This window comes from Mesorhizobium sp. ORM8.1 (genome assembly GCF_053005525.2).
In genome coordinates this window covers 6,374,516-6,429,321 of record NZ_CM132600.1, presented here as the reverse complement: position 1 = coordinate 6,429,321, position 54,806 = coordinate 6,374,516, and the positions used below count along the sequence as shown (strand labels likewise).

The window sequence follows — 54,806 nt, the reverse complement described above, 5'->3', positions numbered from 1 at the left end:
GTGAGTTCCAGCTGTTCAGGCAGCTTCGCCAGATCGAATTCAGCGAAGGTCGAACCGTCATGCTTGCTCACCGCGCAGCGCACTGGCCCGATATTCTCCTCCAGCACAAAGATGCCGGCGCCTTCGTCAGCCAACTCGGCCAGCGCGATCGCGGCGCCGACTGTCGGATGTCCCGCGAAAGGCATTTCATAGTCGGGCGTGAAGATGCGGATACGGTTGCGGTGCTTGGGACTGTCGGCAGGCAGCACGAACACCGTCTCGGACAGGTTGAACTCGCGCGCGACCGCCTGCATGGCGGCCGTATCGAGCCCCTCGCTGTCGAGCACCACGGCGAGCGGATTGCCGGCCAGCCGCTCCGTCGTGAACACATCGTAAAGCAAGTAATTGCGCGCCATGGAGAAAACCTTTCGCCTCGCTTCGAATTTCTGCCTCAATCCCAACATGAGGGAAATTTAATTTGAAATTCGAACCTGAAAGCCTGATTTGTGCACGGATAGGGACATCAATTTTTCAGCATAGGGGTCCGGCGTGGACCAAATTGTCAATCCGCCAAAGACGGAATCCGAGACGTCCATAGAAACGGCGCTCGGCCTCGACCGCAAGGGCGTCGGCCGTAGGCGTCGCCGCGGCTGGCTCTACGCGCTGCTGGCGGTCGCGGTCGTTGCCGTCGGCGTTGGCGTTTACCAATGGTATGCCGCGGCACCCCCCAGGGTCGAATACACAACCGTGCCCGCCGCCGTCGCCGACCTCACCGTCGAGGTGTCGGCCACGGGAACGCTGCAGCCGCTGACGCAAGTCGACATCTCCAGCGAATTGTCCGGCATCGTGCGCTCGGTCGCGGCCACCGAGAACCAGCAGGTGAAGAAGGGCGACGTGCTGGCGACGCTCGACACCGCCAAGCTCGAAGTCCAGATCGAGCGCGCCGAGGCGTCCGCCAAGGGTGCCGCGGCCAGCGTCGAGGATGCCAAGGTCACGCTGCAGGAAAACGAGAACGCGGTCGTCCGCGCCAGCGCGCTGACCAAGCGCGGCATGGCGACGGACCAGTCGCTTGAGGCGGCGACCGCAACCCGGGACCGCTCCAAGGCGGCGCTCGACAGCGCCGAGGCCAACCTCGCCATCGCCCAGGCCGACCTCAAGGCGCAACAGACCGACCTTGCCAAGAGCACGATCTACGCGCCGATCGACGGCATCGTGCTGACGCGCTCGGTCGATCCGGGGCAGACGGTCGCCTCCTCGCTGCAGGCGCCGGTGCTGTTCATCATCGCCGCCGATCTGCGCAACATGGAACTGCAGGCAGCGGTCGACGAGGCCGATATCGGCGCGGTGAAACCTGGACAGCATGCACGCTTCACCGTCGACGCCTTTCCCGACCGCCCCTTCGACGCCGAGATCCGCGACATCTCCTACGCCTCGGTCACCACCGATGGCGTCGTCACCTACAATGCGCGGCTCGAGGTCGATAACAACGAACTTCTGCTCAGGCCCGGCATGACGGCAACCGTCTCAGTGGTCACAAAGCAGGCCAAGGGCGTGCTCACCGTGCCCTCGACCGCCTTCCGCTACCGCCCGGCGCAGCAGGCCGAGCCTGGCTGGAGCCTGCGCGACCTGTTCACCGGTCGCATGGGCCGCCCCAACCGGCAGCGCCAGGCGACCAAAGCGCCCACCGACGGCTCGCGCACGCTCTATGTGCTGGAAAACGGCCGCCCGCGCCCCGTCAACGTCAAGATCGGCTCGACCGATGGCGAGCTGACCGAGATCACATCCGGTCTCGACGAAGGCGCGCAGATCGTCACCGGCGCGCAGCAGCGGAGCTGACCGATGTCGGCTCCGCTGCTGATCACCTTCGACAAGGTCTGGAAGAGCTATGGCCAGGGCGAGGCGCACGTGCACGCGCTGGCCGGCGTCGACCTCGCCATCCGCCGCGGCGAGTTCGTCGCCATCATGGGCCCTTCCGGCTCGGGCAAATCGACGGCCATGAACATCATCGGCTGCCTCGACACGCCGACGGCCGGAACCTATTCTTTCATGGGCGTCGATGCCGGCCGGCTCGGCCGCAACCGTCGCGCGCTTCTCCGCAACCTCTATGTCGGCTTCGTCTTCCAGGGCTACAATCTGTTGCCGCGCACGACGGCGGCGGAAAATGTCGAGCTGCCGCTGATCTATCGCGGCGCCCCTGCCCGCGAGCGCCGCGAGCTCGCCATGCAGGCGCTGGCTGAGGTCGGGTTGGATGGGCGCGAGCACCATACGCCGGCGGAGCTCTCTGGCGGCCAGCAGCAGCGCGTGGCGATCGCACGCGCCATCGTCACCCGGCCGACGCTGCTTGTCGCCGACGAGCCGACCGGCAATCTCGACACCGCGCGCACGCATGAGATCATGGAATTGCTGACCAGGCTCAACGCCGACCTTGGCCTGACCATCGCCATGGTCACGCATGAAGCCGATGTCGCCGCCTATGCCGGCCGCACCATCCGCTTCCTCGACGGCCATGTCGCCTCCGACACCGTGAATGCGGAGGCCGCATGATCTGGGAAACCGTTCGGCTCTCGCTGCGCTCGATCCGCCGCAACGTGCTGCGCTCGTTCCTGACGCTGCTCGGCATCGTCATCGGCGTCGCGGCCGTCATTGCCATGCTCACCATCGGCTCCGGCACCACGCAAAAGGTCAAGGCCGACATCTCCAAGCTCGGAAGCAACCTACTCGTCGTTCGCGCCGGCCGTCCCGCCGGACCTGGCGGCCCGGGAGGACTTGACCAGGCTGTGCGGCCGCTGGCCGAGAAGGATGTGACGGCGCTGGTCGCGCATCTGAGCGGCGCGCGCGCCATTTCGCCCGCCTCGCAAAAGCAGGTCCGCGTCATCTTCGGCACCGAAAGCCTGACTTCGGGCGTCACCGGCACCGACAGCGCCTATCTCGACGCGCGCGACTGGAAGCTGGTGTCGGGCCGGCCCTTCAGCGATTCCGAAACCCGCTCCGGCACCGGCGTCTGCCTGATCGGTGAGACGGTTCGCCAGCAATTCTTCGGCGCCGGCGATCCCGAAGGCGAGATCATCCGCGTCAACCGCACCTCCTGTAAGATCATCGGCCTGTTGGAGCCGAAGGGCTATACCGGCTTCGGCCAGGACCAGGACAATGTCGTGCTGATGCCGTTGCACGCCTATCAGCGGCGTATTGCCGGCAATCGCGACGTCGACAACATCTACATCGCCGCCGACGACCGCACGCCGACGAGCGAGTTGCAGCCGCGCGTTGAGGATATTTTGCGCGACACCCGCCGCATCACGCCGGACCGCGATCCCGATTTCGCCATCCGCGACATGACCCAGATCGCCGACGCCATGGCCAGCGCCACCACCACCATGACCGGCATGCTGGGCGCGGTCGCCGGCGTCAGCCTGCTGGTCGGCGGCATCGGCATCATGAACATCATGCTGGTCTCGGTCACCGAGCGCACGCGCGAGATCGGCATCAGGCTGGCGATCGGCGCGCACGAAAAGCACATCCTCATCCAGTTCCTGGTCGAGGCCACCGTGCTGTCGCTGCTCGGCGGCATCATCGGCATCCTGATCGGCCTGGCGCTCGCCGGCCTCGCTTCGGCGACGCTGACGATACCGTTCGCGCCAAGCCCGGCGGTCATCCTGCTCGCCGTCGGCTTCTCGGCGCTGATCGGCATGGTGTTCGGCTTCTTCCCAGCGCTCCGCGGCGCCAGGCTCGACCCGATCGACGCGTTGCGGCACGAATAAGTCCCCGGTGACGAGCTTGCCGCGCCGTAGCCATCGTCGCCGTCCGGCTGGCGCTTGTTGAAATCGGCCATATCGCGCAAGGCCGTCCACGCAGAAAGTCAGAGGCCCTCGCCGCTGCGTGCAAAATGCCATTCGACCAGCGGCTTCATATGCGCTGCCAGGCCATCTGGCAGGTCGGCTGCGTGACGAATGATCACCGGCCCTTCTATCTCCGGATCGGCCTCGGCCGCGACAAAAGCCCTGATGCGCCGCGCGATCTCGTCAGCCGGCTCATCGACATGGTAACGGCGGAAGATCACCGTGCCGCTCGCGGTCGACAGGGCGTGCCAGCGCTTGCCGCGCCTGGCCGTCGTCAGGTCGAGCCCGGTCTCCTCGCGCACTTCGCGGATCATGTTGAAATCGACATCGACGAAGCCATCGCGGAAATCGATCGGCTCGAACGAACCGGCGGCGAAGTAGACGCTGCCGGCCATTACCGTATGCGGCCCCATGCGGATCGCCACCAGCGCATTGTCGCCGGCGACCAGCATGGCGTGACCGTAGGCGTGTTCGGCGCCGCTCGCTTCACGGTTCTTCCGCCACAGCATGAAGGTCGAGTATTTCACCGCATGACAGCGCCCGATGAGACGATTGTCGCGCCAGGCAAGCGCCGACAGCAGCACCACCGTGCCATCGAACAGCGCCGGCTTCTCTTCCGTCTCGCGCCGCCAGTTTTCGGCGATCGCCGTCTGGTTGTCGCGCTCGAACGGGTGCTGCTCGGCGACCAGCCGCACGTCGATCTGGTCGACCGGCAGAATGACATTGCGCGGCAGGTCGAAACTCAAGGGGGTCACGCCATGTTCAAGGTGATTGCCACCGGGCAATGGTCGGAGGCCTTCGGCCTGTCCCAGCCGGCGCGTGGAAAGCGCTCGACCTCCTGCCCGGGCGGAAAGATGGTGCGCCAGGGCTGGCCGTTGCGAATGATGTCGGGAACCGCCGTTGCGTTCTTCGCAGCCAGCGCCTTCGACAACAGGATATAGTCGAGCTGGCAGAGATGCCGTTCCTCCGGTCCGCGCGTGTGATAGAAACTCCAGCGGTCCATTTCCGGCCGCCGTTCGACGACATTCTCGCAGAAGCCGCCGGCGGTCAAAACGTTGATCGACGACAGCGCCTCGTCGACGACTTCGAAGCGGTAGCCATCGACGGAGTCGCCGGCGACCTTCACGCGCTGCCGATAGTCGTTCATGTCACCGCAGATCGCCCAGCGCTTGTCGGCCGCATGGTCCTTGCCGAACCGCTCTTCGATGATGCGGCGCACGGCCTGCGCCTCGGTAATGCGCAGCGGCATGGTCGCCTCGCGGCCGTCGAGCCCGTTGCGCGGCGCGCCCATCGATTTCAAGTGGACGAGATAGAGCGTCAGCGGCGCACCGGCGACGATCAGATCGATCTCCAGACAATCGCGCCGGAAAATGCGCTCGGTCGCCTGGTGCCCAAGCGCGGCAAGCTCAGGCGTGAACAGGCCGAACTGCTCGAACGTGACATAGGCATGGCTGGTCATGCGCACGAACTCGATCGGTTGGCCCTGCGCGGTCTCGTTGCGCATCATCAAGGCGACGTCGATGCCGCGTGAGTCATTGCCGGCGGTGGTGTATTTCTGCCGGTAGCCCTGCCCAACCATCTTGAACAGATAGCCATATTCGAAAGCTTTCAGCGCTTCGATATTGTCGACTTCCTGCATGCAGATGATATCGGCGCGGGTTGCCGCGATCGCCAGCGCCGTCAGCTGGCGCGTATCGTCGGATTGGGCAATGGTGCGCGCCTGCTCGAGAAGCCGGTATTCGGCCTCGCTCCGGATGTCGAACAGGGCCAGCGTGCGGTCCTCGTTGAGCTGGTTGCGATAGCCTGAGAAATCGAACCTGTTCATCAGGTTCTCGACGTTGAACGTGGCGAGGCGCAGCGACATGGCCGTGACCTTTTGCCCGCAAGCAGGGGCGAAAACAAGAGCCCGGCGCATGCTCGCCATGGTTGAAGGAACCTTTCCGTTCATCCCCGTTCAGACGGGAAGTTCCAACAATGGGCCTCTTCCCGGGGTTGTTCTGGGCGTGGGGCCGTGAATCCTTGGAGAGTGAAATGAAACCGCTCTTTTCTTCCCTTAAATCCGGGCTGCTCGCCTTGGGCCTTGTCGCCGGCGTGACCGTGCCGTCGGTCGCCGGGCCGATCCTGCAACCCGATCTTGGCGTGGCGACGAACACCGCCGCACCGAACATCATACCGGTGCGTGACAGCTGGGCCGGCGGCAACGGAGGAATGCAGAACTGGCGCTGGCGGCATGGCGGCGATTTCAGGGGCGGCGACTTCAGATGGCGTGGCGGCCATCGCAACTTCGCGCGCAACTGGGATGGCGGCCGCAACTGGGATCGCGGCGGCGATTGGCGCTGGCGGCATCACCATGGCCGGCGTTTCCGCGATGGCGACGCGGCGCTCCTCGGGCTGGGCCTTGGCCTAGGCTTGGGCAGCCTAGCCTACGACAACTACTATGATCCCTACCAATATGATTACTACCCGCGCTACGTTCAGCCGCGGCGTGTCTATCGGACGGAACGGCTCTCCAGCGCCCATGTGCAGTGGTGCTATGACCGTTACCGGTCTTATCGCGCCTGGGACAACAGCTTCCAGCCCAATTACGGGCCCCGCAAGCAATGCTGGTCGCCCTACAGCTGAGCTGCCCGCGAACAAGGCATGCAGACGGCGCTCCACGGGGCGCCGTTTTATTTGTCGGAGCCATAACCGGCGATAACTGTAAATTTATCTGCGGAGCCTATTCATCCACCCGGTGCCCCACACGACGATTGCCGCGATGGAGTTCGCGAGGACGCGCCCGCCATGGCCGAGAACGAACACAGATCCCAACACAGACAGCGCGTGCTCAAGGGAGCGGCGATCCTGACTGGCATTAACAATTCCGAGGTTACGTGCACCGTGCGCAACATGCATGCGAAGGGCGCCGAGCTGAAAGTTCCGATCGGGGCGCGCGTGCCCGACGAATTCCTGCTCTACGTGCCGGTCGACGGCGTCGGCTACAAGGCCATCGTCCGCTGGCGCCGCGACGACCGTATCGGTGTCGAGTTCACCGGCACCGAGCCCAAGCCGCACTGGCACTACGGCTGAGCATGAAAAACCGGCGGATCGCTCCGCCGGCCCATTCAGGCAATCTTGAAATTGCGGATTAGTTCTTGGCCTTGTCGACCAGCTTGTTCTTCGAAATCCACGGCATCATCGCGCGGAGTTTAGCACCAACCTCTTCGATCTGGTGGCTGTCGTTGTTGCGGCGGATGCCCTTGAAACGCGACATGCCGGCGCGGTATTCCTGCATCCATTCCGAGGTGAACTTGCCGGTCTGGATGTCTTTCAGCACGCGCTTCATCTCGGCCTTGGTCTCGGCGGTGATGATGCGCGGACCCGAGACATACTCACCCCATTCGGCGGTGTTCGAGATCGAGTAGTTCATGTTGGCGATACCGCCTTCATAGATCAGGTCGACGATCAGCTTCACCTCGTGCAGGCACTCGAAATAGGCCATTTCCGGTGCGTAGCCGGCTTCCACCAGCGTCTCGAAACCGGCGCGGATCAGCTCGACCAGGCCGCCGCACAGCACAACCTGCTCACCGAACAGATCGGTCTCGCATTCCTCGCGGAAATTGGTCTCGATGATGCCCGAACGGCCGCCGCCGACGCCGCAGGCGTAGGAGAGCGCCAGGTCGAGCGCATTGCCCGACGCATCCTGGTTGACGGCGACCAGGCACGGCACGCCGCCGCCCTTCTGGTATTCGCCACGCACCGTATGGCCGGGGCCCTTCGGCGCGATCATGACGACGTCGACCGTCGACTTCGGCTCGATCAGGCCGAAATGCACGTTGAGGCCGTGCGCGAACGCGATCGCCGCACCGTCGCGGATGTTCGGCGCAATCTCGTTCTTGTAGATGTCGGCCTGCAATTCATCGGGCGTCGCCATCATCATCAGATCGGCCCATTTGGCGGCGTCGGCGACGCTCATCACCTTGAGGCCGTCGGCCTCGACCTTCTTGGCGGTCGCCGAGCCGGCCTTGAGACCGATGGCGATCTCCTTGGCGCCGGAATCCTTGAGGTTGAGCGCATGCGCCCGGCCCTGGCTGCCATAGCCGATGATGGCGACCTTTTTGCCCTTGATCAGGTTGAGATCGGCATCACGATCGTAATAGACGCGCATTTTACTTCCTTCCCGTTTTCTAAGATCAGAGGCCTTGCGGCCCGGTTTTTGCTCCGAAAAGAGCGAGAAACTGCTGCGTCGCGCGGACGGCATCGCCGCCGATCGTCGCCTCAGTCAATTCCAGCCGGTCGCCGAGCAAGAGACGGATCTGCACGTCCCGGCCGACCAGCCCGAAAAAGGTCCGGAACGCCGTCTCGGCGTCCACGAAGTCGAGCAACCCGGCCTGCCGGCCCGCTTCAAGCACCGGCTTGAGGCGCCTGGCAAGCGCGAAACGCCCATTCTGCAGCACGACCGCGCCGAGATCGTCCTTACCGGATCCGGCATGGCCGACGGCCACGCGGTTCAGCGCAATCGAGGTGTCGCTGGAGATAACCTTCAGCCAGTCGGAAGCGAAACGCTCCAGGCTCGCGGTCAGCGAAGCGAGATCCAGCCGATCGCGATCAACGGCCGCGACACGCACCTTGGACGCCTGCCACTGCACTGTCGCGGTAAGCAGCCCGTCCCGGTCGCCGAACCATTTGTAGAGCGTTTCCTTGGAGCAGCTGGCGCGCCGCGCCACCGCGGTCATGGTCAGGCTGTCGCCCTCCTCGACCAGCAAACGGAGCGCCGCATCGAGAACGGCCTGCTGCCGTTCCGTCAGCGCTTCACTGGTGTCGACATCGGCCGGCTGCAACACGACTGTTCCCGATTTCTGGTTGCCTGAAAGGCGTACCGTACGTTACGGTTCGGCTTATGGCGCATTCCGGCTTCGCGCGCAAGAGCCCAGGTCTGACAATCGAGTTACCGCTCGATGGAAGGATGCCGCAGCCGCCCCAGCAGCCGCGCCAGCGTCTCCAGCTCTTCGGCCGAAAGCTTCTCGCCCATCAGCCCGGCGATCGAAGCGCCGTAGACGCCCCAGATGCGCCGCCGCATATCGCGGCCGGCCGATGTGATGCGCACGATCTGGCCGCGTCCGTCATCGGAGACCGGCAACTTCTCCACCAGCCCGTCCGCTTCAAGCCGGGCGAGCAGCCGGGAGACGCCGTATTGCGCAAGCAGAACGCGATCGGTCAGCTCGAAGGGACGCAAGCCTCCTCGCCCGCCTCGGCGAGCTCATGCAGCACATCGTACCAGGCAAGCGCCGGCAGGCCGGCTTGCTTCAGGGCGTCTTCGGCCCTTTCGACCAGCTGGCGCGAGACGCGCATCAGTCGGGCCCAGGCGGTGACCGCCTGGCTGGAGGGCGATGTCTTGGTCATCGGTATAGCCTAGAGGATGATCCCGAAAAGTGGGAACCGGTTTTCGGGACAGATCATGCTCCAACAAGGATCTAGATGCAATTGCATCAAGCTTGACGATCGATGCAAATGTATTCATATAGATGCAATTGCATCGACAGGGAGCTTTCCGATGAAACATGAAATCTGCAAGGTCGCCGACATCCCACAGAATGGTAGCCTGATCGCGCCGTTCTTCGGCCGTGAGGTGCATGTCTGGCGCAACGGCGAACATATCCGCGCCGCGGCCAACGTCTGCCTGCATTTCGGCGGCCCGCTCGACTGCAAGGACGGCGCCTTTGTCTGCCAATGGCATGGCGCGAAATTCGACATGGGGAGCGGCGAGCGCCTCGAAGGTCCGGCGCCGAAGGCTTCGCGCCTGATGTTCCTGTCCACCCGCGTCGAGGACGGCGCGCTCAACTATGTCTGGGGAGAGTGAGATGACCGTCAGGCTCACCCTCGCCAAGCTCACTCTCGTGAGCCATCATTTATGCCCCTATGTGCAGCGCGCCGCGATTGCGCTGGCCGAGAAGGGCGTGCCGTTCGAACGGGTTTATGTCGACCTTGCCGACAAGCCCGACTGGTTCAAGGCCATCTCGCCGCTCGGCAAGGTGCCGCTGCTGCGGGTTCGAAACGGTGATGGCGAAGAAACCATCTTCGAATCCGCCGTCATCCTCGAATTCCTCGAGGAGACCGAGGCCAATCCTTTGCATCCGGCAGATCCGCTGATGCGGGCCGGGCATCGCGCCTGGATCGAATTCGGCTCCGCCATCCTGAACGCCATCGGCCGCTTCTACTGCGTCACCGATGAAGCCGCGTTCACCAAGGAAAGCAAGGGCTTGTCCGAGATGTTTGAACGCGTGGAGGCGGTGTTGGCGGCCAGATCGAGCGGTCCCTGGTTCGCCGGCGATCGCTTCTCGCTGGTCGATGCCGTCTACGGGCCGGTCTTCCGCTATTTCGACATTTTCGACCGCATCGGCGATTTCGGCATTCTGCACGGCAAACCGCTCGTCCAGGCCTGGCGTGCGGCCTTGAGCGAACGCCAATCAGTGCAAGAAGCGGTAGGCGCCGACTATCCGCGGCGGCTGCATGCCTTCCTGCTGGCGAAGGTATCATATCTGTCGGACATCATCCAGCAGCAGGCCATTGCAGTTCCGCAAGTCCGATGCGCTTGAACGGATCGACCACTGTCCCGGCGACCATGGCGGCAAGGAATTGCGGTCCCGGCGGCACCTTTGCCAAAGTCGCCACCATCCGGTCGCGGATGAAGGGAAGCACGCTCGAGTCCGACTGATAAAACGGCGTCAGCGACAGGGACAGCGCCTGGAATATCCGCACATGCCAGCGGCGCGCCTTGGCGTAAGCATCGAGCGCATCGTCGACGCCATTTGCATGCGCCAGCGAATGACTGAGCGCCGCGGCATCAAGCAGCGCCATGTTTGCGCCTTGGCCGAGTTGTGGGCTGGTCGAATGCGCGGCATCGCCGATCACAGCCAGTTTCCGGCCGGCCGGCAACGTCATCGTGTGGTGGCCATAGCGGGCGAGTGACAATTGCTCGAAACTCTCGATCTGGCTGGTGAAAGCCTCGCAATCGGGCCACGCCGAAATCACCCTCGCCTTCCACGCATCGAGGCCCGCCGCCCGCACCTGATCGGCATCGTCCGGCTTCAGGCTCCAGAAGAAGGCCGCCATGGTCTCGGCGCCGGGCTGCGGCCGGCCGATCGGCAGCACGCCGACCATGACGCTCGCCTTGTCGTAACGCTGCAGCAGCGCGCTTTGGTCGAAGCCGTCGCGCCAGGCCAGCGATGCCCAGAAGGCGCCATAGGTGAGTGGACGCGGCATGGCTGGATCGCCCAGGCACTGGCGCAGCTTCGAACGCGCGCCGCTGGCATCGACGACCAGGTCGAACGGCCCCAGTCGCTTGCCATTGCCGCAGACCAGCGATACCCGCTCGCCTGTCTCCAGCGTCTCTACCTCGACATTGGTTTCGATGGCGATCGCCGCGCGCAAGGCGGCGCGATAGAGCACGCCGAACAACGCTGCCCTGTGTACCGCAAGGCCGAAGCGGCGGCCGCGCCTGGCATCGTAGCGAACCTCGAGCACTGTGCGCCCGCTCTCGGCATCCGTGCCATGCAGCCGCTCGATACGGCTTCCCAGCGCCAGGATGTCATCCAGCAGGCCGAGGTCGGCGAGCACCGTCAGCCCGGTCGGCTGCAGGATGAGCCCGGAGCCGACCGGCTTCGGCTCGTCGAAACGCTCGAAGACGGTGACCTTGTGCCCTGCCCGCCTGAGATAGAGCGCGGCAGCCAATCCGGCCGGACCGGCGCCGGCAATCGCGATGTCGTAAGTTCTGCTCATTGCCCGCCCAGCCAAGCCGGCGCGACAATCTCCCAACCCTGTCGCCAAATCAAGTTGGCGCTTTGACGCCCTTCAAGTTTGGGCCGCGTCGAAGGCGGCGCGCGCCGCGCGCACAGTGTCGTGGTTGAGTTCGGCCCACAGAATCAATTGATGAAAGGCGCCGAACATCGAGCGCCCGAGATCGGTCAGGCTGTATTCGACGCTCGGTGGTTTGGTCGGGAACACTTCCCGATGCACATAGCCATCGCGCTGGAGATCGTACAGCGTCTGGGTCAGCATGCGCTGCGAAATGTCGGGCACAAGGCGCCTCAATTCGCCGAAGCGATAGGGACTTTCAGCCAGCGCCATCATCAGCAGCGATCTCCACTTACCGCTGACGCCCTGGATGACTTCACGAACCGGACAATTGGCAATGTTGCCGCCCCCGCTTATCGCTTTGTAGATCTCCATCTTCGATTTCAGATTGATGATCTTGCCGTCCATGGCTGGTTCCCTGCCTGTGCCTACCTCCCGAAAAACTGCCTTCTTTACGGCATCGGGTCAATTCCTATTTTAGCGCTGGTCTCTTTCTGAGACCGCCACTCGAACCGCCCTTGCGGCGCAATGTCAGGATCCCCAATGACCGAAACCCTTCTCGTCACCGGAGCCTCCGGCCAGCTCGGCCGCGGCGTCATCAACTATCTCCTGGACACGCACAAAATTCCGCCGGCAAAGATCATCGCCACCACACGCAATCCAGAAAGCGTGGCCGATCTGGCGGCGCGCGGCGTCGTTGTCAGGGTCGCCGACTTCAACGACGCGGCCTCGCTGGAAATCGCATTCAAGGGCGCCGACAAGGTGCTGATCATTTCGACCGGCGATCTCGATCTCAAGAGCGGCAGGCGCCTGAAGCAGCACGAAAATGCCGTCGCCGCAGCCCAAAACGCCGGCATTTCGCATCTGCTCTACACCTCGATGCCCGATCCGGAGCCCGGCTCGCCGGTCCTGTTTGCCGATGATCACTACAGCACCGAGCAGGCCATCAAGGCGAGCGGCATACCCTACACGATCTTCCGCAACGGCTGGTACCAGGAGAACCTGTTCCTGGCATTGCCGCACGCTATCGCCTCGGGACACTGGTATACGTCCGCCGGCGAAGGCCGCATTGCGCACGGCGCACGCGATGACATGGCAGCGGCGATCGCCGCCGGGCTCGCTGGCGCCTCGACCGAGAGCACGACATACACTTTGACCGGTCCGCACGCCTACACCACGGCCGAAATCGCCGCCCTGGTGAGCGAGGTCATCGGCAAGCCGCTCGATGTGGTACAGGTTCCGGATGAAGCTTTGACGGAAGGCGTGAAGGCATCGGGCGTTCCCGAGGATTTCGCTGAGGTCGTCGTGTCCTTCGACGCCAACACGCGTTCTGGCCGCATCGCCATGGTGACCGATGCGATCGAGACGCTTTCCGGCAGGACGCCAAAGACGCTGAAGCAGTTCCTGGAGGCGAACAAGGCTGCCTTGCTTGGCTAAAATCAGCGCGCCTTGGGCATCTCGTTCAGGGCGCGCTACCTCGATTTTTTCAGCAGTCCAAGCTGGATGAGGCTTTCGCCGGTCGCGACGAGCGCCTCTTGCGGTGAGCGTGGCGACCAGCCGAGCAGGCGCACGGCCTTGGCGCTCGTCGCGTTCCTGGCCTTGCCCAGTTCCGTCACGATCTGAGCCGCCTGCCCATCGAACAGTCCGACGATCCGGACCAGCCAGTCCGGCAGCACTCTGGTCGTGACGCGCGATGCTGCATTGCCCAGCCTCGCCTTCAGCGTCTCGGCGATCTCGAGCATCGACATGAAATCGCCGCTGATAGCCAGGAACCGCTCGCCCTTGGCTGCGGGATTGGTCATGGCGCGCAGATGCAGATCCGCGACATCTCGCACATCGACGACACCAAACACCATGCGTGGCAAACCCGGCATTTCACCGTCCAGCAGGCGCCTTATGAAATCCGTCGAGGTCGAGTGATCCGGTCCCAGGACGGGTCCAAAATCCCCACCGGATTGACAACCGCGAGTTCCAGCGCGCCACCTTCTCTGGCCACGAAATCCCAGGCTGCGCGCTCGGCCAGCGTCTTCGATTTCACGTAAGCACTGACCTTCTCGGTCAGATTGGTCCAGTTCTCTTCGGTGAATGGATGGCCGGCGACCGGAACCTGCCCATAGCCGACCGCGGCAAAGGACGATGTGAGCACGACGCGTTTGACGCCGGCGTCGCGGGCAAACCGCAACACGCGCAAGGCGCCCTCCCGGGCCGGAACGATCAGGTCGTCCTCATGTTTCGGGACGCCAGTCGGAAATGGGGAAGCCACGTGCAGGATGTAGTCGCAGCCCGCGACCGCCGCCGGCCAGCCGGCCTCCGATGTCAGATCGGCGACGGCAAAGGACAGTGCACTTCCGGGCTCAGCGCCACCTACTTTGAGCATCGCCAGGACATCGGCTTGTCGGCTGTCGGACCGCACGGTCGTGCGCACGCGGTAGCCCGCTTTCAGCAGTTCGATGATGCAATGGGCGCCAACGAAGCCGGAACCGCCGGTGACAAGCACCAATTCGCCGCTCATGCCCGCCTCCGCAGCTGTTCAGCGCAAGGGGCGAGCTTCTGTCAGATCGCGACCTGCGTACCGATCTCTACCACACGGCCGGTCGGAATCTGGAAATATTCCGTCGCGTCCGACGCCGTTTTCGCCAGGCCGATGAACAGCCGATCCTGCCAGATCGGCATGCCGGAATTCGGCGAGGCTTTCAGCGAGCGCCGCGACAGGAAGAAGGACGTCGTCATGATGTCGAACTTCCAGCCCTGCTTGCGGCAGATGGCCAAAGCGCGCGGAATGTTCGGCTGTTCCATATAGCCGAAGGTCAGCGTCACGCGCATGAACAGCTCGTTGACCGTCTCCAGCTTCACCCGTTCGCTGTCGGGCACCACCGGCTGCGGCGCCGTCACCACCGACAGGATGACGTTCTTTTCGTGCAGCACCTTGTAGTGCTTCAGGCTATGCATGAGCGCGGTGGGCGCGCTCAACGGATCGCTGGTCAGGAACACGGCGGTGCCGGAGACCAATTGCGGCTTCTTCTTCAAGAGGTTCGCCGCCAGGAAATCGAGCGGGATCTCGTTGCGGCGCGTCTTGTCGAACAGATAGCGGGTGCCGCGCACCCAGGTCCACATGCCGAGGATGATGGCGAAGGCCACCGCAAGCGACGCCCAGCCGCCTTCGAACACCTTGACGATGTTGGAGGCGAAGAAGCCGATGTCGATGAAGGCAAACATCGCGGTGAGTGCAATGGCCGGCCAGATATTCCACTTCCAGATGCGCGTCATGACGATGAACAGCAGCGTCGTCGTCACCAGCATGTTGCCGGTCACCGAGATGCCATAGGCGGAGGCCAACTTGCTGGACTCGCCGAAGCCGACCACCAGCAGCATCACCACCACCGCCAGCAGCATGTTGACGCGCGGCATGTAGATCTGACCGGACTGTCTCTCCGACGTATGCAGGATTTCCAGCCGCGGCAGCATGTTGAGCTGCACGGCCTGCCTGGTCAGCGAGAAGGCGCCGGAAATCACCGCCTGGCTGGCGATGACGGTCGCCGCGGTCGCCAGGACCACCATCGGCATCAGCGCCCAGCCCTCGTTCATCTCGAAGAACGGATGACCGACCGTGCCGCCCTTGGCCAGCACATAGGCGCCCTGCCCAGCATAGTTCAAAAGCAGGCAGGGAAATACGATCGCCAGCCATGCCAGCACGATCGGCTTGCGGCCGAAATGGCCGAGGTCGGCATAAAGCGCCTCGGCGCCGGTAACGGCCAGGAAGACGGCGCCGACCGTGACGAAAGACACGTCGGGCGAATTGATGAAGAAGGCCACGATGTAATGCGGGCTGATCGCCCACAGGATTTCCGGATCCGAGATGATATGCTTCAACCCGGAAAGGCCGATCGCGAGAAACCAGATGGCGGTGACCGGACCGAACACCAGGCCAACGCCGCCCGTGCCGAAGCGCTGCACGGCGAACACGACGGCCAGAATGAGCAGCGTCAGCGGCACGACATAAGGCTGGAAGGCCGGCGTAACGACGTTCATGCCCTCGACCGCCGACAGCACCGAAATGGCCGGCGTGATGACGGCGTCGCCGAAGAACAGCGATGCTCCGACAATGCCGATGCCAAGCACGATTGCCGAGCGCGTCGCGAAAGTGCCGCGCGCCAACGCCATCAGCGACAGCACGCCACCCTCGCCGCGGTTGTCGGCGCGCAGCACGAACATGATGTATTTGATCGTGACCGTGATGGTCAGCGACCAGATGATTAGCGACAGCACGCCCAGAATGTCGGCGCGGTTGGCGACATCGCCGCCGGAGGACGCATGCAGCGCCTCGCGGAACGCGTAGATCGGGCTGGTGCCGATATCGCCATAGACCACGCCGAGCGCGCCCAGCATAAGCACCTTGGTGCTGTGCTGCTCGATCTCGGGATGGCTCGTTTGGTCGACGGGTTCGGCCTCAATACCACCATTGGCAAGAGCCATGGACGACACTCCGATAAAGCGCGGTGCTCTACGCTTGCTGCGGTGCAATATCAAGTGCCCCAGCGTGAAGGCTCCCATGTCGCCGACGCAGGGCTTGTTCATATACGAAACGGACGAAGGGCTTCATCCCTGGCAGATCGAAGCCCTCAGATCGCCACCTGTGTCCCGATCTCGACCACGCGCCCCGTCGGGATCTGGAAATACTCGGTTGCGTCCGCAGCCGTACGCGCCAAGCCGATGAACAGCCGGTCCTGCCAGACCGGCATGCCGGAATTGGGCGAAGCTTTCAGCGAGCGTCGCGACAGGAAGAAGGACGTCGTCATGATGTCGAACTTCCAGCCCTGCTTGCGGCAGATGGCCAAAGCGCGCGGAATATTCGGCTGTTCCATGTAGCCGAAATTCAGCGTGACACGCATGAACAGCTCGTTGACGGTCTCCATCTTGACCCTCTCGCTGTCGGGCACCACCGGTTGCTGCGCCGTCACCACCGACAGGATGACGTTCTTTTCGTGCAGCACCTTGTAGTGCTTCAGGCTGTGCATCAGCGCGGTCGGGGCGCTGAGCGGATCGCTGGTCAGGAACACGGCGGTGCCGGAAACCAATTGCGGCTTTTTCTTCGAGAGGTTCGCCGCCAGGAAATCGAGCGGGATCTCGTTGCGGCGGGTCTTGTCGAACAGATAGCGGGTGCCGCGTATCCAGGTCCACATGATCAGCCCCATGAGCGAAGCGACCGTGATCGAAACCCAGCCGCCTTCGACGATCTTGACGACATTGGCCGAGAAGAAACCGAGGTCGATGACGCCGAACAGCGTCGCCAGCGCGAGCGCAATGGCGAGCTGCCACCGCCAGCGCCAGCGCATGACGACGAACAGGAGGACCGTCGTCATCAGCATCTCGCCGGTGACCGAAATGCCGTAGGCGGAGGCGAGCGCGCTCGAGCTGCCGAAGCCGACGACCAAAAGCATCACGCCGAGCGCGACGAGCAGATTGACCCGTGGCATGTAGATCTGCCCGCTCTGCATCTCGGACGTGTGCTGAACCTCGATACGCGGCAGGAGGTTGAGCTGCACGGCCTGCCTGGTCAGCGAGAAGGCGCCGGAAATCACCGCCTGGCTAGCGATGACGGTCGCCGCGGTCGCCAGCACCACCATCGGCATCAGCGCCCATTCCGGCAGCATTTGGAAGAACGGATTGGTCGGCTTGCCGCCATGCGAAAGCACGAACGCGCCCTGGCCGAAATAATTGAGCAGCAGACAAGGGAAAACGATGGAGAACCAGGCCATCACGATCGGCTTGCGGCCGAAATGGCCGAGGTCGACATAAAGCGCCTCGGCGCCGGTCACCGCCAGGAACACCGCGCCGACCGTGACGAAAGCGCCTGTCGGAGTGGTCGCCAGATAGTAGACCGCATAGTAGGGGTTGATCGCCAGCAGCACTGACCAATCGTCCACGATATGGTAGAGGCCGGCAGCGCCAATTGCCAAAAACCACGTCGCCGTGACCGGCCCGAACACGGTGGCCACCTTGGCGGTGCCAAAGCGCTGCACCGAGAAAAGCACGGCCAGGATGACGAGCGTGATCGGAACGACATAGGCGTCGAGCGCCGGCGTGACGACCTCCAGGCCTTCCACCGCCGAAAGCACCGAGATGGCGGGCGTGATGATCGAATCGCCGAAGAACAGCGCCGCACCGCAAAGGCCGATCACCAGGATGAGCTTCGATCCCGGCGGATAGGCGCTTCGGGCAAGCGCCATCAGCGACAGCGTGCCGCCCTCGCCCTTGTTGTCGGCTCTCAGCACGAAGGCGACGTATTTGATGGTGACGATGATCGTCAGCGCCCAAACGATCAGCGACAACACGCCAAGCACATCGTTGCGCGCAACAACGCCGCCCGAAGCATGCAGCGCTTCGCGGAAGGCGTAGATCGGGCTGGTGCCGATGTCGCCATAAACGACGCCGAGCGCGCCGAGCATCAAAAGCTTGGTGCTTTGATGCTGCTCGGTTCCGGCATGGCTCGATTGCTGCAGGGCTTCCGTATCGCTGCTGGCGTTGGCTAGCACCATGGACCCCATTCTAACCGATTCACGATGCCCGCCGATTCACGATGGCCAGAGCTCGCCGCAATGCGCGAGAACCAAGATAACCGCCAAAGTTACGCAAGGCTTTATCGCCCTACCATCCACAGGCCTTCAAGAACCGTCCCACCGTGCCCGCCATGCCATACTCCAGCGCATCGGCTGTCAACCCATGACCGATCGATACTTCGGCCAATGCCGGGATACGTTTGGCGAGCGCCGGCAGATTGCCAACAGTCAAATCATGCCCGGCATTGACCTGAAGCCCGGCCGCTGCCGCGGCGTCGGCGGTTTTTCCCAATTGTTCCAACTCCTTGGCCGCCCTGGCTGAATCGGAATGAAAACCGCCATAGGGGCCAGTGTAGAGCTCGATACGGTCGGCGCCGGTGTCGCGCGCGGCGCTCACACTGGCAGGATCGGCGTCCGAAAACAGCGACACGCGAAAACCGCCTTTCTTCAATCGCTTGACGATCGGGGTGAGGAACGCGGCCTGGGCAACGAAGTTCCAGCCATGATCGGATGTCGCCTGCGCCGGATCGTCGGGAACCAACGTCACCTGTTCGGGCTGATTCCTCTCGACAAGCGCCAGGAAATCCTCGGTCGGGTAGCCTTCGATGTTGAATTCCGCCTTCGGAAACTCGTCGTCGATCAGCGCCCTTATTTCCGGCAGGTCGGAAAGCCTGGTGTGCCGTTCGTCGGGGCGCGGGTGCACCGTCAGCCCATGCGCGCCGGCGGCAAGCGCGATCCTTCCAAGTCCGGTGACGCTCGGCCATGGCAGGTCACGGCGGTTGCGCAGCATGGCGACGGCGTTGAGATTGACCGAAAGCTTTGCGGGCATGAACGAAATCCAGTGGATCGGCGGGCATCTATACCGCCTTTGAAGGGAACAGATAGAGGGTTTCGGGTGTTCCAGAAGATATGGTGGCCAACGCAAGGATTTGCCAGTGAACTACCTCGACGCCGTGCCGGCGATACGCCGCATCGATAGCGACCGCGACGAGCTTTTTGCCATCGACGTTGTCGGCGATGTCTCGCCGGCGGATGCTGAAAATCTGGTCGGCCTGCTGGAGGCCGCCTACGCCCTTCACACCAAGATCGACGTGCTGGTGCGGTTGACAGACCAGGAAAGCGTGGACTGGGCCAATATTGCGCAAGACACGCTCCGCCAAGGCGTCGCCGGCGCGCTCGAGCATGTCGTGCGCTGCGCGGTCATCGGCGACGCGGACGCTTCGGCCGCGGGTTTCTTCCCGAGAGTCTTGCCGTTCGAATTCAGGCACTTCGGCAGCGATGATGAAGCAGCCGCGTGGCAATGGCTCGACGCGACACCAGTTGCTAGCGAACCACCGTCAGCCGCTCGGCAGCGCGGGTGATAGCAGTGTAGAGCCAGCGCTGCCGCGTCTCCTTGAAGGCCCAGCTCTCGTCGAACAGAACGACATCGTTCCACTGTGAGCCCTGCGCCTTGTGCACGGTGAGCGCATAGCCATAGTCGAAATCGTCGAAACGCTTCTTCTGTTGCCAGGGGATCTCGGCATCCGGATCCTCGAATGCCGCCTTGAGCAGCTTGATCTTGGCGACGCCGCGGTCGGGATCGTCTTCCTCCGGCGAGACCAGAAGGTTGATGCCGGGCTTCACCGTCTCGCGCGACGAGGTCATCACCTTCCACAGCGAGCCGTTGAGCAGCCCTTTGGCCGGATCGTTGCGCAGGCAGACAAGCTTGTCGCCGGCCTGTGGATAGTCGGCATTGAACCCTTTGAGCTCGCGCAGACGCTGGTTATAGCGCCGCCGCGTACGGTTGGTGCCGACCAGCACCTGGTCGGCCTTCATCACCAGCTCTTGCGTGACGCCTTCCCTGCCGATCACCTGCGCGGCGCCATAATCGCCATGCATGAACTCGCGGCCCTCGCGCACGTCGAGCGCCAGCCGGATGATCGGGTTGTCGCGCGCCTGGCGATGGATTTCGGTCAACAGCACATCCGGCTCGTGCTCGGTGAAGAAGCCTCCGCCCGAGATCGGCGGCAGCTGCGCCGGATCGCCAAGCACCAGGATAGGCGTGCCGAAACTCAAGAGATCGCGGCCGAGCTGCTCGTCGACCATCGAGCATTCGTCGATGACGACGAGCTTGGCGCGCGCGATCGGGCTTTGCCGGTTGAGCGAGAAGGTCGGCGTCATCGAGGTCTTGCCGGTCACCTCGTCTTCCACCGACTCCTCGCCCTTGGGCCTATAGATCAGCGAATGGATGGTGCGGGCGTTGACCGCGCCCTTGGAGCGCAGCACTTGCGCCGCCTTGCCGGTGAAGGCGGCAAACTGCACCTGTCCATCGACATGCTCGGCGAAATAGCGCGCCAGCGTCGTCTTGCCGGTCCCGGCATAGCCGAACAGCCGGAAGATCTGCGGCCGGCCTTCCTTGAGCCAGCGCGCGACCGCTTTCAGAGCCTCGTCCTGTTGGGGAGAGAATTCCATCAGCGCGAGAGACCGGATTCGCAAGCGAAAGACAAGACAGCCGCTATCACATCGGCCACCGCCGGCGGCGAACTCAACGCCTACGACAGTATCAGGCTATCAGCCGCAAACAAGAACGTAAAGAGAACAAGTTGCCTTTGGCGCGCAGGTCAGGCGATGGCCATGGCAGCCGAAGGTCCGGGACCGTCGGGCGGCATGGGAACAGGGAGCATATCCGGCATAGCTGACGCTCAGGCCTGCTTGATTGGTCCCGCAGGCCCGTCGCTTACTATCGGAGACCTGGATCATTCTCCAGCAGGATCGGCTTGCCATGCGGCGTCGCATGGGCCGCGCGCTCCCAGGCGGCGGCAAGTGAATCGACATCGCTTTTTCCCGCAACGCCTCTGGCCGCCAGCAGCTTTTCCAGCGCCGCCAGCCAATGCTCGTAATAGTCGTGGCCGTCGCTTGCGGCATTTGGCTTCTTAACCTCGGCGGACAGAGCCTGCGCCCATTCGCTCCACGAAAACAAGCCCTTGTCATGCAGCGCCACCGTCATGGCAAAGGCTTCCGCCTGCCATGGCTCTGAAAACACCGGTTCGTCGAAACCCGCCGGCAAGGCGGCTTCATGCCGGCTCAAGATAGCTCTCCCAGGCGTCGATCGAGACGGTCAATGTCGGGTCGGCGCCCTCGCCCCAGATCTCACTCCCATCGAAGACCACGGTGTAGACCCATTGCGGATTTTCGCCCTTGCCATGCGCGTTGCTGTCGGGAAAGACAAAGCCGTCGCGAACGGCTTCGATGGTGCCGTTCTTGCCGCGCGCGTAGCGTGGCAGGCGCGTATGGCCGGTCGGGTTGAAATTCTTCGTCCGCACGCGGTCGCCCGCCTGGAACCGCGCCGGGGTGGCGATCGGGCGATCGCACGGGCCACCCTTGGCGAGCACGGCCGGCACATCGGCTGCCTTCAGCACTCTTTTCGGCGTCGCTGCCGGGTCGACAGCCTTGCCGGCGGCAAGGTCTTGCTCCGTCACGAAGCCGTGCCGCTTCAACAGCACTTCCAGCGCCTTGATCCAGATCTGATAGTAGCTTGAGGAATAATAAACGGCCGGATGCAGCGATTCCCGCGCATGGCGGCTCTCGTCGATGTTCCAGGCGCCCATGGAGCCGGCTGTCAGCGTCACGCCAAGCGCCCGCCTCTCCCAAGCGGCATGGAAATAAGGCTCGTCCTTCTCCGGCGCGATCGGCCCGAAACCCATCTGCCCGCCGAGATCCTGCGGCCCGTTCATGCCGGCGCCCTCTTTATCCCAGGCTCTTTGGCCACAGCCGTGCCGATCATCGCATCGCGGCTCACCAGCTCGGCGAGCTGTTCCTCGCTCCAGCCTTCGGTACCCTCCGGGCGCATCGGCACCACAAGATAGCGAAGCTCGGCGGTCGAATCCCAGACCCGGATCTTCCTGGTCGCCGGCAGCGTCAGCCCGAATTCTTCCAGCACGCCGCGCGGATCGATCACCGCCCGCGACCGGTAAGGCGGCGCCTTGTACCAGACCGGCGGCAGGCCGAGCACCGACCATGGATAGCAGGAGCAGAGCGTGCAGACGACAAGGTTGTGCGTCTCCTCGGTGTTGAACACCGCCTGCATGTGCTCGCCCTGGCGACCGGTATAGGAGAGCGATTCGATCGCCGCCGTCGCGTCGCGCTGCAGCCAGTCGGCGTAGGCCGGATCGCTCCAGGCCTTGGCCACCACCCGCGCGCCGTTGCGCGGTCCGATCTTGGTCTCGTAGGTGTCGACGATGACGTCGATGGCCGCCGGATCGATCAGGCCCTTTTCGGTGAGGATCGTCTCCAGCGCGCGACGCGCGCCGCAAACGGATCGAGCTCGTTGTCGTGGTCATGATCATGGGACATGACAACAGACTAGGATTGCCGGCATTTGGCCGCAAGCCTGACGGCTTGGGCCAGGGACGGCCGCCTATTCGGCGGCTCAGACTGCTGACAAACCCCTGGCATTTGCCGGGGGTTTTTGATTCACTGGGTCATGTTGAAGCGACCCGCCCCTGAACAGACCGCGCTTGAGATGGTAACGTTGGATCAGCTGGTTCCGGCTGATCACTTGTTGCGCAAGATCGATCGAGCGATCGACTTTTCCTTCATCCACGATCTGACAGCGCCCTTGTACTGTGCCGACAATGGTCGGCCGCCGCTCGACCCGACCTTGATGTTCAAGGCGCTGTTCATCGGCTACCTGTTCGGGGTGCGCTCGGAGCGGCAGTTGGTGCGCGAGATCGAGGTCAATGTCGCCTATCGCTGGTTCCTGCGGCTGAAGCTGACCGACAAGGTGTTCGATGCCTCGACGCTGTCGCAGAACCGACGCCGTCGCTATCAAGACGAGACGGTCGCGCAAGCGATCTTCGACCGCATCGTCGAACAGGCGATCGGGGTGGGGCTGGTGGACGGGACGGTGCTCTATACCGACAGCACACATCTGAAGGCCAACGCCAACAAGGGCAAGTACGACCTTGCCATGGTGGCCAAGTCGCGCGCCGACTACTGGGCCGATCTGGACCGCGCCATCGAGGCGGAACGGACGCTGCATGGCCAAAAGCCGCTGAAGGCCAAGGAGCGCAAGCCTGCGCAGAAGCAGACCAAGATCTCGCGCGCCGATCCGGATGCCGGCTACATGGTGCGCGAGGGCAAGCCGAAGGGCTTCTTCTACCTCGATCACCGCACGGTGGATGGGCGCTGCGGCATCATCACCGACACATACGCCACGCCGGCCAACGTGCATGACTCGATCGTCTATCTAGGCCGGCTCGACCGTCAGGTTAAGCGCTTCGGCTTCACCGTGGCGGCGGCGGGGCTGGATGCCGGCTATGCCACGCCGGGCATCGCCAAGGGCCTGGAGGACAGGAACATCAGCGGCGTCATCGGCTATCGCAACCCGACCCCGCCAAAGCCTGGCAAGATGAGAAAGAGCAACTTCGTCTATGAACCGGAGGCGGACGGCTATCGTTGCCCGCAGGGCCAGCTGCTCACCTACGTCACCACCGAACGCAGTGGCTATCGCCATTACAGGAGCGATCCAGCCATCTGCCGCGACTGTCCGCTGCTGGCCTCCTGCACATCAAACGCCAAGGCCGAGCGCACCATCACGCGCCATGTCTGGCAAGATGCCCGCGAGCGGGTCGACGCCAACCGGCTCACGGCTTGGGGCAAGGCCATCTACCGGCGCCGCAAGGAGACGGTCGAGCGCTCCTTCGCCGATGCCAAGCAGCTCTTTGGCCACCGCTACGCCCGCTTCCGAGGGCGAACTCGTGTCGCCTGCCAGTGCCTGATCGCAGCCGCCGCCCAGAACATGAAAAAGATCGCAATCAGCCTCTGGCCAAAGCTCAAACCGAGCCTCGCCTGAGGCCCATCGCCGCCAGCTGTCTCCTGACATCTCCTCCCGACACAAATTTGCTGAGCCAAATCAATCCGCAAAAACAAAACCCCGCCGAAAATCGACGGGGTTTGTCAGCGGTCTGGGCCGCCTATTCGGCGGCTGTCTTTTGCGCTTCGACAACCCCGTTTTCATCGTTGTCAAACAAGGAGGCCTGCCTGGCTGCTTCCGCCGCCTGCAAGGTCGGCCGGCTCTTCTTCGAGAACAAGCCAATCAGCCAGCCGGAGAAATTCTCCATGTAGACGTAGATCACCGGCGTCACGAACAGGGTCAGCGCCTGCGAGGCAAGCAGGCCGCCGACCACCGCGACACCAAGCGGCTGACGCAGCTCGGCGCTGGCGCCGGTGCCGAGCGCGATCGGGAACGTGCCCATCAGTGCGGCCAGCGTCGTCATCATGATCGGCCTGAACCGCATCAGGCAGGCCTTGTGGATGGAGTCCTTGGCCGACATGCCTTCTCGTCGCAATTCGAGCGCGACGTCGACCATCATGATGCCGTTCTTCTTGACGATGCCGATCAGCATCAGGATGCCGATCACCGCGATGACGGACAGGTCCATCCCGGCGAAGCGCAACGCGACGAGGGCACCGAGCACCGCCGAAGGCAGGCCGGTCAGAATGGTGAGCGGGTGGATGAAGCTCTCATAGAGAATGCCGAGCACGATATAGATGGTCAGGATCGCGCCGCCGATCAGCAGGCCCTGGTTGGCAAGCGAATCCTGGAAGGTCTTGGCCGTGCCGGCGAAGGACGTCGAGATCGCCGTCGGCATGCCGATCTGCTCCTTCAGCGCGCTGATGCGGGCCGTACTGTCGCCAAGCGCCACGCCTTGCGGCAAATTGTAGGAGATGGTCACGGCCGGAAGCTGGCCAAGCTGGTTGACCGTCAAGGCGCCGGCCGTGCGGTCGACGCGGGCGAAGGCGCCAAGCGGAACCAGGCTGCCGCTCGCCGTCCGCATCTGGATGGCGAGCATCCGCTCGGGCGACCATTCGATCTTGGGGTCGAGCTCGGTGATGACTTCATAGCTGTCGGCCGAGCCGAAGATCGTCGAAACCTGGTCGGTGCCGAAGCCGCCATAGAGAGCGGTGCGCAGCGTGTCGGTGTCGATGCCGAGCTGGGCCGCCTTGTCGCGATCCACCACCAGCGACGCCTGCAGCGCATTGTTCTGCAGGTCGCTGGTGACGTCGGTGAAGGTTGCATGGTCGGCCGCCATCGCGTCATTCAGTTTCTGCGCCCAGATATCGGTCTGGCCGGTATCGAGCCCCTGAACCACGAGCTGGTAGGCGCTGGCCGACGAGCGCGAGCCGAGCCTCAGATTCTGCACCGGCTGCATGTAGGTCTCGATGCCAGCCACGCCCGACAGTTGCTTGCGCAGGTCCGACAGCACCTTCTCGATATCGGGACGCTGGTCCTTGGCCTTGAGCTGGACGAAGAGCTGCCCCTGGTTGAGCGCATTGTTGCCGCTGCCGGCCGACCACGCCACATGGTCGACATAGGGTGAATGCGAGAAGACGCTGGCCACCTGCCCCTGCAGCTTGGCCATGGCGTCGAACGAGATGTCCTGGCGCGCGATGGTCGTCACCGAGATCTGGCCGATATCCTCCTGCGGGAAGAAGCCCTTCGGCGAGATCTGGATCAGCCACACCGATGCCGCCGCAGTGCTGATGAAGACGAGGAACACCAGGAAGGTGTGGCGCAGGCAGAAGCTCAAGACCCGATCGTAGCCGCGCGTGATGAAATCGCGCTTGTGGCCAGCACCGTGCGCCTCGCGGTCGGCCTTGGTGACCGACAAGAGCCGCGAGCACAGCATCGGCGTCAGCGTCAGCGACACGAACATCGACGCCAGGATGGCGACCGTCACCACGACGGCGAACTCGTTGAAGATGCGGCCGATCACGCCGCCCATCAGAAGCACAGGAATGAACACGGCGACCAGCGAGATCGAGATCGATATGATGGTGAAGCCGATTTCGCGCGCGCCCTTCAGCGACGCGTCGAAGGCCGACAACCCGTCTTCCTCCATGTGGCGGAAGATGTTTTCCAGCATCACGATGGCGTCGTCGACGACAAGGCCGACGGCAAGCGTCAGGCCCATCAGCGAGATGTTGTCGATGGAAAAGCCGAACAGGAACATCGCGCCAAGCGTGGCGATCAGCGAGATCGGCACCGCCACGGCCGGGATGATGGTCGCCGTCACCCGGCGCAGGAACACGAAGATGACCATCACCACTAGCGCGATGGTCAACAGCAGCGTGAACTGCACGTCGTTGACGGCCTGGCGGATCGAGGTCGAGCGGTCGTTGAGCAGCTTGATCTGGGCGGCGGCCGGCATCTGGTCCTGGAAGGACGGCAGCATCGCCTTGACCTTGTCGACGACATCGACCGTGTTGGCATCGGGCTGGCGCTGCACGGCCATGATGATCGCGCGCGTGCCATCGTACCAGCTCGCCGTCGTCGTGGTCTGCACCGAATCGACGACGCGCGTCACCTCGCCCAGCCGCACCGGGTGGCCGTTCCTGGTGGCGATGATGAGGTTGGAGAAGCCGGCGGCGTCGGTCAGCTGGGTGTTGGCGGTGATGGTCAGCTGCTGCTTGTTGTTCTGCAGCACGCCCAGAGGCGTGTTGCTGTTGGCCGATGCGACCGCCGCCTGCAGCTGGTCGATCGAGATGCCGCGCGCGGCAAGCGCGGTCGGGTCGATCTGGATGCGCACGGCGTATTTCTGCTGGCCGAAGATCGAGACCTGCGCCACCCCATCGATGGTCGACAGCGACGGCGAGATGACGTTTTCGGCAAAGGCGTCGAGATCGGTCAGCGGAACCGTGTCGCTGACCAGCGACATCAAAAGGATAGGCGCGTCGGCCGGATTGACCTTTCGATAGCTCGGCGGCGACGTCATCTGCGGCGGCAGCGACTTCTGCGTGCGCGCGATCGCGGCCTGCACATCGGCGGCTGCGGCGTCGATGTTCCGGTTCAGCACGAACTGGATGGCGATCGAGGTCTGGCCAAGCGAGTTCGTGGTCGAAATGGAATCGATACCGGCAATCGTCGCGAACTGCTTGATCAGCGGCGTCGCCACCGATGTGGCCATCGTCTCCGGCGAGGCGCCGGGCAGCGAGGCCGAGACGTTGACGACCGGGAATTCAGCGCTGGGGAGTGCTGCCACCGGCAGGAATTTGTAAGCGAACAGGCCACCCAGAACCAGGGCGAACGACATCAAAAGGGTGGCGACGGGCCTGCGAATGCAGAATTCGGAGATCATCGGGCCGCCTCGCCGGCGCCGCTCGCCTCGGCCACCTTGGGCGCGACAGCACTCGCCGTGGCCTTGCCCTCATGCACGGCGGCACCATTCTTCAGCCTGGTCTGGCCTTCCGTGACCACCTTCTCGCCGGCTTTCACCCCTTGGCTGATGGCGCTGTTGTCGCCTTCGGTCAGCGCCACCTGCACCGGCCGCATCTCGACCGTGCTGTCGGGTTTGACCACATAGACGAACGGTCCCTTCTGGCTGGGCTGCACCGCGACCGTCGGAACGGATGTCATCTGCGGCATGATGCCGGCGTCAAGCACGACGTTCACATACTGGCCAGGCCATAGCGAAAGATCGGCGTTCGGTATGCTTGCCCGCGTGGCGATCGTGCCCGACGCGGTATCGACACTGGAATCGACGAAATCCAGCGTGCCCTTGCCGATCGGAGTCGGGTCGCCGTCCTTGGTCAGGGTCACGGCGCCCTGCTGCGGATTGGCCAGCGCCTTATGAAGCAGGGCCAGGTTGCTTTCCGGCAGGTTGAAGTTCACCTGCAGCGGGTCCATCTGGGTGATCGTCACCAGCGGTATCGCCGTGCTGCTGTTGCCATTGCTGACGGTGACGAGATCGCCGACCGCGACGTTGACGGCTCCCAGCCTGCCGGCAATCGGTGCCGAGATCGTGGCAAAACCGAGCTGTACATTGTCGGCGTCGATCGTTGCCTTGTCGGCGTCGACAGTCGCGGCCGCCGCCTTCTGCGCGGCAAGTGCCTGGTCGTAGGTCTGCTGGGTGCCGGCCTGCTTGGCGACGAGGTCCTTGGCGCGCTGCAGATCGGAATTCGCGCTGATCTGCATCGCCTGGTCCTTGGCCAGAGTCGCCTGGTCCTTGGTCAATTGCGCCTTCAGCGCGCGGTCATCGAGCTGGAACAGAACGTCGCCGGCCTTGACCATCTGGCCGTCCTTGACGTCGATCGACACGATCTGGCTGGAGACCCGTGCGTTGATGTTGACCACCGCCGGAGAGGAGACGAAGCCGATGGCATAACGCCGGATCGGGAAATCGGCGGTCGTTGCGGTCGCCGAGACGATCGACGCAGAGCGGGCGCCATTGCCGCCAGCGGCCGGCTTGTCTCCCGCTGCTGCCTTGTCGCTCGACGGCTTGTCTGACGACGCGACCTGCTTTGCGCCGATGAGTTGCTGAGCCCGGTTCAGAGCGTCGGGCGACAGATAGAGCCAGACCGCGCCGATGCAGGCGAGCGCAAGCAATGAAAGGATGACTTTTCCACGCATCGACAAAAGGCCCTCTCGTCCGACACGCCATAGCCAGGTGGTCGTATTCTAGCTCATTTCACGGCACCCTGCCGCGATTTCGCTGAATAGATAGGACACGCCTATGTCGGAAAAGGGCCAAAACGCGGCATTACGAAGATTTAATGTGCACTGCACAATGGATAGGCAGCCGGCTATGGTCGCCGGCAGAGGCCCGTCGTAGGCCCCAAAAGCAAGGCTCTAAGCCTTGCCCAGATGCTTCGGCCAGAATTCCTGATGTACTTCGGCGGCTTCGTCTTCGAGGCTCGGGCCAATCACGGTGACGATGCGCGCGCCGGTTTGCAGCACCGCCCGGCTCGGCACGTTCAACCCGATCCCGGCGATCTCGCCAAGCCGCGCTTCGGAGCACGCAAACACCATACGCCCGATGCCCGACCAGTAAATCGCGCCGGAGCACATCGCGCACGGCTCCGTGCTGGTGTAGAGCGTGCAGTCAGCGAGAAAAGCAGTGTCGTAATGTTGCGCCGCCAGCTTAACCAGGTTCATCTCGGCGTGGTTCGTCATATCGTGGCCGGTGAAGACGCTGTTTTCAGCGCGCAGGATTACTTCGCCGTCCTTCACCAGCACCGAGCCAAACGGTTCGTGGCCGCGTTCCATCGCGGATTTCGAGAGCGCAATCGCCTCGCGTAAAAACGGCTCGTGGCTTTCCATCAGAGTCTCCCCAAAAGGCTAGAGCGGGATGATTTTGTCTTGAAGCGGAGGGATTTCAAGGGGCCGCAAATCAGATTCACGTCGGCAATCCGCATCGCCGCAAACGTCATCTTCTGGCTCTGGTCAATGTGTCCTCAACCTAGCGCAGCATCGGCCACAGCGTCGCCGCCAGCAACACGCCCATGGCGATGTTGAACCATTTCAGCCGCGCCGGATCCGATAGGAAGCCGCGCAGCGCCGTGCCGAATCCGGCCCAGACGGACACGCTGGGCAAGTTGACGACCGCAAAAGCAGCCGAGATCAACGCCACCGAGATGAACGGATGGTCGGGGTTGGTGTAGACGGCCATGGCGGTGATCGCCATCACCCAGGCCTTGGGGTTGACCCACTGGAAAGCCGCCGCATCGATGAAGCGCATCGGCTTTGCCTCTGTCTCGCCCTTGCCGCTCAATGAGCGCGACATGGCGATCTTCCAGGCGAGATAAAGCAGATAGGCGGCCCCGGCGATCTTGAGACCGGTGTGCAGCGCCGGAAACGCCGTCAGCACCGCGCCTAGGCCGAAGCCGACGGCCAGCAGCAGCACGAAAAAGCCGATGCTGATGCCCAGCATATGCGGGATCGTCCTGGCAATGCCGAAATTGACCCCAGATGTCAGCAGCATGAGATTGTTCGGCCCCGGCGTGATCGAGGTGACGAGGGCATAGACCAGCAGGGCAAGAAACGCGTCGAGCGACATGACATCCTCAAAGATATGTCAGCCTTAATGACCTTTTAGCCAACCCGCAAAAGCCAGCGGCTAGGAATGGACAGGCCAAAGACATGCCCGCCCGCCGGTGCGCTTACATCGCCTGTGGGCCGCGGTTCATCGCCGCCACGCCGGTGCGGCAGATCTCGACCAGGCCGAGCGGCTTCATGATGGCGATGAACTGGTCGAGCTTGGAGCCCTTGCCGGTGATCTCGAAGATGAAATGCTCGGTGTTGGCGTCGATGACCGAAGCGCGAAACGCGTCCGCCAGGCGGAGCGCTTCGACGCGGGCGTCGCCGGTGCCGGCGACCTTGACCAGCGCCAGCTCCCGCTCCAGCGGCCGCTCCTGCCCCATCTCGTGCGACCGCACGGTCAGGTCGACCACGCGGTGCACCGGCACGATGCGTTCGAGCTGGTGCTTGATCTGCTCCATTACATGCGGCGTTCCGCGCGTCACGATGGTGATGCGCGACAGATGCTTCTCGTGTTCGGTCTCGGAGACGGTCAGGCTTTCGATGTTGTAGCCGCGCCCGGAAAACAGGCCGATGACGCGGGCAAGCACGCCCGGCTCGTTGTCGACCAGCACGGAAAGCGTGTGCGTTTCCGGCTTCTCGGTTTCCTTGGCGATGAAATAGGCGGAGCCGGTTGGTTGAAGGTGTTGTGCGTTCATTGAGGTGGATCTCGATTTCAGACTTTTGAGCTAATTCTCTGTTTACGCACGGCTTCTAGCGACAGCCCTGCCTTGGCGGCTGCCTACACCAGTTCCCTGCCCTTGGCGTCGATGGCGTTGGCCACCGCCTCGTCGGTCGCCTCGTCCGGCAGGAGCATTTCGTTATGCGCCTTGCCCGACGGGATCATCGGGAAGCAGTTGGCCAACGTTGCCACGCGGCAGTCGAACAGCACCGGCTTCTTGACCGAGATCATTTCCTTGATCGCGTCATCGAGCTCGCCCGGCTTGTCGCAACGGATGCCGTGGCCGCCATAAGCCTCGGCGAGTTTGACGAAGTCCGGCATCGCTTCGGTGTAGGAATGCGACAGCCGGTTGCCGTGCAGGAGCTGCTGCCACTGCCGCACCATGCCCATATACTGGTTGTTGAGGATGAAGATCTTGATCGGCGCCCTGTATTGCACCGCCGAGCTCATTTCCTGCATGGTCATCTGCACGGAAGCGTCGCCGGCGATGTCGATGACCAGCGCGTCGGGATGCGCAATCTGCACGCCGAGCGCGGCCGGCAGGCCGTAGCCCATCGTGCCGAGACCACCTGAGGTCATCCAGCGGTTCGGCTTGTCGAAATGATAGTGCTGCGCCGCCCACATCTGGTGCTGGCCGACCTCGGTGGTGATGTAGGTGTCCTTGTCCTTGGTCAGCTCGTAGAGCCGCTGGATGGCGTATTGCGGCATGATCACGTCGTTGTTCATCTTGTAGGCGAGCGAATCCCGCGCGCGCCATTTCGCGATCTGCTCCCACCACGGATAAAGCGCCTTCTTGTCGGCCTTGACGGTCGCCCGCCACAGCCGCACCAGATCTTCCAGAACGCGGCCGACATCGCCGATGATCGGCACCTCGGTATGGACGTTCTTGTTGATCGAGGATGGATCGATATCGATGTGGATCTTCTTCGAATTCGGCGAGAAGGCGTTGAGCCGGCCGGTGATGCGGTCGTCGAAGCGCGCGCCGATGCAGATCATGACGTCGCAATCATGCATGGCCATGTTGGCCTCGTAGGTGCCGTGCATGCCGAGCATGCCCATCCAGTTCTTGCCGGAGGCCGGATAGGCGCCGAGGCCCATCAACGTCGAGGTGATCGGGAAGCCGGTGAGATCGACCAGCTCGCGCAGCAGGTGGCTCGCCTCCGGACCGGAATTGATGACGCCGCCGCCGCTGTAGATGATCGGCTTCTTGGCGCCGGCCATCAGCTCGACCGCGGCCTTCACCTTCTCCAGGTCGCCCTGGATTTTCGGCTGATAGCTGGTGCGCGGCGCCGTCTGCGGCGGCACATAGATGCCTTTGGCGAACTGCACGTCCTTCGGAATGTCGACCACGACCGGGCCGGGACGCCCGGTGGTCGCGACATGGAAGGCCTCGTGGATGGTCGCGGCGAGTTCGTTGACGTCCTTCACCAGCCAGTTGTGCTTGGTGCAGGGCCGCGTGATGCCGACCGTGTCGCACTCCTGGAAGGCATCGGAGCCGATCAGCGAGGTCGGCACCTGGCCGGTGAGGCAGACCAGCGGAATGGAATCCATCAGCGCGTCCTGCAACGGCGTCACCGCATTGGTGGCGCCGGGGCCGGAGGTCACCAGCATGACGCCGGCTTTGCCGGTCGAGCGCGCATAGCCTTCCGCCGCGTGGCCGGCGCCCTGCTCGTGCCGGACCAGAATGTGCTCGACGTCATCCTGCTGGAAAATCTCGTCATAAATCGGAAGGACAGCGCCGCCCGGATAGCCGAAGACATGCTTGACGCCATTGTCCTTCAGCGCCTGCACCACCATTTCGGCGCCCGTCATTTCGCGCCGCTCGTTTTGTCCGTTGCTCATCGGTCTGGTCCCGTACTGTCCGCCGTCTGGCGATTGTTGGTCGTTTGGTTCGGTTGAGGGCAATAAAAAAGGCCCCCGAGGGAGCCTGTGTGATGCGCATGGGAGGTTTTCGCCCGGCGGTTACACCGCCTTGCCCACGCGCTTTCCTACGAGAATGAGTGCCGTTTTCATGGTGGCGGACAATAGAATTGGTTTTGCGCCGCTGTCAACGGGCAATGTGGCCGCCCGCAATGGGTTCAGAGCCGCCCCCAGTATCGGTCTCGCTTACATTGTCGCGACAGACAATTGGCGGAGACTTGGAAGATTTGGCCGGGAGCAAGCGCTCCCGGCATTTGTCCGGTCTGTGAGCCATGACGGCACATCGCCCGTCGAAGCGGAAGCACATAGCCGTTCCCTCCCAGTATGGATTTGGGCTCAGCCTCGATTGGCGAAATCGCTGACGACCCGTTGCAGCAGCGGAACGTAATCGCGAAAGCTCCGCGTCTTCATGTTGGCGATCTTGCCGGCCTCGTCCCAGATGCGGACCCGCACCGCTTCCTCATGGAACGGGTTCTTGCGGAACTCGGCCACTTCCTCAGGCTTCATCGGCCCGCCTTGCAGCGACAGCGTGTGGACCGAGGCCGGCGAGAGCCGGCCGAAATAGGTCGGGTCGACGGCGCAGAGATAGCGCTTGGCCGAAACATGCAGCCTGACGCATTCGACGATGACCGGCGGAAAGAACGGCGCCAGCACCTCGCCGCCGGCCTCGTCGTGATGCTTGTCCTCGACGTCGTCGGGCGAATAGGTGCCGAACTCGCTGGTATAGTGGCCGATGTCGTGCAGCAGGGCCGCCGCCACCAGCACCTCCGGCGCGCCGTCCTGTTCAGCGAACCAGGCGCCCTGCAGCATGTGCTCCGACATTGTGACGGGCTCGCCAAGATAGGATTCCGCCCCTCGGCGTTCGAAAATATCGGCGATGAACTCGACGATGTTGTCCGCGTTCAGATCCTGGCCGCTCATTCGGCAGCCTCCTTGAACTGGTGTTCGATCGCCGAAAGCGTGGACAAGAGCCCATCCTTGTCGGCATAGCATCCCTGCAGCCAGCGCTTGCCGGTGCCGGAAAATTGCTTGCGCGCATGCATGACGCGTGTGTTGTCGACGATGAAGGCCTGGCCCGCTTCGAGCTTGAAGGTCACCTCGAAGGACGTATCCTCGATCAGTTCGGCGAACCGGCGATAGGCGGCGTAGTAGGCTGCCATCTCGGCGAACGGCACGTCGACCGTCGGCGCCAGCGAGCGGTTGTTGAAACGGATGGAGATCAGCTCGCCGTCTGGCCCAAGCTCGATCATCGGCCGCTTGGCCTGCAGCCGCACCCTGTCGAGCCGGCATATTCGAAACGAGCCGGGTAGGAACTCAACAGCCGGAAACCTTCCGGGTTTTCGGCCTGCAGCGCGGCGGCGACGCCAAAACCGTCGACCACGCTGGATTCGCCGCCTTCCACGGTGTTCTCGATGCAGGACAGGATCTGCAGCGTCGGCACCGGATCGCGGTAGGGATTGTCGGTATGCGCCTGGAGGCCGAGATTTGTGTAGGCGAGATTGGTCGGATTGACCTCGGCGCGGACTTCGAACCAGCGGCCGTAATTGGTCTCCCTGATGTAGCCGAACAGGTCGGACACTTTGCAAAGCGCCCCCGGTTCCGTCGGCAGGTCGTCCATCACGGCGAAGCCATAGGTTTTCACCGCCGCCAGCCACTGTCGCAGGACGGCGCGGTCGCGGCTGGCCGCGACATAGCCGGCGCGCGGCACCGAATGCTGCATCGTGGCCTTGGTCCATCGTACGGTGTCCTTGCCCGTCCACCCAACTTGACGAGCGGTGTCGCGGTCATAGGCGTTGGCGCTCAGCCACGCCGAGGAAAGCTGACCGTCTTTCCCTCCGGCGCGAAGGTGAGCTCCAGCCCATCGCCCTTGATCGCGGCGGCATCGATCTTCGTATCGGCCGGAATATCGAGGATGGTGATCAGCCGCTGGCCATTGCCGGCGCTGCGCGTCTTGTCGTCGAGCGCGTTGTCGCGCAGCCACATGGCGTGAAAGCGGGTGCGCGCGCCGTCCTTCCAGCCAAGTTCTATTGTTTTGCCTTCGTCGCCGATCAGCGCGTGGGTAAGCATGGAGATCCTATCCTCTGTACCCCAGTTCCGGGGCTTCGATTGCATGTTGGCGAGATGCAAGGCATAATTCAAATTATCGTTTTTTGGTCTATGGTCATAAATTTCTGATGGCTCGAACAATCCTGCTCTTGCCCCCGCTCGATTGGCTGCGCAGCTTCGAGGCTGCCGCGCGGTTGTCGAATTTCACTGCTGCCGCGGCCGAACTCGGGCTGACCCAGGCGGCAGTCAGCCAGCATGTCCGTTCGCTTGAAAAGCGGCTGAAACATCCCCTGTTCATACGCCTGGCGCGCGGTGTCGAATTGACGCCTGAAGGGGCGGCCTATCTGCCGCATTTGCAATCGGCCTTCGCCGTGATCGGCAACAGCACGCGTGAACTGTTCGAGCCGAGGACGATCCAGAGCGTGACGATCCGGTCGCCGATTTCCTTTGCCGTGCTGATGATCGCGCCGGTCCTGCCAGAAATGGCAAACAGCCTGCCGCATATCCAACTGCAGATCGAGACCATCCACACGCCGGCCGACTATGGCGAACGCTCCGGCGTGCTCGATATCCGTTTCGGCACCGGCTCCTTCGCTGGGCGGCAGGCCGACCGCCTGACCCGGAAGACCCTGACGCCGATGGCGACGCCGGCCCTGGCCAAGGTGCCGGATTGGACGAAATTACCGAAACTCACCGTCGTCGGTGCCCGCGAAATGTGGGGCGAATGGTTCGCTGCCGCCCGCATGGCGCCGACCGTCGGACCGACGCATAAATTCGACAGTTTCGTCGCCGCGCTCGAGGCGGCCAGGCACGGTGCCGGCATGGTGCTCGGCTCACGCCCGCTGGCCGATGCGGCGTTGCGCGACGGATCGCTGGTGACGCTTTCAGAATTTGCCCTGTCGGGCGGCGCCGGCCACTATCTGACCGCTCCCTCCGGCGCCCATCTCAGCCGCGCCGAGGACGATGTCCGTCACTGGTTTGCAACCGTGTTCGGCCAACGCATGGCCGAGCCTCGGCCGCCGGCCGCATCGGCGATTTTGCGATAAGTCACTGAATACGCGCCAAACTATTTGCCGACGTGACGCGGCACATAGTTTGCCGCGATACTGCGCAAAGCCGGACGGTTAAGCTTCGGCGAAGGCCCGCTCATCCCAGGCGGCCGGAAAAATCATGGAGGAAATTCAATGCTCGACAAGGCCCCCAACAAGAAGCTTTCCGACCTGCTCGACAAATTTGGCGCAGCCCTTGTCGCCGGCGATATCGACAAGGCGGTCGCCTGCTTTCAGGAGGATTGCTACTGGCGCGATCTTCTCAGCTTCACCTGGAACATCAAGACGATGGAAGGCCGCGACCAAGTGCGCGACATGCTGGTGAGCCAGTTGGCCAGGACCAAACCGTCGAACTGGGCGATCGCCAAGGGCGAGGACGCCACGGAAAACGACGGGCTGCTCGACGGCTGGATCAGCTTCGAGACGGAGGTCGCACGCGGCTTCGGTCACATCAGGCTGAAGGACGGCAAGATCTGGACGCTGCTCACCACCATGGTCGAGCTCAAGGGCCATGAGGAGCCGGCCGGCTTCGACCGCCCGCTCGGCGCCAAGCATGGCCATGGCAAGAACCGTCCGACCTGGAAGGAGGAGCGCGAGAAGGAGGCCGCCGAGCTCGGCTTCAAGACGCAGCCCTACACGCTCATCATCGGCGGCGGCCAGGGCGGCATCGCGCTCGGCGCGCGTCTGCGGCAACTCGGCGTGCCGACCATCATCGTTGAGAAGAACGAGCGCGCCGGCGACAGCTGGCGCAAGCGCTACAAGTCGCTCTGCCTGCACGACCCGGTCTGGTACGACCATCTGCCCTATATCGATTTTCCCAGGAACTGGCCGGTCTTCGCGCCCAAGGACAAGATCGGCGACTGGCTGGAAATGTACGCCAAGGTCATGGAGCTGAATTACTGGTCCTCGACCGAGGCCAAAAGCGCTGTCTATGACGATAAGAAAAAGCAATGGACCGTGGTGGTGCGCCGCGACGGCAAGGACATCACGCTGAAGCCCAAGCAACTGGTGCTGGCCACGGGACAATCCGGCAAGGCCAACATGCCAAGTTTCAAGGGCATGGACACATTCAAGGGCGATCAGCATCATTCCTCGAAGCATCCCGGCCCCGACGCCTATGTCGGCAAGAAGGCAGTCGTCATCGGTTCGAACAACTCCGCCCACGACATCGCGGCCGCCCTTTGGGAAGCCGGCGTCGACGTCACCATGGTGCAGCGCTCGACCACGCATATCGTCAAGTCGGACACGCTGATGGAGATCGGGCTGGGCTCGCTCTATTCGGAAAAGGCGGTTGAGAGCGGCATGACCACTGCCAAGGCCGATCTCGTCTTTGCCTCTCTGCCCTACAAGATCCTGCACGAGTTCCAGATCCCGGCCTATGCCGAGATGAAGAAACGCGACGCCGGTTTCTACAAAGGCCTGGAGAGGGCCGGCTTCATGCTCGACTGGGGCGATGACGGCTCCGGCCTGTTCATGAAATATCTCCGCCGCGGCTCAGGCTATTACATCGATGTCGGCGCCTCCGACCTGATCATCGACGGCTCGATCAAATTGAAGAGCGGTGTCGAGGTGAAGGAGATCAAGGCGCATTCCGTCCTGCTCTCCGACGGATCCGAACTGCCGGCCGATCTCATCGTCTACGCCACCGGCTATGGCTCGATGAACGGCTGGGCGGCAGACCTGATCTCAAGAGAGGTCGCCGACAAGGTGGGCAAATGCTGGGGCCTGGGCTCCAACACGACTAAGGACCCTGGGCCTTGGGAAGGCGAGTTGCGGAATATGTGGAAGCCGACGCAGCAGGAGGCGCTCTGGTTCCATGGCGGCAACCTGCACCAGTCGCGTCATTACTCGCAGTTCCTGTCGCTGCAGCTGAAGGCGCGCATGGAAGGCATCGCGACGCCAGTCTACGCGCTGCAACAGGCGCATCACAAAAGTTAGGCAGGCTGGCCGATGCGCTTCCAGTAGATGAGCGTGCCGGTCAGCCCGCCATGCGGCTTCAACGCGTAGTCGGGGATCTCGCCGGCCAGCGTGAAGCCGAGCTTCTCGTAGAGGCCGGAAGCGCCCTCCTCGGTCGCCGTGTCCAGCACGAGCAGGGTTTTGCCCTTCTCGACGGCGAGAGCTTCCGCCGCCCGCATCAGGCGGGTCGCGATGCCCTTGCCACGGTGTCCGACGGTGGTCATCAGCTTGGCGATCTCGGCCCGGTGCGGCTGGTTGACCGGGAAATCGAGCAGCAAGGTCACGGTGCCGACCAGAACCTCGCCCTGCAATGCGCCCAGCACCGCTCTTTCACCTCTCCCTGCTGCCATCAGCGAGTTGTCCCAGAAGGTTTCCGCGGCTTGCCGAGACAATGGATGCATGAAGCTGACGGAGCCGCCGGCGGCAACCGTCTCGATCAGCAGGTCAGCCAGCATGTCGCGTGTTTCAGCAGTCAGCGGCCTGATTTCAATGGAACTCATGCCCGCGCTATCCTTGCTACCATCAATCCAGACGCGCGACACGGAGCCGCTTTCGTCCTGCCTTGATCGCGGCGATGCGATCGGCGTCTTTCGGCTGCAGATGCAGCCCGCGTTCGAGGATTTCGAGCGTGTATTCTTCATAGGTCAGGCCGAGTCCCTCGGCCTTTTCCATGCGCATCAGCATGACATCACGGCTCGGCGCCTTCCACGCCTTGGCGTGCGCGGCCTGCCAGGCCAGGAAGATGTATGGATCGCCTTTGCCCCATGGCGGGCCGTTATAATCGTCGAGCGGCGGCCCGCCGTTGTCGGAGCGCTTGGGGCGTCTTGCCATGGCCTCAGTCCCTGACAAGCGCCACGAGATAGTCGGCCGTATCCGGCCCGGGAGCGTGGAAGACGCAGTCGCTCGGCGCGCCAAGCGCCAGGCAGTCGCCGGGCTCCAGCCTGTGCAAGACGTCGCCCTCGGTGAAGTCGAGCCTGCCGCCGATCAGCCAGATCTGCTGCTTGATGAAGGCATAGGACGACGCCGGCAAGCTCACTTTGGCCCTCGCCGGCAGGCTGACCCTGATCAGTTCGAGCGGCATCTGCGATGCCGGCGACAGATGCCGCCTGACATAGCCGGTTTGGGGATCCTGCCAGACTGGCTGCGCGTCCTTGCGCAACAGGCCGCCGCCTTGCATCTCGGCTCGCGCGATCAATGTCGACAAGGTCATGCCGAAAGCCGAGGCGATGCGCACCAGGAGCACGGCGGTGGGGCTGGTCATGCCGCGTTCGATCGCGCTCAGCATCGCCTTCGAAACGCCGGAGCGCTCGGCAAGCTCGGCCAGCGACCAGTCTCGGATCGTCCTTTCAGCATGTATCCGCCTGCCGATGGTGACGGTAAGGTCGTTCGCTATATCGCCCATTTGTCCAATATATCGAAATTCCTCGACCTGGAAAGAGGTGATTCGATCCAATTGCGCGGATCGGCTTAACGGCGCCTACACCATTCGACATCACCTGACTTTAACCCCGATCGCATAGGGTTGACGCTCCAGGGGAATGGGACAGGCACAATGTTCGTTGAACGCGAAGCCTCGGTTGGGGAACTGACCTCGCAGGAACGTCGCAACGCAGAACTGAACGACAAACGCATTCTGGGCAACGTCGTGCAGTGCGATGGCGCACGTGCCACCATCAGCGCCTACGCCGAGGATACGGAAGGCACGGTTACCGGCCTGTGGACCGTCGGCAAGATGATTTCCATCAATCTCGGCGCCACGCGCACGGTCGGCCTGGTCTACGGCATCGGCAAGTCGGACCGCGCCTGGAGCAACGAAGGCCAGAACCCGATCGAGGTCTCGATCGAGCTGATCGGCGAAGTGCGTGACGGGGTCGATCCAGACGCCAAGCCAGTGTTTGACCGAGGCATCACCACATACCCGCATATCGGCGCCATAGCGCACCGCATCCGCACCCGCGACCTGCAGGCAGTCTACGATCTCGCCGGGCGCCACTCGGTCACCATCGGCAGCCTGTCGCAGGACGAGTCGATCGATGCCAAGATTGCCATCGACGATACGCTGGCGCGCCATTTCGCCATCGTCGGCACCACCGGCGTCGGCAAATCCACGGCCGTCTCGCTGCTGTTGCGCAAGTCGATCGAAGCGCGACCGGACCTGCGCGTGCTCATCCTCGACCCGCATAACGAATTCGCCGCGTCGTTGCCGGAATATTGCGTGAAGGTCGATTCCAAAACGCTCGACCTGCCGTTCTGGATGTTCAGGCTGGAGGAATTCACCGAAGTGCTGTTTCGCGGGCGCGAGATAGTTCCGGAGGAAGTCGATGTCCTGCGCGACCTGATCCCGGTCGCCAAGAACCTCTATCGCAACCCGAGTTCCGGCAGCTATATCAGGCGCGGCAGCGACGCACTGACGGCGGATACGCCGGTGCCGTACCGCATCGCCGATCTGATCAAGCAGGTCGACGAGCGCATGGGTTTGCTGGAGAGCAAGAACGACCGTCCGATCTTGCGCTCGCTGAAGACCCGCATCGAATCGGCGGCGTCCGATCCGCGTTACCGCTTCATGTTCAATTCGCGGCTGATCGAGGACACGATCCACGAGACGATCGGCAATATCTTCCGCGTCCCCCACCATGGCCGTCCGGTGACCTGCTTCGAGATGGCGGGCATGCCGTCCGAGGTCGTCAATTCGGTCTGCTCGGTGCTGGCGCGCCTGGCTTTCGACCTGGCTCTTTGGAGCGAGGGCCGGCTGAAGCTGCTCCTGCTTTGCGAAGAGGCGCACCGCTATATGCCGGCCGACGCGCGCCTGGGCTTTGCGCCAACCAGGCACGCTCTGTCGCGCATCGCCAAGGAAGGCCGCAAATATGGCTGCTATCTCGGCGTCGTCACCCAGCGCCCGGGCGAGCTCGACCCGACCATCCTGTCGCAATGCTCGACCTTCTTCGCCATGCGGCTTGCCAATGAGCAGGACCAGGCGATCATCCGCTCCGCGATCGCGGACTCCTCGGCCTCGACGCTGGCGTTCCTGTCCTCGATGGGGCAGCGCGAAGCCATCGCCTTCGGCGAAGGTGTCGCGACGACGATGCGGCTCAAGTTCGAGAAGCTGCCGCAGGAATTCATCCCAGGCACCTCGCAACGCGAGCAGACCGTGCCAGCCGAGGAAGGCAACGATGTCGATCTCGCCATGATCGTCGAGCGCCTGCGCAATGTGCCGAAACCGCAGCAGTCCATGGCCTTCGCCGAGACGGTGGACTCTTCCCGCCAAGCTGGCGATGCCGACTATCGAAAGCCAGCCGCGGCTCGATTGCCGGCGGACGAGGATTTCGACCTGCGCTACGGCCTGAAGCCCGCCACCTTCGGCATCCGCCAACAAAACGACTGAGCCTGCGCTTAGCTTCATTGGTGGCGTTGGGTAAATCTCGTCAGGAAATTCGTCAGGCTGAGTCGACTGGGGCCGTTTACGAGAACCGGAGCGGAGCGGACATCAAGTCCGCGAGCACCGGAAGCGCAGGAAGCGGCCCCAGTCGGCCAGCATCACGAATTTAATGATGGAATTTTAGGCGCAGACGCGGTTGCGGCCTTGCTTCTTCGCCTCGTAGAGCTGGCGGTCGGCGCGGCGATAGAAATCCTCGGCACTTTCCTTGTGGTCCCACACGGCAAGGCCGACACTGGTGGTGACCTTCAGCCGCACATTGCCGGACAGGACCGACATGTTGGCGATCGCCTTGCGGATGCGCTCGGCGAAACGGCCAAGCAGCTCGGCGTCCATGTTGGGCGTGACCACGGCAAATTCCTCGCCGCCCAGGCGCGCCACCACGTCGTGATAGCGCGTCATGCCCCTGAGGCACGTGGCGACGGCCCTCAGCACCTCGTCGCCGACATCGTGGCCATGCGTGTCGTTGACCTGCTTGAAATGGTCGAGGTCGAGGATCATCAGCCCGACCGGCCTGTCGATGCGACGGAATTCATCGAGATATTCGCGCAAAGCGTCGTCGAAGTAGCGGCGGTTCTGCATGCCGGTCAGGCCATCGGTGAGCGCCGCCTGCTCCAACGTCTGTGAACGGGCGCTGAGCGACACAGTCATGGCGCGCAGCTTGCCTTCTTCCCGCACCTGGCCGCGGATCAGCGGGTAGATGAAGAAAGTCCCGAAGAACAGCGCGGTCGCCAGCAGCGCCCCGGTCACGAACAGCAATTTGTTGAGGTAGATGATCCTGTCGACGCGCGATGCGGTATCGAGGTCGGTGGCGATACCCTGCAACTGGCCATAGGCGTGGAATGTCACCAGGCCGGCGGCCAGGATCACGAAAATAAAGACGAAAAAAGCGGATTCCGCCTTGTGGAAACGCATCAACTCCCCGCCGCACTGCAACGTTCAACGTTATGGCATGGCCGGCCTTACGGAGCGTTAACTGGAACAACCCTGGCGAGAAGTTGTGCGGAAGATTTTAAGGCGCTGATTGAAAATGGCATTGGTCAGATCGCCAGGTCATCACCCGGTCGCAGTCTGCGCCATTCCGCTCCCAGTTGATGCCTGAACCAGGTCGCCTGGCGCTTCGCATATTGCCTGGTCGCGATCTTGGCGCGTTCGATCGCTTCGGGAAATCCTGTTTGCCCGGCCATCGCCGCCTGCAGTTCGCGCACGCCGATCGCCTTCATGGCCGGCAGCGCGGGATCGAGGTCGAGCGCCGTCAGTTGCCGGACTTCGTCGAGCGCGCCCTTGTCGAGCATCTGGTCGAAGCGAACTTCGATGCGCCGCACCAGCTCAGCTCGGTCCGGCTCGATCACCAGGAAGCGCGCGCTGCCGCGATCGATCAGCGGCCGGCCGCGCGCCGCCTGCCATTCGAGGATGGAACGCCCCGAGGCATCGAGCACCTCGAGCGCGCGCACGATACGCTGACTGTCGCTGGCTTTGAGTTGCATGGCAACAGCCGAATCCTCGCGCATCAGCAAGCGATGCAGCCGCTCGGCGCCTTGTTCCTTGAGTTCGTAACGCCAGCGGTCGCGCACTGCCTGCGGAATGTCGGGCATGTCCGAAATGCCTTCGGCCAGCGCGCGGAAATAAAGCCCGGTGCCGCCGACGAAAATGACGGGACGGCCCGACAGGGCACCCTCGTCGATCAGCTTCGTCACGTCGCGCAGCCAGGCGCCGGTCGAATAGGCTGTAGAGGGATGCACGTGGCCGTAGAGGAAGTGCGGCGCGCGCGCCATTTCGGCGGCGCTTGGTCGCGCCGTCAGCACATCGAGCACCGAATAGCCCTGCATGGAATCGGTGTTGACGATGACCGCACCCTCGCGCTCGGCAAGATCGAGCGCCAGCGCCGACTTGCCGCTGGCCGTCGGCCCGGCTATCAGGATCGCGTTTTTCACGCGGCCTTCGCCCGCTTGTCCGTCGGAATTCTCGATGCCGCTGATCGCCACAATAGTGTCCCGTCCGCAAGACCGCGCCGTGTCGGCCTCGCTTGCGAATATGGCCTCGCGGGCGGCGGGCGCAAGCGCTGTTCATTGGCTGGCCGAGGACATTGCCTGCGATGTCGTTTTGCCCGAGGTACCGGATGTCGGCGCGTTGACGGCCAATCTGCGCGCGGCGCTTGCCTCCGAGCCCGTCGACGTCATCGTCCAGCCGGCGGAAGGCAGGAGAAAGAAAATCCTGCTTGCCGACATGGATTCGACCATGATCGACCAGGAATGCATCGACGAACTGGCCGACGAGATCGGCGTCAAGGAGCATGTCGCGGCAATCACCGCGCGCTCCATGAATGGTGAGATTGCGTTCGAGCCCGCCTTGCGCGAGCGCGTTGCCTTGCTGAAGGGCCTCGACACAGCGGTGGTCGATCGCATTATCGCCAATAGGCTGACGCTCGCCGCCGGCGGCCGTGCGCTGGTGCGGACGATGCGCGCCAACGGCGCCTGGACGGCGCTGGTCTCGGGCGGTTTCGATGTTTTCACCAGCCGCATCGCCGACATGCTGGGGTTCCAGGAAAACCGCGCCAACCGCCTGATCGAGAAGGACGGCGAATTCACCGGCATGGTGGCCGAGCCGATCCTCGGCCGGGCGGCCAAGGCCGAGGCGCTGCTCGACATTGCCGCGAAGCTTGGCCTGACGACCGAGGACGCAATTGCCGTGGGCGACGGCGCAAATGATCTCGACATGATCCGCCTTGCCGGCACCGGCGTCGCCTTGCATGCCAAGCCTTCCGTAGCGGAGCAGGCAAGGATCCGCATCGATCATGGCGACCTGACCGCGCTGCTCTATCTTCAGGGTTATCGTCGCCAGGAGTTCGTTGAATGAGACCGATGCGCACGGAGCGCTTGATCCTGCGCAACTGGGAGGATCGCGATCGCGAACTCTTCCACCGCATCAACTCCGACGATCGCGTCATGGAATTCTTCCCGTTTCGCCGCACGCGAGCCGAAGCCGACGCCAGGATGAACGAGGTCCGCGCCTGGATCGAAGAGGATGGCTATGGCTTCGCCGCCGCCGAGATCGCCGCAACCGGCGAATGCATTGGCTTCGTCGGCCTCGTCGACACCGATCACGTGCCTTCCCTGCCCAACGGCGTGATCGAGATCGGCTGGCGGCTGGCGCCTGAATTCTGGGGCAAGGGTTATGTCACCGAGGCCGCCAAAGCCTGGCTCGCCTTCGGCTTCGAAACGCTCGACCAGGATGAAATCGTGTCTTTCGCGGTCGCCGACAACCATCGCTCGACCGCGGTCATGAAGCGCCTCGGCATGCGCGCCGATCCAGCCAACGACTTCGACCATCCCAACGTCCCCGACAGCCATCCGCATCTCAAGTGGCATTCGCTCTACAGGCTTTCGCGCGACGACTGGCAGGCACAAAAAAGGGCGGCTCGGTAGCCGCCCTTCCGATCGTCTTCGTTGAAGATCAACCGGTTGTCTTCGTTGAAGATCAACTGGTTGCCAGGCTTCCCGGACTCAATCCATCCGGATCGTCACGAAGCGCAGCTCGCCGGTCTTTGACGCCAGCATCAGCAGCGCGTTCTTGCGTCCCTGCTCCTTCAATGCACCGATCCGGTCCATAACGTCCTTCGGCGTGGCAACCGATTCCTGCGCGATCTCGGTGATCACCTCGCCTGGCTGGATGCCGCGCTCGGCGGCGGCCGAGTTCTTGGCGACATCGGTGACGACCACGCCGGACACGTCGGCGGCGATACCGAACTTCTGCCGTGTCTGCTCATTGAGTTCGCCGACCGTCATGCCGAGCACGGAAGCAGTCGACACCGGCGGCGTTGCCTTGTCGCCATTGCCCTGATCGGTGTTGCCGTTCCCGCCGCTGGCGAGCTTCTCGCCGTCCTCGAGCCGGCCAAGCGTCACCTTGACCGTCTGCTCGACGCCCTTGCGCACGATGACGACGTCGACCGCCTTGCCGACCGGGCTCTCGGCCACGACGCGCGGCAGGTCGCGCATTTCGTGGATGTCCTTGCCGTCGAACTTGATGACGACGTCGCCGGCCTGGATCGTACCATTGTCGACCGGTCCGCCTTTGATGACGCCGGCCACCAGCGCCCCCTTGGCGGTCGCCATGCCGAGGCTTTCGGCGATGTCGTCGGTCACCGGCTGGATGCGCACGCCGAGCCAGCCGCGCCGCGTCTCGCCAAACTGGCGCAGCTGGTCGACGACGCCGGCGGCGAGCTGCGAGGGTATCGAGAAGCCGATTCCGATCGAACCGCCCGACGGCGAGATGATCGCCGTGTTGATGCCGATCACCTCACCGTTGCTGTTGAACAGCGGACCGCCGGAATTGCCGCGGTTGATGGCGGCGTCGGTCTGGATGAAATCGTCATAGGGTCCGGAATTGATGTCGCGGTTGCGCGCCGAGACGATGCCGACCGTCACCGTGCCGCCGAGGCCGAACGGGTTGCCGATCGCCATCACCCAGTCGCCGACGCGCATCTTGGTGGAATCGCCGAACTTCACCGCCGTCAGCTTGTGGCCCTTCGGCTCGACTTTCAGCACCGCGACGTCGGTCTTGGTGTCGGTGCCGATAAGCTTCGCCTTCAACGTGATGCCGTCGGAGAAATTGACCTCGATATCGTCGGCATCGGCAATGACATGGTTGTTGGTCACCACGATGCCCTGCTCGGCATCGATGACGAAGCCGGAGCCTAGCGACTGCACTTTCTGCGCGGCGCCACCCTTGTCGCCGCCGCGGTTCTTGAAGAAATCGTCGAAAAAGTCCTGGAACGGCGAACCCTCGGGCAATTGCGGCATCGGCACCGCGCCCGGCCCTTCCGTGCCCTTGACCGTCTGCGAGGTCGAGATGTTGACCACCGCGCCGAGCAGGCGTTCGGCGAGATCGGCAACCGAGGGCGGCCCATCGGACGCGATCGTCGGCGTGACGAATGACGGGACGGCAACCATGCCGACCACGAACGCCGTGGTGCCGGCGATGAACGTGCGCCGCGCCGCGCGCAACAGGGTGTCGGATATCATTGTGGCCTCCCGGTGTGTCTGAAAAGGACAGGCATGTCCGCAAAGACGCCCGTCCGGTTCATGTTGGCAAGAAATACGGCACTGTTGCGGCTGTGGCTACCGACTGAGGATAAATCGTCAATCGCCGCCGCACCACGCAATTTTCATCATCCGCGCACCAGCCAGACGACACCGACGCCGACCGCGATTGCAGCCAAGCCGCCGATGCGAAGCGCATTCTCCGGCATCGACAGCACTTCGGTCGCGAGTTTCCGGGCCAGCCCCGGAAACCCGCCATAGACCAGGCCTTCGATTACGAGGACCAGGCCGATAGCCGCCAGAAAATCCTGCACCGCCCGTTACTGGGCGGGGCTGGGCTGCGCAGCCGGGGCCGCCGGCGCGGTGGAAGTGGCCGGCGCCGGCAGCGATGCCGCCGGCAGTCCCGGCTGAGGCTTGCTGTCCGGATCGCGGAAGTAGCGGAAGAACTCGGACTCGGGCGACAGCACCATCGTCGTCCCCGAGTTGTCTAGCGCCGAGCCATAGGCATTCATCGAACGGTAGAAATCGAAGAAGGCCGGATCGCGCTTGTAGGCTTCGGCGAAGGTCGCGCTGCGTTGCGCCTCGCCTTCACCGCGCAGGATTTCCGATTCTTTCTGCGCCTCGGCGACGATCTCGACCACCTCACGGTCGGCCCGCGCCTTGATGCGCTGCGCCGCTTCGTTGCCGCGGGCTCTCAGCCGTTCGGCCTCCGCCAGACGTTCGGCCTTCATGCGATCGAAGGTCTGTTGCGAGACCTCCGCCGTAAGATCGGTACGGCGGATGCGCACGTCCTCGATGTCGAGACCGAGCGAGGTTGCGTCCGGACGCAGTTGGTCACGCACCTCACGCATCATCACGCCGCGCTCCTCGGAGAGTGCGGCCTCGAAGTCGCGCAGACCATAGACACGGCGGAGCGCCGCATCGAGACGGGTCCGCAACCGGGCTTCGGCCAGTTCGACTTGCCCGGAGACGGCCGCGCGGAAGGTGCGCGGATCCGAGATGCGGTAGGCGATGAAGGCGTCGACTTCATAGAACTTGCCGCCCGAAACCTGGACGCGGATGTTGTCGAGGTCGAAGCGCATCACCCGCTTTTCGACCATTTGCACGCTGTCGGCATCGAAGAAAGCAAACGGCGCCTTGAAATAGATGCCGGGCTCGCTCTTGACGTCGATGATCTCGCCGAACCTCAAAACAATGGCCTGCTGGCCGGCACTGACCACGAACACCGCGGAATAGAGCAGGAACAGGAGAACCGCCGCGATGACCGCGAAGACGGGAAGACGGTTGGCCATCACTGGTTGCCTCCCGTCGTGGCGCCCAGGGGAGCCGGCGCCGGCGGTGCCTTCGGCTGCAATGCCGGCAGCGGCAGGTAAGGCAGGACGCCCTGACCGTTGCCCTGTTCGACGATGACCTTGTTCGAGTCCTTCAGGATCTTCTCCATGGTTTCCAGATAAAGGCGCTTGCGCGTCACGTCGGGCGCCTTGGCATATTCGTTGTAGACGGAGATGAAGCGCTGCGCTTCGCCTTCCGCTTCCTGAACGACACGGTTTTTGTAGGCGGCCGCATCCTCGCGGACCTGGGCTGCCTGGCCGCGCGCCTGGCCGAGCTTCTGGTTGGAATACTGGTTGGCTTGTTCGACGAACTTGTCTTCGTCCTGCTCGGCGCGTTGCACCTCGTCGAACGCATCGGCGACCTCGCGCGGCGGCGCAGCGTCCTCGATCGAGACCGCATTGACCTGCAGACCCGTCTTGTAGCCGTCGAGCGTTGCCTGGATGATCTCACGCACCCCGGTTGCGATGCCCTGGCGGTCGTCGCGGAAGATGTCCTGCGCCGGGCGCCGGCCGACGACTTCACGCATGGCGCTTTCGGCCACCTGCGACAGCATGCCGTCGGGATCGGAGACGTCGAACAGGTAGGCCTTGGGATCGGAAACCTGATAGGCGACCGAGAATTGCACGTTGACGATGTTCTGGTCTCCGGACAGCATCAGGCCGGAACCGCTGCTCGCCCCGCCGCCGACGCTGACCAATTGTTCGGAGATCTTGGCGGTTTCGACCGTTTCGATCGGCCACCAGTGAAAATGCAGGCCCGGCTGCGAAAGCTCGGCCTTCGGCTTGCCGAAGCGCAATTCAACCGCGACCTCGTCCGGCTGCACGGTATAGATCGCCTTGAAAGCCCACAGCGCGATGAGTGCCAGCGCGATCAGTCCGAGCACCGCCGGACTGGCGCCGCCGCCGCCCGGAGCGCGCGCCGCAGCCTGTCCTGGCCGCGACGGATGATATCCTCGAGATCGGGGGCGAACCCTGCGGGCCGCTTGGCCCTTTCGGTCCTTGCCCCCAAGGCCCCTGATTGTTGCCGCCGCCCCATGGGCCGCCGCCACCGCTCTTGTCGTTCCAGGGCATGAATGTCCTTTCGCTTCGGTTCCCTCGGCCTTGCGGCGCAATGTCGTTCTTCTATAGGGACGCCTTGGCGCGCTTTCAACGCGATGTGCCACCGCAACCGTCCGATTTGGGCCGGCAGCGACCGTTTGTCGTCTCTAATGACCGTCGCGACGGCGTTCGTAGACGGTGTAGCGTGTCGCGTGGCTATCTTTCTCGCCGGCCGGAAAATCTTGCGAACGCACGATGCGCCAGACATTTGGGTCGATTGGCGGGAAATGCGCATCGCCATCGAACTTGCCCAGCACATGCGTGACATGCAGGCGGTCGGCGAGCGGCAGGGCCTGGGCATAGATTTCGCCGCCGCCGACCACGCAGATCTCCTCGGCGCCCGCCATGCAGCGGCCGCGCACCTTGGCCAGCGTAATCGCCTCGTCCAGCGAATGGGCGACCTCGACGCCTTCGGCGCGCCAGGCCTTGTCGCGCGTCACCACGATGTTGAGCCTGCCGGGCAGCGGCTTGCCGATGCCTTCATGGGTCTTGCGGCCCATGATGATGGGCTTGCCCATCGTATCGGCCTTGAACCGCTTGAGGTCGGTGGAAAGCCGCCAGGGCAGACCGCCTTCACGCCCGATCACGCCGTTTTCGGCGATGGCGACATAGATCGCAACCTCCATCAGTTGGCGTCCCCGCTTTCCGACGGCTGCAGCAACAATATATCGATGTCGTGCTCGGGGTAGAAATCCTGCGCCGTCATCTCGAAGGTCGTCGGCCCGATCTTTTTGACATTGTCTCCGCAGAACGAGATCAGCGCCTTCGGATTGGCCTTGTCGACGGTCAGCTTGAACTTGCCGATGGTGCCGGCCGCCCAGTTGCCGCCGGTGGTCAGGATATAGTCAATGCGGTTTTCGTAGAATTTCGGATAGCCGTCGGCCTTCGCCGCCTGGCGAATTGCATTCTCGAACGCGTCGTCCATGCAGTAGCGGGTCTTGTAGGTGGTGTACTGGCTGCCCTCGGCGAACTTGCCGTCATAGAAGAAGCTGACCGAGGAGGTGCCGCCGACGCTCGGCTTGTAGCGGTGCGAGACATGGACGTCCTTGTTGGCCGGGAAGGTCGAACGCCACCAATAGGTCGAGCGCAATTGCCAGAACGGCACGTATGGCGCGGTCAAGCTTGGCTGGCTATCGGTTTCCGGATTCTCGATGATGATGCCGCGGTCAACCCAATCGTCGGCCACCGCTTTTGGCAATTTTGCCAGCGCGGCCCTGGCGGCGTCGCTGAACGGGTTGAACGGCACGTTCTGCGCCTTCAGATCGGCGCTGATATCGATGCCGAGCGCAAACACCTTCTGCTCGAGTTGCGGCTTTGCCGCGGCGCCGTCGATCGTCACCTCGAAGCCGAGGAAATTGTCGCTCTGGTTCTCGGGGATCGCCGGCATTTCCTCCGGATCGCCGGCAATGTCGGGCAGCGGGAAGGCGACGATCGCATCGACATCCTTGTCGGTGTTGTTGTGGAAGACATAGTCGACCGTCACTTTTTCCGGCGAGATGAAGAGGTCCTCGCTTTGCATCGCCACCGCATCGCTGCGCGACAGGATCAGGCCGCCGGTGCTGAGTTCGGCGACTGAATCGTTGGCGAAGGCCGGCGCGGTCGAAAGCGCCAGGGCTGCGAACAGGACGGTGCGGAACATGAAATCCCCCTCGGCGGAATACCTGCGCCAACCTATCCGGTCGGGATAGTGTTTCAAAGCCCTTCCGCGCCAGCGTCGCGAAGCACCGCGGCGCCGGCGATCTGGACAGGCCGTTTCCGATAAGGCATGAGTTCGCCTCATGCGCAAGCTTCTCGTCATCGGCATCGGCGCCGGCAATCCCGAACACATGACGGTACAGGCCATCAACGGCCTGAACCGCGCCGACGTGCTGTTCATCCCCGACAAGGGGGCGAAGAAGAACGATCTCGCCGATCTGCGGCGGCAGATCTGCGACCGCTTCGTCACCAACCCGAAATCGCGCCGGGTCGAGTTCGACGTCCCGGTACGCGCCGAGCCGACATCGTCCTACCGGACCACGGTCGACGATTGGCACGAAGCGATCGCGTCCATCTATGAAGGCCTGATCCGCGACGAATTGGCCGAGGACGGTTGCGGCGCCTTCCTGATCTGGGGCGACCCGTCGCTCTATGACAGCGCGCTGCGCATCCTCGAACGCGTGCGGCAAAGGGACAATGTCGCCTTCCACCTCGACGTCGTCCCGGGCATCACCGCCATCCAGGCGCTTGCGGCCTCGCATGCCACCGCGCTCAACCGCATCGGCGATTCGATCCTGGTCACGACCGGCCGGCGTCTGACCGAAGAGGGCCTGCCCGCCAACGCCGGCTCGACCGTGGTCATGCTCGACGGCAAATGCGCCTTCAACACGCTGGCCGACAAGGATGTCCTGATCCAGTGGGGCGCCTATCTCGGCACGCCCGACGAGATCGTCATCTCCGGCCGGCTTGGTGACGTCGGCGAAGAGATCGAAAAAGTGCGTGAGGAAGCCCGCAAGAAAAAGGGCTGGATCATGGACGCGTATCTGCTGAGGAAATTAGGGGAGTAGGGCAATAGGGAGACACTCGCTCGGGCGTAAGCACTCCAGGAGATCATTGCCCTACTGCCCTACTGCCCTACTGCCCTACTGCCCTATCCAGCGTCGATTTCCGCCTGCAAGGCCTGCATATGCACTGAAGCGGCCGAAGCAGCTGCCCGCTCTATTGCCCGGAACCGGCTGACGACCGCCAACCCGACCGAGGTCAGTTGCGCGCCGCCGCCTTTCCTGCCGCCGGTCTGTGCCGAAACCAGCGGCTTGCCGAACACGCGGTTCATGTCCTCGACCAAGTCCCAGGCATGTTTGTAGGACATCTCCATGCCGCGCGCGGCGGCCGAGATCGAGCCGAAGGCGGCGATCTGCTCCAGAAGCTCGATCTTGCCCGGCCCGATTCTTCCGTCCGGGTCGAGATTTATCCGCAGGCTGAGCGACGGCATTTCATGTCCTCGGATTTGACAGCAGCAGAATAGCCCTTGCGGGGAAAGATCGCTATTCCAAATGCACATAGCGATATCATCGAATTCCTCAAACGCTCACATCGGCAGGCAGGCCGGCGCCGGTATTCGCCCGGTCGAAACTCACCGTCTTGATGACCGCGAACACCTTGCTTCCCAATTTCAGTCCCAGCGCCTGCCGCGACTGTTCGGTTATGCGCGCCAGCACCACCGCGCCACCGCAGCCGATGCCGATCTCGACCTCAGGCCCTTCGCCTGGCTTCATGCTGACAATCGTTCCCGGCAGGATGTTGAGCGCGCTGAGGCCGGTGGGTTTCTCGGTGGCGACCATGACGTCGCGGGCACGGATGCGGATGCGAATTGGCGCGCCAACCGGCCTCGCCAGTTTCGGCACGCGGATCTCGCCGGCCGGCGAGGTCAGCACCGTCATGCCGAACACCTCATCGTGACGCAGCACCTTGGCGTCGAGCAGCGCGCCGCCCTCGCCGCGTTCCTCCGCCGGCAACAGGTCGAGCCGCTGCATGATCGCTTCGGCCGGACCGGAGGCCGTGACCTTGCCTTGCGCAAGCACGACCACGTCGCTCGCCAGCCGCGCCACCTCGGCAATGGAATGGCTGACATAGACGATCGGGATTTTCGTCCCGTCGCGCAGCCGCTCGATGTAAGGCAGGATCTCGGCCTTGCGCGCCTCGTCGAGCGAGGCGAGCGGTTCGTCCATCAACAGCAGCTTCGGACTGGCAAGCAGCGCACGGCCGATCGCCACGCGCTGCTTTTCCCCGCCCGACAGTTTTGCCGGCCGCCGGTCGAGCAGATGGCCGATGCCGAGCAGGTCGATCACGTCATCGATGTTGGCGTAGCGATCCGCCGCCGGCGTGAACCAGCGGCCATAGCGCAGATTGCCGGCGACGCTCATATGCGGAAACAGCCGCGCGTCCTGGAACACCATGCCGATCCGTCGCTTGTGCATCGGCACGAAGATGCCTGCTTCCGTGTCGACCAGCACGCGCCCGTCGACCATGATGCGTCCCTTGTCAGGCCGGATCAGCCCGGCGATCACGTTGATCAATGTCGATTTGCCCGAGCCCGAGGGCCCGAACAGCGCCGTCAGCCGGCCGGCGCTCTCGAATTTCGCCTCGACGGCGAAATCGCCCAGACCATGGCTGATATCGACCGCGAGCGTCATTCGATGTCCATCCGCCGGCCGACGCGCCTCGCCAGCACTTCCGAGGCGACGAGCGCCGCCATCGAGATGATGATCGAGATCAGCGTCAGTCTCAGCGCGCCTTCGTCGCCGCCCGGCACCTGGGTGAAGGTGTAGATGGCCGACGGCAGCGTCTGCGTTTCGTTCGGAATGTTGGAGACGAAGGTGATCGTGGCGCCGAACTCGCCCATCGCCTTGGCAAAGGAGAGGATGGCGCCGGCGATGAGGCCAGGCAGGGTCAGCGGCAGCGTGATGGTGGCGAACACCCAGAGCGGATTGGCGCCGAGCGTGCCGGCGGCCGCCTCCATCTTGCGGTCGACGGCCTCGATGGAGAGCCGGATGGCGCGCACCATCAGCGGAAAGCCCATGACGCCGCAGGCAAGCGCGGCGCCGGTCCAGCGGAAGGAAAAGACGATGCCGAAATGCTCGGCGAGGAACGCGCCTGCCGGCCCGCGCTTGCCGAAGGTAAGCAGCAACAGATAGCCGGTGACGACGGGCGGCAGGATCAGCGGCAGATGCACAAGGCCGTTGAGCAGGGTCTTGCCCCAAAAGCGCCCCCGCGCGAGCAGGAGCGCAATCAGGATGCCGGGTGGCAGGCTGAAGACCATCGCCACCAACGCCACCTTGATCGACAGCCGGACCGCATTCCATTCGTCGGGCGTGAGGTCCAGCAGCCAGTTCATACGCGATGTCAGGTCTTTCTCAGTTGCTCGGCGCGAGCACCGTAAAACCCTGTTCCTTGAAGAGGTCGGCGGCCTTGGCCGACTCGACGCATTTCAGGAAGGCAGCCGTATCCTTGTCCTTCGAATCCGCGGTTTGGGCAATCGGGTAGATGATCGGTGGATGCGAATCCTCCGGGAAGGTACCAACGACCTTGACGCCCTTCTCGGCATGCGCGTCGGTTGCGTAAACGATGCCGAGCGGCGCCTCGCCGGTCGCCACCAGTTTCAAAGCGGCGCGAACGTTCTCGGCCTGGGCGACCTTGCCTTCCACCGACGACCATACGCCCAGCGATTCCAGCGCCGCCTTGCCGTATTTGCCGGCCGGCACCGCCTTGAAATCGCCCATCGCGAGCTTGCCGTCGCCGACGAGCTTGGCGAGATCGAAACCTTTTTCCACCTTCGTCTCGACCTTGGAATCTTTCGGCGCCACCAGCACGATCTGGTTGCCGAGCAGTTTCACTTCGGTGTCCGGCTTGGTCAGCTTCTTGTCGGAGAGATACCTCATCCAGTCGAGATCGGCCGAAACGAAGAGGTCGGCGGGCGCGCCACCTTCGATCTGCTTGGCAAGTGCGGAGCTTGCAGCGTAGGAAATGGTCGCGGTTTCGCCGACTTCCGGCTCGCAGGCCTTGTTGACCGCGTCGAGCGCATCCTTGAGGCTCGCCGCGGCGAACACGATCACCTTGTCGTCGGCATGGGCCGCAGGCATTGCGGCGATCAGCATTGCGGTCAGACCGCCAACGGCGGCCGCCTTCAATCCAAAACCATTGCCCAGCATAAACTCTCTCCCGGTTTGATAGTCCGTACGGCCCAAAGCCTTGGACCGATATATCCGGATGAACATAACAAGGGAAGGCTTTTCGCCTGCAATGGCATTGTGCGCCAGCGCGGTCACAGCCTACAACAGATGCGAAACGGCACAGCAAAGTTCAAAGGAGAGATGCATGAAGATCAGCGCCCGCAACATCCTCAAGGGTAAGGTCACCGAGATCGTCAAGGGGGCAACCACCTCGCATGTCCGCATCGACATTGGCGGCGGCGTCATCGTCACCGCATCGATCACCAACGAAGCGGTCGCCGACCTCGCGCTCGAAAAGGGCAAGCAGGCCTATGCGGTGGTCAAGGCCTCCGACGTAATGGTCGGCGTCGACTGACAGAACGGCGTTTGATGACCCAAGCGCTGCCGGAAGCCTTGGCCTCAGACGGCGATCGGCGCCTTGATCGTGGCGTCGGCGAAATAGTTTTCCAACCGGAAGTCATCGAAACGGAAGGCGAAAAGGTCCTTCACCTCCGGGTTGATCCACA

The 54,806-nt window shown here is 63.4% G+C and carries 57 protein-coding genes and 3 pseudogenes (2 of these 60 running past the window's edge); 17 read left to right on the top strand and 43 right to left on the bottom strand.

The window, feature by feature from the left end; all coding sequences use genetic code 11:
• Window positions 1–395, bottom strand: partial view of a PhzF family phenazine biosynthesis protein gene (locus ACVDG8_RS32035; RefSeq protein WP_447252048.1) — the beginning only. 508 nt of this gene lie to the left of the window's left edge; the window shows 395 of its 903 coding nt (coding positions 1–395); the start codon lies at window positions 393–395; the stop codon falls past the left edge of the window.
• Window positions 396–528: 133 nt separating this feature from the next.
• Between ACVDG8_RS32035 and ACVDG8_RS32030 the strand changes: the two genes are divergently transcribed.
• The 3 genes from ACVDG8_RS32030 to ACVDG8_RS32020 are packed head-to-tail and all read left to right on the top strand — an operon-like array spanning window position 529 to window position 3,737.
• Complete coding sequence (locus ACVDG8_RS32030; RefSeq protein ID WP_447252047.1) at window positions 529–1,815, top strand: efflux RND transporter periplasmic adaptor subunit; 1,287 nt, start codon at window positions 529–531, stop codon at window positions 1,813–1,815.
• Window positions 1,816–1,818: 3 nt separating this feature from the next.
• Window positions 1,819–2,523, top strand: coding sequence for an ABC transporter ATP-binding protein (locus ACVDG8_RS32025; RefSeq protein ID WP_447252046.1), 705 nt, complete (start codon window positions 1,819–1,821; stop codon window positions 2,521–2,523).
• Window positions 2,520–3,737 (top strand): ABC transporter permease, encoded by a 1,218-nt coding sequence (locus tag ACVDG8_RS32020; protein ID WP_447252045.1) that lies wholly within the window; start codon window positions 2,520–2,522, stop codon window positions 3,735–3,737. Before ACVDG8_RS32025 ends, ACVDG8_RS32020 begins: the two co-directional genes overlap by 4 nt.
• Window positions 3,738–3,835: 98 nt before the next feature.
• On the opposite strand, the gene ACVDG8_RS32015 is transcribed toward ACVDG8_RS32020, so the two are convergent.
• Entirely contained in the window at window positions 3,836–4,561 is a 726-nt protein-coding gene (locus tag ACVDG8_RS32015) for a hypothetical protein (RefSeq protein WP_447257151.1), read from the bottom strand.
• 5 nt (window positions 4,562–4,566) lie between these two features.
• Complete coding sequence (locus ACVDG8_RS32010) at window positions 4,567–5,679, bottom strand: endonuclease/exonuclease/phosphatase family protein (protein WP_447252044.1); 1,113 nt, start codon at window positions 5,677–5,679, stop codon at window positions 4,567–4,569.
• Window positions 5,680–5,846: 167 nt separating this feature from the next.
• Here ACVDG8_RS32010 and ACVDG8_RS32005 point away from each other — a divergent pair, with 167 nt between their 5' ends.
• A complete protein-coding gene (locus ACVDG8_RS32005; RefSeq protein WP_447252043.1) occupies window positions 5,847–6,437 on the top strand; it encodes a BA14K family protein in 591 nt (196 codons plus the stop codon).
• A 162-nt stretch (window positions 6,438–6,599) separates the two neighbouring features.
• On the top strand, window positions 6,600–6,884 hold the full coding sequence (locus ACVDG8_RS32000; protein WP_447252042.1) for a PilZ domain-containing protein: 285 nt from the start codon (window positions 6,600–6,602) through the stop codon (window positions 6,882–6,884).
• A 58-nt stretch (window positions 6,885–6,942) separates the two neighbouring features.
• Here ACVDG8_RS32000 and ilvC read toward each other — a convergent pair whose 3' ends face one another.
• The 4 genes from ilvC to ACVDG8_RS31980 form a co-directional block, all read right to left on the bottom strand.
• Window positions 6,943–7,962, bottom strand: coding sequence for a ketol-acid reductoisomerase (gene ilvC, locus ACVDG8_RS31995; RefSeq protein ID WP_013531065.1), 1,020 nt, complete (start codon window positions 7,960–7,962; stop codon window positions 6,943–6,945).
• 25 nt (window positions 7,963–7,987) lie between these two features.
• Complete coding sequence (locus tag ACVDG8_RS31990; protein ID WP_455707377.1) at window positions 7,988–8,638, bottom strand: TetR/AcrR family transcriptional regulator; 651 nt, start codon at window positions 8,636–8,638, stop codon at window positions 7,988–7,990.
• A gap of 104 nt (window positions 8,639–8,742) precedes the next feature.
• Window positions 8,743–9,030: a MarR family winged helix-turn-helix transcriptional regulator gene (locus ACVDG8_RS31985; protein ID WP_455707376.1), complete on the bottom strand. Its 288-nt coding sequence runs from the start codon at window positions 9,028–9,030 to the stop codon at window positions 8,743–8,745.
• Window positions 9,012–9,197, bottom strand: a complete 186-nt coding sequence (locus tag ACVDG8_RS31980) for a hypothetical protein (RefSeq protein WP_455707375.1) — start codon at window positions 9,195–9,197, stop codon at window positions 9,012–9,014. The genes ACVDG8_RS31985 and ACVDG8_RS31980 overlap by 19 nt, the downstream gene beginning before the upstream one ends.
• Before the next feature lie 151 nt (window positions 9,198–9,348).
• On the opposite strand from ACVDG8_RS31980, the gene ACVDG8_RS31975 reads away from it, so the two are divergent.
• Both ACVDG8_RS31975 and ACVDG8_RS31970 read left to right on the top strand, forming a co-directional pair.
• Entirely contained in the window at window positions 9,349–9,654 is a 306-nt protein-coding gene (locus ACVDG8_RS31975; protein ID WP_447252040.1) for a Rieske (2Fe-2S) protein, read from the top strand.
• A gap of 1 nt (window position 9,655) precedes the next feature.
• A complete protein-coding gene (locus ACVDG8_RS31970; protein ID WP_447252039.1) occupies window positions 9,656–10,390 on the top strand; it encodes a glutathione S-transferase family protein in 735 nt (244 codons plus the stop codon).
• Here the strand turns inward: ACVDG8_RS31970 and ACVDG8_RS31965 are convergent.
• The gene (locus ACVDG8_RS31965) at window positions 10,344–11,573 is read right to left on the bottom strand and encodes an FAD-dependent oxidoreductase (RefSeq protein WP_447252038.1); all 1,230 of its coding nucleotides are present in this window, start codon (window positions 11,571–11,573) and stop codon (window positions 10,344–10,346) included. The genes ACVDG8_RS31970 and ACVDG8_RS31965 overlap by 47 nt on opposite strands.
• A gap of 72 nt (window positions 11,574–11,645) precedes the next feature.
• Window positions 11,646–12,056, bottom strand: a complete 411-nt coding sequence (locus ACVDG8_RS31960) for a winged helix-turn-helix transcriptional regulator (protein ID WP_447252037.1) — start codon at window positions 12,054–12,056, stop codon at window positions 11,646–11,648.
• A gap of 135 nt (window positions 12,057–12,191) precedes the next feature.
• Here ACVDG8_RS31960 and ACVDG8_RS31955 point away from each other — a divergent pair, with 135 nt between their 5' ends.
• A complete protein-coding gene (locus tag ACVDG8_RS31955) occupies window positions 12,192–13,085 on the top strand; it encodes an SDR family oxidoreductase (RefSeq protein WP_447252036.1) in 894 nt (297 codons plus the stop codon).
• A 35-nt stretch (window positions 13,086–13,120) separates the two neighbouring features.
• Here the strand turns inward: ACVDG8_RS31955 and ACVDG8_RS31950 are convergent.
• The 4 genes and pseudogenes from ACVDG8_RS31950 to ACVDG8_RS31935 all read right to left on the bottom strand — a co-directional run bounded on the left by ACVDG8_RS31950 (window position 13,121) and on the right by ACVDG8_RS31935 (window position 19,034).
• Window positions 13,121–14,160, bottom strand: a pseudogene (locus ACVDG8_RS31950) (SDR family oxidoreductase).
• Window positions 14,161–14,201: 41 nt separating this feature from the next.
• Window positions 14,202–16,121 carry a potassium transporter Kup gene (locus ACVDG8_RS31945; RefSeq protein WP_447252034.1) on the bottom strand — a complete coding sequence of 640 codons (1,920 nt, stop codon included), beginning with the start codon at window positions 16,119–16,121 and terminating at the stop codon, window positions 14,202–14,204.
• A gap of 146 nt (window positions 16,122–16,267) precedes the next feature.
• Window positions 16,268–18,184, bottom strand: a complete 1,917-nt coding sequence (locus ACVDG8_RS31940; protein WP_447252033.1) for a potassium transporter Kup — start codon at window positions 18,182–18,184, stop codon at window positions 16,268–16,270.
• Window positions 18,185–18,293: 109 nt separating this feature from the next.
• Window positions 18,294–19,034, bottom strand: a complete 741-nt coding sequence (locus ACVDG8_RS31935; RefSeq protein WP_447252032.1) for a pyridoxine 5'-phosphate synthase — start codon at window positions 19,032–19,034, stop codon at window positions 18,294–18,296.
• Between the two features lie 106 nt (window positions 19,035–19,140).
• On the opposite strand from ACVDG8_RS31935, the gene ACVDG8_RS31930 reads away from it, so the two are divergent.
• A complete protein-coding gene (locus ACVDG8_RS31930) occupies window positions 19,141–19,566 on the top strand; it encodes an STAS/SEC14 domain-containing protein (protein ID WP_447252031.1) in 426 nt (141 codons plus the stop codon).
• Here the strand turns inward: ACVDG8_RS31930 and ACVDG8_RS31925 are convergent.
• The 4 genes and pseudogenes from ACVDG8_RS31925 to nthA all read right to left on the bottom strand — a co-directional run bounded on the left by ACVDG8_RS31925 (window position 19,529) and on the right by nthA (window position 22,537).
• Window positions 19,529–20,656: an ATP-dependent DNA helicase gene (locus ACVDG8_RS31925; RefSeq protein WP_447252030.1), complete on the bottom strand. Its 1,128-nt coding sequence runs from the start codon at window positions 20,654–20,656 to the stop codon at window positions 19,529–19,531. The genes ACVDG8_RS31930 and ACVDG8_RS31925 overlap by 38 nt on opposite strands.
• 268 nt (window positions 20,657–20,924) lie before the next feature.
• On the bottom strand, window positions 20,925–21,272 hold the full coding sequence (locus ACVDG8_RS31920) for a nitrile hydratase accessory protein (protein ID WP_447252029.1): 348 nt from the start codon (window positions 21,270–21,272) through the stop codon (window positions 20,925–20,927).
• Window positions 21,259–21,918 (bottom strand): nitrile hydratase subunit beta, encoded by a 660-nt coding sequence (gene nthB, locus ACVDG8_RS31915; protein WP_447252028.1) that lies wholly within the window; start codon window positions 21,916–21,918, stop codon window positions 21,259–21,261. The genes ACVDG8_RS31920 and nthB overlap by 14 nt, the downstream gene beginning before the upstream one ends.
• A pseudogene (gene nthA / locus ACVDG8_RS31910) lies at window positions 21,915–22,537 on the bottom strand (nitrile hydratase subunit alpha). The gene nthB and the pseudogene nthA overlap by 4 nt, the downstream one beginning before the upstream one ends.
• A 130-nt stretch (window positions 22,538–22,667) precedes the next feature.
• Here nthA and ACVDG8_RS31905 point away from each other — a divergent pair.
• Window positions 22,668–24,038, top strand: coding sequence for an IS1182 family transposase (locus ACVDG8_RS31905; protein ID WP_447252026.1), 1,371 nt, complete (start codon window positions 22,668–22,670; stop codon window positions 24,036–24,038).
• A 121-nt stretch (window positions 24,039–24,159) separates the two neighbouring features.
• On the opposite strand, the gene ACVDG8_RS31900 is transcribed toward ACVDG8_RS31905, so the two are convergent.
• The 10 genes from ACVDG8_RS31900 to ACVDG8_RS31855 all read right to left on the bottom strand — a co-directional run bounded on the left by ACVDG8_RS31900 (window position 24,160) and on the right by ACVDG8_RS31855 (window position 34,710).
• Window positions 24,160–27,324: an efflux RND transporter permease subunit gene (locus tag ACVDG8_RS31900; protein WP_447252025.1), complete on the bottom strand. Its 3,165-nt coding sequence runs from the start codon at window positions 27,322–27,324 to the stop codon at window positions 24,160–24,162.
• Entirely contained in the window at window positions 27,321–28,595 is a 1,275-nt protein-coding gene (locus tag ACVDG8_RS31895; protein ID WP_447252024.1) for an efflux RND transporter periplasmic adaptor subunit, read from the bottom strand. Before ACVDG8_RS31895 ends, ACVDG8_RS31900 begins: the two co-directional genes overlap by 4 nt.
• Before the next feature lie 219 nt (window positions 28,596–28,814).
• Complete coding sequence (locus ACVDG8_RS31890; protein ID WP_447252023.1) at window positions 28,815–29,285, bottom strand: nucleoside deaminase; 471 nt, start codon at window positions 29,283–29,285, stop codon at window positions 28,815–28,817.
• Between the two features lie 139 nt (window positions 29,286–29,424).
• Complete coding sequence (locus ACVDG8_RS31885) at window positions 29,425–30,021, bottom strand: LysE family translocator (RefSeq protein WP_447252022.1); 597 nt, start codon at window positions 30,019–30,021, stop codon at window positions 29,425–29,427.
• A gap of 103 nt (window positions 30,022–30,124) precedes the next feature.
• Window positions 30,125–30,700, bottom strand: a complete 576-nt coding sequence (gene ilvN / locus ACVDG8_RS31880) for an acetolactate synthase small subunit (protein ID WP_371010364.1) — start codon at window positions 30,698–30,700, stop codon at window positions 30,125–30,127.
• An 83-nt stretch (window positions 30,701–30,783) separates the two neighbouring features.
• Window positions 30,784–32,535: an acetolactate synthase 3 large subunit gene (locus ACVDG8_RS31875; protein WP_455707871.1), complete on the bottom strand. Its 1,752-nt coding sequence runs from the start codon at window positions 32,533–32,535 to the stop codon at window positions 30,784–30,786.
• Between the two features lie 444 nt (window positions 32,536–32,979).
• Window positions 32,980–33,564: a (R)-1-hydroxy-2-trimethylaminoethylphosphonate oxygenase gene (gene tmpB / locus ACVDG8_RS31870; protein WP_447252020.1), complete on the bottom strand. Its 585-nt coding sequence runs from the start codon at window positions 33,562–33,564 to the stop codon at window positions 32,980–32,982.
• The gene (locus ACVDG8_RS31865) at window positions 33,561–33,893 is read right to left on the bottom strand and encodes a TauD/TfdA family dioxygenase (protein ID WP_447252019.1); all 333 of its coding nucleotides are present in this window, start codon (window positions 33,891–33,893) and stop codon (window positions 33,561–33,563) included. Before ACVDG8_RS31865 ends, tmpB begins: the two co-directional genes overlap by 4 nt.
• A complete protein-coding gene (locus ACVDG8_RS31860; protein ID WP_455707374.1) occupies window positions 33,890–34,363 on the bottom strand; it encodes a TauD/TfdA family dioxygenase in 474 nt (157 codons plus the stop codon). Before ACVDG8_RS31860 ends, ACVDG8_RS31865 begins: the two co-directional genes overlap by 4 nt.
• Before the next feature lie 80 nt (window positions 34,364–34,443).
• Window positions 34,444–34,710 (bottom strand): gamma-butyrobetaine hydroxylase-like domain-containing protein, encoded by a 267-nt coding sequence (locus ACVDG8_RS31855; RefSeq protein ID WP_455707373.1) that lies wholly within the window; start codon window positions 34,708–34,710, stop codon window positions 34,444–34,446.
• Window positions 34,711–34,817: 107 nt separating this feature from the next.
• Between ACVDG8_RS31855 and ACVDG8_RS31850 the strand changes: the two genes are divergently transcribed.
• Window positions 34,818–35,735: a LysR family transcriptional regulator gene (locus ACVDG8_RS31850; RefSeq protein WP_455707372.1), complete on the top strand. Its 918-nt coding sequence runs from the start codon at window positions 34,818–34,820 to the stop codon at window positions 35,733–35,735.
• A gap of 138 nt (window positions 35,736–35,873) precedes the next feature.
• A complete protein-coding gene (locus ACVDG8_RS31845; protein WP_447252016.1) occupies window positions 35,874–37,676 on the top strand; it encodes an NAD(P)-binding domain-containing protein in 1,803 nt (600 codons plus the stop codon).
• On the opposite strand, the gene ACVDG8_RS31840 is transcribed toward ACVDG8_RS31845, so the two are convergent.
• Genes ACVDG8_RS31840 through ACVDG8_RS31830 form a run of 3 tightly spaced genes read right to left on the bottom strand, consistent with a single transcriptional unit; the run spans window position 37,673 to window position 39,096 of the window.
• Window positions 37,673–38,194 carry an N-acetyltransferase family protein gene (locus ACVDG8_RS31840; RefSeq protein ID WP_447252015.1) on the bottom strand — a complete coding sequence of 174 codons (522 nt, stop codon included), beginning with the start codon at window positions 38,192–38,194 and terminating at the stop codon, window positions 37,673–37,675. The two genes, ACVDG8_RS31845 and ACVDG8_RS31840, sit on opposite strands and share 4 nt — an antisense overlap.
• Before the next feature lie 22 nt (window positions 38,195–38,216).
• A complete protein-coding gene (locus tag ACVDG8_RS31835; protein ID WP_447252014.1) occupies window positions 38,217–38,525 on the bottom strand; it encodes a hypothetical protein in 309 nt (102 codons plus the stop codon).
• A gap of 4 nt (window positions 38,526–38,529) precedes the next feature.
• Window positions 38,530–39,096 (bottom strand): helix-turn-helix domain-containing protein, encoded by a 567-nt coding sequence (locus ACVDG8_RS31830; RefSeq protein ID WP_447252013.1) that lies wholly within the window; start codon window positions 39,094–39,096, stop codon window positions 38,530–38,532.
• 150 nt (window positions 39,097–39,246) lie between these two features.
• Here ACVDG8_RS31830 and ACVDG8_RS31825 point away from each other — a divergent pair, with 150 nt between their 5' ends.
• Window positions 39,247–41,076, top strand: a complete 1,830-nt coding sequence (locus tag ACVDG8_RS31825) for an ATP-binding protein (RefSeq protein WP_455707371.1) — start codon at window positions 39,247–39,249, stop codon at window positions 41,074–41,076.
• Between the two features lie 174 nt (window positions 41,077–41,250).
• On the opposite strand, the gene ACVDG8_RS31820 is transcribed toward ACVDG8_RS31825, so the two are convergent.
• Complete coding sequence (locus ACVDG8_RS31820; protein WP_447252011.1) at window positions 41,251–42,042, bottom strand: GGDEF domain-containing protein; 792 nt, start codon at window positions 42,040–42,042, stop codon at window positions 41,251–41,253.
• Window positions 42,043–42,167: 125 nt separating this feature from the next.
• Window positions 42,168–43,106 carry a tRNA (adenosine(37)-N6)-dimethylallyltransferase MiaA gene (miaA, locus tag ACVDG8_RS31815; protein WP_447257150.1) on the bottom strand — a complete coding sequence of 313 codons (939 nt, stop codon included), beginning with the start codon at window positions 43,104–43,106 and terminating at the stop codon, window positions 42,168–42,170.
• Between miaA and serB the strand changes: the two genes are divergently transcribed.
• Both serB and ACVDG8_RS31805 read left to right on the top strand, forming a co-directional pair.
• Complete coding sequence (serB, locus tag ACVDG8_RS31810) at window positions 43,096–43,983, top strand: phosphoserine phosphatase SerB (RefSeq protein ID WP_447252010.1); 888 nt, start codon at window positions 43,096–43,098, stop codon at window positions 43,981–43,983. The two genes, miaA and serB, sit on opposite strands and share 11 nt — an antisense overlap.
• Complete coding sequence (locus tag ACVDG8_RS31805; RefSeq protein WP_447252009.1) at window positions 43,980–44,552, top strand: GNAT family N-acetyltransferase; 573 nt, start codon at window positions 43,980–43,982, stop codon at window positions 44,550–44,552. Before serB ends, ACVDG8_RS31805 begins: the two co-directional genes overlap by 4 nt.
• Before the next feature lie 78 nt (window positions 44,553–44,630).
• Here ACVDG8_RS31805 and ACVDG8_RS31800 read toward each other — a convergent pair whose 3' ends face one another.
• From ACVDG8_RS31800 to ACVDG8_RS31775, 6 genes and pseudogenes are all read right to left on the bottom strand, one after another.
• Window positions 44,631–46,148 (bottom strand): DegQ family serine endoprotease, encoded by a 1,518-nt coding sequence (locus ACVDG8_RS31800; RefSeq protein ID WP_455707370.1) that lies wholly within the window; start codon window positions 46,146–46,148, stop codon window positions 44,631–44,633.
• A gap of 146 nt (window positions 46,149–46,294) precedes the next feature.
• Window positions 46,295–46,480, bottom strand: a complete 186-nt coding sequence (locus ACVDG8_RS31795; protein ID WP_447252007.1) for a DUF2065 domain-containing protein — start codon at window positions 46,478–46,480, stop codon at window positions 46,295–46,297.
• Between the two features lie 6 nt (window positions 46,481–46,486).
• Window positions 46,487–47,458, bottom strand: coding sequence for a protease modulator HflC (gene hflC, locus ACVDG8_RS31790; protein ID WP_447252006.1), 972 nt, complete (start codon window positions 47,456–47,458; stop codon window positions 46,487–46,489).
• A pseudogene (hflK, locus tag ACVDG8_RS31785) lies at window positions 47,458–48,568 on the bottom strand (FtsH protease activity modulator HflK). Before hflK ends, hflC begins: the two are co-directional and overlap by 1 nt.
• A gap of 134 nt (window positions 48,569–48,702) precedes the next feature.
• Window positions 48,703–49,221, bottom strand: a complete 519-nt coding sequence (locus ACVDG8_RS31780) for a dihydrofolate reductase (protein WP_447252004.1) — start codon at window positions 49,219–49,221, stop codon at window positions 48,703–48,705.
• Window positions 49,221–50,234 carry a DUF4424 domain-containing protein gene (locus ACVDG8_RS31775; RefSeq protein WP_447252003.1) on the bottom strand — a complete coding sequence of 338 codons (1,014 nt, stop codon included), beginning with the start codon at window positions 50,232–50,234 and terminating at the stop codon, window positions 49,221–49,223. The genes ACVDG8_RS31780 and ACVDG8_RS31775 overlap by 1 nt, the downstream gene beginning before the upstream one ends.
• Before the next feature lie 139 nt (window positions 50,235–50,373).
• Between ACVDG8_RS31775 and cobF the strand changes: the two genes are divergently transcribed.
• The gene (gene cobF, locus ACVDG8_RS31770) at window positions 50,374–51,138 is read left to right on the top strand and encodes a precorrin-6A synthase (deacetylating) (RefSeq protein WP_447252002.1); all 765 of its coding nucleotides are present in this window, start codon (window positions 50,374–50,376) and stop codon (window positions 51,136–51,138) included.
• An 83-nt stretch (window positions 51,139–51,221) separates the two neighbouring features.
• Here cobF and ACVDG8_RS31765 read toward each other — a convergent pair whose 3' ends face one another.
• The 4 genes from ACVDG8_RS31765 to modA all read right to left on the bottom strand — a co-directional run bounded on the left by ACVDG8_RS31765 (window position 51,222) and on the right by modA (window position 54,279).
• Window positions 51,222–51,563, bottom strand: coding sequence for a winged helix-turn-helix domain-containing protein (locus tag ACVDG8_RS31765; RefSeq protein WP_447252001.1), 342 nt, complete (start codon window positions 51,561–51,563; stop codon window positions 51,222–51,224).
• A gap of 88 nt (window positions 51,564–51,651) precedes the next feature.
• A complete protein-coding gene (modC, locus tag ACVDG8_RS31760; protein WP_447252000.1) occupies window positions 51,652–52,764 on the bottom strand; it encodes a molybdenum ABC transporter ATP-binding protein in 1,113 nt (370 codons plus the stop codon).
• On the bottom strand, window positions 52,761–53,465 hold the full coding sequence (gene modB, locus ACVDG8_RS31755) for a molybdate ABC transporter permease subunit (RefSeq protein ID WP_447251999.1): 705 nt from the start codon (window positions 53,463–53,465) through the stop codon (window positions 52,761–52,763). The genes modC and modB overlap by 4 nt, the downstream gene beginning before the upstream one ends.
• 19 nt (window positions 53,466–53,484) lie before the next feature.
• Window positions 53,485–54,279, bottom strand: a complete 795-nt coding sequence (gene modA / locus ACVDG8_RS31750) for a molybdate ABC transporter substrate-binding protein (protein WP_447251998.1) — start codon at window positions 54,277–54,279, stop codon at window positions 53,485–53,487.
• A gap of 166 nt (window positions 54,280–54,445) precedes the next feature.
• On the opposite strand from modA, the gene ACVDG8_RS31745 reads away from it, so the two are divergent.
• On the top strand, window positions 54,446–54,655 hold the full coding sequence (locus tag ACVDG8_RS31745) for a TOBE domain-containing protein (RefSeq protein WP_447251997.1): 210 nt from the start codon (window positions 54,446–54,448) through the stop codon (window positions 54,653–54,655).
• A 44-nt stretch (window positions 54,656–54,699) separates the two neighbouring features.
• Here ACVDG8_RS31745 and ACVDG8_RS31740 read toward each other — a convergent pair whose 3' ends face one another.
• Window positions 54,700–54,806, bottom strand: partial view of a thymidylate synthase gene (locus tag ACVDG8_RS31740; RefSeq protein ID WP_447251996.1) — the 3' end only. Its footprint extends 688 nt past the window's final position; 107 of the gene's 795 nt are visible here — the last part of the coding sequence; the start codon falls outside the window, past its right edge; its stop codon occupies window positions 54,700–54,702.

Coding starts and splice junctions, on each gene's coding strand:
- ACVDG8_RS32025 (WP_447252046.1), top strand. CDS start 1,819: ATGTCGGCTCCGCTGCTGATCACCTTCGACAAGGTCTGGAAGAGCTAT.
- ACVDG8_RS32020 (WP_447252045.1), top strand. CDS start 2,520: ATGATCTGGGAAACCGTTCGGCTCTCGCTGCGCTCGATCCGCCGCAAC.
- ACVDG8_RS32010 (WP_447252044.1), bottom strand. CDS start 5,679: ATGTCGCTGCGCCTCGCCACGTTCAACGTCGAGAACCTGATGAACAGG.
- ACVDG8_RS32005 (WP_447252043.1), top strand. CDS start 5,847: ATGAAACCGCTCTTTTCTTCCCTTAAATCCGGGCTGCTCGCCTTGGGC.
- ACVDG8_RS32000 (WP_447252042.1), top strand. CDS start 6,600: ATGGCCGAGAACGAACACAGATCCCAACACAGACAGCGCGTGCTCAAG.
- ilvC (WP_013531065.1), bottom strand. CDS start 7,962: ATGCGCGTCTATTACGATCGTGATGCCGATCTCAACCTGATCAAGGGC.
- ACVDG8_RS31980 (WP_455707375.1), bottom strand. CDS start 9,197: ATGACCAAGACATCGCCCTCCAGCCAGGCGGTCACCGCCTGGGCCCGA.
- ACVDG8_RS31975 (WP_447252040.1), top strand. CDS start 9,349: ATGAAACATGAAATCTGCAAGGTCGCCGACATCCCACAGAATGGTAGC.
- ACVDG8_RS31970 (WP_447252039.1), top strand. CDS start 9,656: ATGACCGTCAGGCTCACCCTCGCCAAGCTCACTCTCGTGAGCCATCAT.
- ACVDG8_RS31965 (WP_447252038.1), bottom strand. CDS start 11,573: ATGAGCAGAACTTACGACATCGCGATTGCCGGCGCCGGTCCGGCCGGA.
- ACVDG8_RS31960 (WP_447252037.1), bottom strand. CDS start 12,056: ATGGACGGCAAGATCATCAATCTGAAATCGAAGATGGAGATCTACAAA.
- ACVDG8_RS31955 (WP_447252036.1), top strand. CDS start 12,192: ATGACCGAAACCCTTCTCGTCACCGGAGCCTCCGGCCAGCTCGGCCGC.
- ACVDG8_RS31945 (WP_447252034.1), bottom strand. CDS start 16,121: ATGGCTCTTGCCAATGGTGGTATTGAGGCCGAACCCGTCGACCAAACG.
- ACVDG8_RS31940 (WP_447252033.1), bottom strand. CDS start 18,184: ATGGTGCTAGCCAACGCCAGCAGCGATACGGAAGCCCTGCAGCAATCG.
- ACVDG8_RS31935 (WP_447252032.1), bottom strand. CDS start 19,034: ATGCCCGCAAAGCTTTCGGTCAATCTCAACGCCGTCGCCATGCTGCGC.
- ACVDG8_RS31925 (WP_447252030.1), bottom strand. CDS start 20,656: ATGGAATTCTCTCCCCAACAGGACGAGGCTCTGAAAGCGGTCGCGCGC.
- nthB (WP_447252028.1), bottom strand. CDS start 21,918: ATGAACGGGCCGCAGGATCTCGGCGGGCAGATGGGTTTCGGGCCGATC.
- ACVDG8_RS31905 (WP_447252026.1), top strand. CDS start 22,668: ATGTTGAAGCGACCCGCCCCTGAACAGACCGCGCTTGAGATGGTAACG.
- ACVDG8_RS31900 (WP_447252025.1), bottom strand. CDS start 27,324: ATGATCTCCGAATTCTGCATTCGCAGGCCCGTCGCCACCCTTTTGATG.
- ACVDG8_RS31895 (WP_447252024.1), bottom strand. CDS start 28,595: ATGCGTGGAAAAGTCATCCTTTCATTGCTTGCGCTCGCCTGCATCGGC.
- ACVDG8_RS31890 (WP_447252023.1), bottom strand. CDS start 29,285: ATGGAAAGCCACGAGCCGTTTTTACGCGAGGCGATTGCGCTCTCGAAA.
- ACVDG8_RS31885 (WP_447252022.1), bottom strand. CDS start 30,021: ATGTCGCTCGACGCGTTTCTTGCCCTGCTGGTCTATGCCCTCGTCACC.
- ilvN (WP_371010364.1), bottom strand. CDS start 30,700: ATGAACGCACAACACCTTCAACCAACCGGCTCCGCCTATTTCATCGCC.
- ACVDG8_RS31875 (WP_455707871.1), bottom strand. CDS start 32,535: ATGACGGGCGCCGAAATGGTGGTGCAGGCGCTGAAGGACAATGGCGTC.
- tmpB (WP_447252020.1), bottom strand. CDS start 33,564: ATGAGCGGCCAGGATCTGAACGCGGACAACATCGTCGAGTTCATCGCC.
- ACVDG8_RS31865 (WP_447252019.1), bottom strand. CDS start 33,893: ATGATCGAGCTTGGGCCAGACGGCGAGCTGATCTCCATCCGTTTCAAC.
- ACVDG8_RS31860 (WP_455707374.1), bottom strand. CDS start 34,363: ATGCAGCATTCGGTGCCGCGCGCCGGCTATGTCGCGGCCAGCCGCGAC.
- ACVDG8_RS31855 (WP_455707373.1), bottom strand. CDS start 34,710: ATGCTTACCCACGCGCTGATCGGCGACGAAGGCAAAACAATAGAACTT.
- ACVDG8_RS31850 (WP_455707372.1), top strand. CDS start 34,818: ATGGCTCGAACAATCCTGCTCTTGCCCCCGCTCGATTGGCTGCGCAGC.
- ACVDG8_RS31845 (WP_447252016.1), top strand. CDS start 35,874: ATGCTCGACAAGGCCCCCAACAAGAAGCTTTCCGACCTGCTCGACAAA.
- ACVDG8_RS31840 (WP_447252015.1), bottom strand. CDS start 38,194: ATGAGTTCCATTGAAATCAGGCCGCTGACTGCTGAAACACGCGACATG.
- ACVDG8_RS31835 (WP_447252014.1), bottom strand. CDS start 38,525: ATGGCAAGACGCCCCAAGCGCTCCGACAACGGCGGGCCGCCGCTCGAC.
- ACVDG8_RS31830 (WP_447252013.1), bottom strand. CDS start 39,096: ATGGGCGATATAGCGAACGACCTTACCGTCACCATCGGCAGGCGGATA.
- ACVDG8_RS31825 (WP_455707371.1), top strand. CDS start 39,247: ATGTTCGTTGAACGCGAAGCCTCGGTTGGGGAACTGACCTCGCAGGAA.
- ACVDG8_RS31820 (WP_447252011.1), bottom strand. CDS start 42,042: ATGCGTTTCCACAAGGCGGAATCCGCTTTTTTCGTCTTTATTTTCGTG.
- serB (WP_447252010.1), top strand. CDS start 43,096: ATGCCGCTGATCGCCACAATAGTGTCCCGTCCGCAAGACCGCGCCGTG.
- ACVDG8_RS31805 (WP_447252009.1), top strand. CDS start 43,980: ATGAGACCGATGCGCACGGAGCGCTTGATCCTGCGCAACTGGGAGGAT.
- ACVDG8_RS31800 (WP_455707370.1), bottom strand. CDS start 46,148: ATGATATCCGACACCCTGTTGCGCGCGGCGCGGCGCACGTTCATCGCC.
- hflC (WP_447252006.1), bottom strand. CDS start 47,458: ATGGCCAACCGTCTTCCCGTCTTCGCGGTCATCGCGGCGGTTCTCCTG.
- ACVDG8_RS31780 (WP_447252004.1), bottom strand. CDS start 49,221: ATGGAGGTTGCGATCTATGTCGCCATCGCCGAAAACGGCGTGATCGGG.
- ACVDG8_RS31775 (WP_447252003.1), bottom strand. CDS start 50,234: ATGTTCCGCACCGTCCTGTTCGCAGCCCTGGCGCTTTCGACCGCGCCG.
- cobF (WP_447252002.1), top strand. CDS start 50,374: ATGCGCAAGCTTCTCGTCATCGGCATCGGCGCCGGCAATCCCGAACAC.
- ACVDG8_RS31765 (WP_447252001.1), bottom strand. CDS start 51,563: ATGCCGTCGCTCAGCCTGCGGATAAATCTCGACCCGGACGGAAGAATC.
- modC (WP_447252000.1), bottom strand. CDS start 52,764: ATGACGCTCGCGGTCGATATCAGCCATGGTCTGGGCGATTTCGCCGTC.
- modB (WP_447251999.1), bottom strand. CDS start 53,465: ATGAACTGGCTGCTGGACCTCACGCCCGACGAATGGAATGCGGTCCGG.
- modA (WP_447251998.1), bottom strand. CDS start 54,279: ATGCTGGGCAATGGTTTTGGATTGAAGGCGGCCGCCGTTGGCGGTCTG.
- ACVDG8_RS31745 (WP_447251997.1), top strand. CDS start 54,446: ATGAAGATCAGCGCCCGCAACATCCTCAAGGGTAAGGTCACCGAGATC.